The sequence below is a fragment of the Sphingomonas larreae genome, assembly GCF_051400595.1.
Lineage (GTDB): Bacteria > Pseudomonadota > Alphaproteobacteria > Sphingomonadales > Sphingomonadaceae > Sphingomonas.
In genome coordinates this window covers 1-56159 of the sequence record NZ_JBLFFI010000007.1, presented here as the reverse complement: position 1 = coordinate 56159, position 56159 = coordinate 1, and the positions used below count along the sequence as shown (strand labels likewise).

Here is a 56159-nt window from a genome sequence, read left to right as displayed (position 1 = left end):
CGGGTCCTCCGCGACGAGGAGGTCGTCCCGGCGAGCTATATGAACTTCTATATCGGCAATGCCACCGTGGTGGTGCCGATCTACGGCACGCCGCAGGACGAGGCGGGCGTCGCCGCCATAGGCGCGCTGTTCCCCGACCGCGACGTGGTGGGGCTGCGCGCCGACGCGATCCTGACCGGCGGGGGCAGCTTCCACTGTATCTCGCAGCAAATCCCGGTTTGAGGCGGCAGTAGCGAGAGAGCCACCGCGCTGGCGTCGGGGTGTAAGGAGGTGAACCACCGCGCTGCCTTTGGCGCCGCCTCCCACCCGGCCTGCGATGGCGGTCTCCGCCTCCCTCTTCCTCAGCCGTGATCCCGGACTTGTTCCGGGAACCACGGTTCCGTTCGAGCTGCGGGCTGCGCATGTGCGGCGGGCTGAATCCCGAAACAAGTGCGGGATGACGGCGGCGGCTTGAGGAACGCGACGGCTTACCAGAGACCGCGTGACGAACGCCGCGCCGCGGCCTAGCCTCCCCCCACAACAACAGGGGGCAACATGCTGAGAACACTCGCCGTCACGCTCGCACTCGCGCTCGCCGCCGGGGCCGGGGCGCAACAGCCGCCGTCGGCCGCACCCGCCACCGCGCCCGCGCTGATCTACGTCCATGCCGGTCAGTTGCTCGATCGCCCCGGCGAGCGTTCGCGCGGGCCGAGCACCGTGATCGTCCGCGACGGCGTGATCGCCGAGGTGCGCGACGGGCTCGTCCCGCCGCCGGCGGGCGCCCGGCTGATCGATCTGTCGCAGCGCTTCGTCCTGCCCGGTCTGATCGACATGCACGTCCATCTCTGGGGCATCGGCGGCGACCCGCTGCGAGAGCGGCTCACCCGACTCAGCACCGACTCGGCCGACGATCTGATGACCGCCGTGGTCAACGCGCGCCGCACGCTGCACGCCGGCTTCACCACGGTACGCGATCTCGGCGGCGACCCGCGCGGAATCCGCGCGCTGCGTGACGCGGTGGAGCGCGGCGACGTCGCGGGACCGACGATCGTCAACGCCGGTTCGATGATCTCGGTTACGGGCGGTCACGGCGACAGCGGCAACGGACTCGCCGAGGAATGGGCCGACGCCGTCCACGCCCATCAGATTAACGTTTGTGACGGACCTGACGACTGCCGCCGCGCGGTGCGCGCGCAGGTCGGACTGGGCGCGCAGGTGATCAAGTTCGCCGCGACCGGCGGGGTGCTCTCGAACGTCGCGGGCGGGCTGGGCCGCGCAATGACGCCGGAGGAGATGCGCGCGATCGTCGAGACCGCACATGCTCTGGGGCGCAAGGCCACCGCGCACAGCCATGCTGCCGAGGGCACCAAGGCGGCGCTGGAGGCGGGGGTCGATTCGGTCGAGCATGCCAGCTACCTCGACGACGAGACGATCCGGTTGTTCAAGACCAAGGGCGCCTATCTCGTGCCGACGGAGATCGCGCCGCTCGCCGCGCTCGCGCAGGCCCGCGCCGGTGCGCTGCCGCCCGCCACCATCCCCAAGGCCGAGGCGGCCGCGGCGGCGCTTCACGCCAACCACAAGAAGGCGTGGGCCGCCGGCGTCAAATACGCGTTCGGCACCGACAGCGGCGTTTCGCGCCATGGCGACAACGCGACCGAGTTCGCGCATCTGGTCGATCTCGGCATGGCGCCGGCACAGGCGATCCGCAGCGCCACCGTCGCGGCGGCAGACCTGCTCGGGCGCGACGACCTGGGCGTGATCGCGCCGGGCAAGCGCGCCGACCTGATCGCGGTCACCGGCTCGCCGCTCGACGACGTGCGTCGGCTCGAGGCGGTCGACTTCGTGATGCATCACGGCCTGGTGGCGAAGGGCGGATGAGCGGAGCGGTGCGCTCTCCTCTCCGCTCGCTTCGAGTAGCCGTTCAGCTCGTCGAGACGGCGTATCGAGAAGGTGCTGCGAGCGGCGCGCTCTCGATACGCGCTCTCGACCGGATCGATCGCTACTCGAGCCGAACGGAAGGGAGGGTGCCGGCGGCTGGCGAGGCGGATGCCCTCACCACCTGCGTCCTCACCGCCACACTTGAGCCGACGCGCGCGCGCGGATAGACGCGCCCCCTCACCCGATCAGGGTCGAACCTCGCCGTCCGCCGCAGTGCGATTCGCCTGCGCCGCGGGCGGCGTCATCTTTTCGAGGAATACAGCGACATGGCGGAAGAGCGGGGCGAGGGCATGGGCGGCGGCGCAGTCGCGGCGGACGAGCTGCGGCTGCTGATCGAGCGGGCCGAGCGGCTCGAGGAAGAGAAGAAGGGCATCGCCGATGACATCAAGGACGTCTTCGCCGAGGCGAAGAGCCGCGGTTATGACGCCAAGGCGATCCGCCAGATCATGAAGATCCGCAAGCAGAAGCGCGAGGAATATCAGGAGGAGCAGTCGATCCTCGAAGTCTATATGCAAGCGCTCGGGATGCTCTGATCGCCGCGATGGGTCAGCATCGTGGTCGTGTTAACGGCTTCTTCGCGCGGTCAGTGGCATAGCCGCCGCCTGGTTCAGCGATGGGGAATGCGACGACGGTGCTCGCGGCGCTACAATCTGGGTTCCGACCGCGCGAGGAGCGGGTCAAGGTCCTGATCCCGTCGCGGATGCGGCTTGGGACGAAGTGGGTCGACGTCGTCATCCACAACGTCTCGTCACGCGGACTGATGGCCGGCTGCGACGAGCCGCCGGCGTCGGGCAGCTATGTCGAGATCCGACGCGGCACGATCGTGATCGTCGGTCGCGTGCAATGGTGCAAGGGCCGCTTCTTCGGCGTCAAGTCGCAGGACCGGCTCTCGGTGAAGGCGCTGGTGGACGAGCCGCGGCTCGCCAGCCGTCCGCAGCAGAAGAGCGAGCCTGAGGCGGGCGAGCGTCGCGCCGAGCGCCGTCTCGCTCACGAGGCACAGATGGCGCGCAAGGTCGAGCGCTCCCGCGCCTTCGCCTCGGCGTTCCAGTTCATTGTCATGGCGCTGGTCGGGGTCACGCTCGCGGTGATCGCGGCGCAGGGCGTTTATGGCGTGCTGTCGCGCCCCGCGGAAGCGATCGGCGCCGCGCTCGAGGGGAAGTAAGGGTCACACCCGTCACGGGCGTGCTTCTGCGCACGCAGGAACCCGGAGGCACGTACGGTGCCGACTGAAACGCCGGGGCCCTGCCAGCGCAGGAACACCGTCGTCCCGGATCGCCCTTTGCGCGTGAGGACAGCCGCCCTCACGCCGGCGTGATCGGTGGTGCCACCATTTCGGCGTGGATCTCGGCGAGCAGGTCCTTGCGGCTAAGCTTGCCGATCATGGTCTTGGGCAGCGTCGCCCGGACGATCACCTGTTCGACGCGCTCATGCTTGCCAAGCTGCGGGTTGAGCCAATCGCGCAACGCCGCGCCGTCGATCGCCGCCTCCGCCTCGTTCAGCGTGACATAGGCATAGGGTACCTCGCCGCGATAGGTATCCGCACGGCCAATCACCAGCGCCTCGCGCACTGCCGGATGGTGGTACAGGATCGCCTCGATCTGGCTCGGAAACACCTTGAACCCACCGACCGCGATCATGTCCTTGAGCCGGTCGACGATGGCGATGAACCCGTCCGCGTCGATCGTGCCGACGTCGCCGGTACGCAGCCAGCGCCGCCCCTGCCGGTCGATCGCGAACGTGGTGCTGTCCGCGTCCGGACGGTTCCAATAACCAGCCATCACCTGCGGCCCGAGCGCGACGATCTCGCCAGGCTCGCCCACAGGCGCATCCCGCGTCGGATCCTCCTTGTCGACCAGCCGGATGCGTGTGGCGGGCAAGGGCTGACCGATCGTGCCGGGCTTCTGCGGCGGATCGTACGGGTTGGTGGTGAGCACGCCGGTGCTCTCCGACAGGCCATAGCCCTCCACCAGCGTCGACCCGGTCGCCGCCTCCCAGCGCGCCTTGAGCTCGGCGTTGAGCGGGGCGCCGCCCGAGATGCAGATGCGCAGGCTGGACATGTCGGTCCGGGCAAGCGCCGGATGGTCCAGCAGCGCCTGATACATGGTCGGCACGCCCGGCAGCGAGGTGGGACGCGTCCGCGCGATCGCGGCCAGCGCCTGCGCCGCATCGAAACGCGGCAGCAGCACCATTTCACCGCCAGTCACGATCGTGCGGTTCATCACGCAGGTGTTGGCGAAGACGTGGAACAGCGGCAGCACGCCGAGAATGCGGTCGGTCTGCTCCGGGTGCGGGTCGAGACAGGCGACCTGGCGCGCATTGGCGGCGACATTGGCGTGGGTCAGCATCGCGCCCTTGGGCACGCCGGTGGTGCCGCCGGTATATTGGATCAGCGCGACGTCGTGCTCGGGCGCGATCGCCGCAGGGGGCAGCGCGCCGTCATTGGCGATCAGCTGCGAGAAGGCGAGCACGCGCGGGTCGGCGGGACGCGGCGCCACCTCGCGACGCTTGAGGAGACGGTATGCGACCGATTTGGCGGGCGGCAGGACGCCCGCGACCGATCCGACCACCAGTCGCTCGAGCCCGCTCTTCTCGAGCACCGCGAGCGCGTTGGGCAGCAGTGCGGTGGCAGACAGCGTGAACAGCAGCCGCGTGCCCGAGTCCTCGACCTGGTGGCACAGCTCGTCGACGGTGTAGAGCGGCGAGAAATTGACGACGGTGGCGCCGAGCCGCAGCGCGCCATGGTAGGCGGCGAGGTAATGCGGCGTGTTGGGCAGGAACAGCCCGATCCGGTCGCCTTTGCCATAGCCGAGCGAGGCCAGTCCGGTCGCGACACGGCGCGCGCCGTCGGCAAGCTCGTCGTAAGTATAGTGGCGTCCGAGGAAGTCGATCGCACGGCGAGCGCCGTGCTGCCGTACCGAATCCTCGAACAGGTCGATCATCGACCCCGGGGCGAAGCCGGTGTCCCAGGGCACCGGGTGGCGATAGGCGTCGCGCCAGGCGTGCTCGTCCGTCATTGACATGGCTGTAAGCAACCACGTCGTCAGCGACAAGCGTCAGCGTACCAGAAGTTCACCCAGCCGCATCGCGACCGCTGCGACCGAGCGCAACATGGGCGCGGCGACGGCGCTGACGACGGGCGCGTGCGCGCCATCGGTGCTGATGGTCACGCTGCCGATCAGCGGAGTCTCGCGCTGGGCCATCGCCAGCAGCAGGAGCGCGAGAGCGCCGATCACAACGCGACGGCGGCCAAGGTCGGGCGGCATTGACATGGTGACACTCCGTGCTGTGGCGCGACTGTAACCATTCGGCTGACGGCACGATAGCGGGGGTGTAAGGAAGTGCCGTGAGTTCCCCTCACGCTTCGCTGACGGCGTGATCCCGTCACGCCGCCGCGGCGGCGGCCCAGCGCGCGCGGTCGCGGCCGGCGGTCTTGGCGGCGTAGAGCGCATCGTCGGCGCGACGATACAGCCGCTTCCACTCCGCCTCGGTCGCGATCGTGCCGCGCTCGCTGCCGAGCGACGCGGTCACGGCGAGGTCGAACGGCATCCGCGCCGCGCGCACCGCGGCAAGGATCTGATCGGGCAGGTCGTCCGACGCGGCGCGCGCGAGCACCGCGAACTCCTCGCCGCCGATGCGCGCCACCAGCGCATCGGCCGGCGCGACGGCGAGGAGCGCACGCGCGAAGGTGCGCAGCACATCGTCGCCACCATCATGACCAAGCGTATCGTTGATCTGCTTGAAGTGATCGATGTCGATCAACACCAGCAGCTGTGGTTCGCTACGGCCGATCGCTTCGCGCAGGAAGCTGCGCCGGTTCATCAGCCCGGTCAGCGGGTCGCTGTCGGCGAGCAGCCGCGCCAGCACCTCCTGCTCGCGCGCGGCGTCGCGCTCCTCCACCACCAGCTTGATCCGCCACGCGATCACCAGCGCGCTGCACGACGCCTCCAGCGCCATCGCGAGCAGCGTGGAATTGTCGATGAAGAAGGTCCAGGGCACCAGACCCGCCGCCTGCGCGATGCGCAGCCCCGCAAAGACGAACGGCGTGCCCCAGGCCAGCATGAACACGCGCGCGTGCGGCGTGTCGGCGCGCCAGCCGCGCCACAGCAACGGCAGCGCCAGCGCCGCCACAGCGGCGAAGCTGATGGTCAGCGCGGCGTCGAGCCGGCGCGCCGCCCAAGGCATCAGCGTGCAATAGAGTGTCGCGCTCACCAGCACCGCGCCAACCGACAGGGTGGCGGCGCGCCCGACCCAGCCGGCGAACACGCGCGGGTCGAAGAAGCGGCGCGCGAACGTGATCGCGCAGCTGAGCGCGAGCGACAGCAGCGCGGTATTGAGGCGCAAGCGCAGATTATTGTCCATGCCGGTCAGCTGGCCGAGCAGCCCCGAGGAGCTGACGCCATATACCAGCAGGCACAGCACCATGGCGCAATACGGCGGGTGGAAGCGCTGGCGCAGCGCGGCGCCGAGCGCGAGATTGGACATCAGCAGCGCGACGCACAGCCCCGCGAACGCGGCATAGAAGGCTGCCATCGCCACCTCTATCCGCGTCGACTGCGCCGGCGTGGCGACACGGGGATCGATGACGATTCCGCGGGTCACCGGCGCGCCGCGGACGTGCCACAGCAGCGCGGCGGGCGGCGCCGCGTGCGCGGGCAACGCCAGCTCGAACACCGCGCCGAGCTTAAGTCGCTGCCAGGCGGTGGCGCTGGTGAAGCCGGTCGAGCGGATCGCGCCATCGGCGTAGCGAACGTGGAGCGTCGCGGCGTCCTGCCACACGCTCGCGGAGCGGATCAGCGAGTCGGCCGCCATCGCGGGCAGGCGCGGGGCGAGCACCCAGTAATCACCCGCGCCTGCGCCGCGCTGGTTACTGGTGCAGTCGAAGCCGCGCGGGTCGGCGAGCACGGCGTCGGCGCGCTCGTCGGGCAGCGCACGGCGGAAGCAGGTGGCGAGCGGGGTTCCCGCCAACGCGGCGGCGGGCGGCGTCAGCGCGACCAGTGCGGCGAGCGTCGCCAGCGCGCACGCGATCCAGCGAATGACCTTCCCCCCGTCCATAACGATCGACCTAACAACCTTAACCCGAAGGGAAGGTTAACGGCATGATCATATGTTACGTAGCGCGGGGATCGCGAGAGCGCATCACTGCCACGTCTGCGAAGGCGCGCTCGCTTCGCTCATTCCTTCAAGCCTCATGCCGCCCCACAAAGCTTGCCTGAGATAACGCAAATTCCCCGGCGGAGGCGGGGCCAGCTGGGAAGCGGTAGTGAGATTCACGACCGTCATCCATCTGGCCCCCGGCGTCCGCCGAGGAACGACATGACCTCGGAGAAGAGGCGTCCGCCTGCGAGTCGGCGGGGAGCACTTGCCCCCCGCCCCTCCCCTCAGTTTGCTTCGACCGGTGCGGCCTTGCCGCCCTTCTTCTTGCCCGGCTTCTTCGGCGCGGCGGGCTCGATCGCGAAGGATAGCGCGCCCTCCTTCAGTTTCACCGTCACCTCGCCGCCGTGCACCAGCTTGCCGAACAGCAGCTCCTCGGCGAGCGGCTGCTTGATCTTCTCCTGGATCAGACGGCCCATCGGACGCGCCCCGTACAGCTTGTCATAGCCCTTGTCGGTGAGCCACTTCTTGGCCTCGTCGTCGAGCTTGATGTGGACGTCGCGGTCGGCCAGCTGGAGCTCCAGCTGGAGGATGAACTTGTCCACCACGCGCGCCACCACCTCGGGCGGAAGATAGCCGAAGGGCACGATCGCATCGAGCCGGTTGCGGAACTCGGGCGTGAACATCTTCTGCACCGCCTGCTCGTCCTCGCCCTCGCGGGTGAGGTTGCCGAAGCCGACCGTCTCGCGCGCCATGTCCGCCGCGCCCGCGTTGGTGGTCATGATCAGGATGACGTTGCGGAAGTCGACGGTCTTGCCGTGCTGGTCGGTGAGCCGCCCGTTGTCCATCACCTGCAACAGGATGTTGAACAGGTCGGGATGCGCCTTCTCGATCTCATCGAGCAGCAGCACGCAATGCGGGTTCTGGTCGACCGCGTCGGTCAGCAGCCCGCCCTGGTCGAAGCCGACATAGCCCGGGGGCGCACCGATCAGCCGGCTGACCGAGTGGCGCTCCATATATTCGCTCATGTCGAAGCGCTGGAGCGGGATGCCCAGGATGGTCGAGAGCTGCTTGGCCACCTCGGTCTTGCCGACGCCGGTCGGGCCGGTGAAGAGATAATTGCCGATCGGCTTCTCCGGCTCGCGCAACCCCGCGCGCGCCAGCTTGATCGCCGACGACAGTTTCTCGATCGCGGCGTTCTGGCCGAACACCACGCGCTTGAGATCGGTCTCGAGCGTCTCGAGCTGCTTCTTGTCGTCGGTCGACACGCTCTTCGGCGGGATCCGCGCCATCGTCGCGATCACGGCCTCGATCTCCTTGGCGGTGATCGTCTTCTTGCGCTTCGACGGCGGCACCAGCATCTGCATCGCGCCGACCTCGTCGATCACGTCGATCGCCTTGTCGGGCAGCTTGCGATCGTTGATGTAGCGCGCGCTGAGCTCCACTGCCGACTTGATCGCGTCGGGCGTGTACTTGACCGAGTGATGGTCCTCGAACGCCGAGCGCAGACCTGCGAGGATCTTGATCGTGTCCTCGATCGAGGGCTCGTTGACGTCGATCTTCTGGAAGCGACGCAGCAGCGCGCGGTCCTTCTCGAAGTGGTTGCGGAACTCCTTGTAGGTGGTCGAGCCGATGCAGCGGATCGTGCCGCCCGACAGCGCCGGCTTGAGCAGGTTGGACGCGTCCATCGCGCCGCCGCTGGTCGCGCCCGCGCCGATCACGGTATGGATCTCGTCGATGAAGAGCACCGCGTGCGGCAGCTTCTCGAGCTCGTTGACGACCGCCTTGAGCCGCTCTTCGAAGTCGCCGCGATAGCGCGTGCCCGCGAGCAACGCGCCCATGTCGAGCGAGTAGATCACCGCGGGCTTTAGCACCTCGGGCACGTCGCCCTCGACGATCTTGCGCGCCAGCCCTTCCGCGATCGCGGTCTTGCCCACGCCGGGATCGCCGACATAGAGCGGGTTGTTCTTCGAGCGCCGGCACAGGATCTGCACGGTGCGGTCCACCTCCGCCATGCGGCCGATCAGCGGATCGACCTTGCCGGTCTTCGCCTTTTCGTTGAGGTCGACGGTGAATTGCTTGAGCGCGCTCTCGCCCTTCTTGCCCGACGTGTCCGCCTTCTCCTTCTTCTCCTCCTCGGCCGCGCCCTTCACGCTGGTCGCCTCGGGGGTGGCGGCGCCCTTGCCGACGCCATGGCTGATGTAGCTGACCGCGTCGAGCCGGCTCATGTCCTGCTGCTGCAGGAAATAGACCGCATAGCTCTCGCGCTCGGAGAAGAGCGCGACCAGCACGTTGGCGCCGGTCACCTCGTCGCGGCCGGACGACTGGACGTGCAGGATGGCGCGCTGGACGACCCGCTGGAAACCCGAGGTGGGCGACGGATCGGTCGCGGCGTCGACGCGCAGCGCGCCAAGCTCGGTGTCGAGATAATGCGCGACCGTGGTCTTGAGTTCGCCGAGGTCGACGCCGCACGCGGACATCACCTGGCTGGCGTGCTCGTCGTCGATCAGCGCCAGAAGCAAATGCTCCAGCGTGGCATATTCGTGGCGGCGCGAGGAAGCGGCCTCGAGCGCCTTGTGCAGCGTGGTCTCGAGAGCGCTGGCGAATGAGGGCATCAGATTACTCCTAGCAGGCCGCGTGAGGACACGCGGCCCATCGTCACGAATGTCGTGATTGAGTGGCCCCGCATCAAGCGCTGGCCTCCGCACCGGGAGCGATCGTTCGCCAGCCCAGTGCGCCAGCGTTCATCGTTTGAATAGCGCGTCCGCGCTTGCACGATGGTTAACGGCCCCATCTATTTTGCGCCGGATCCGTGCGATCTCGCCCTCCAGCGCGGCGGCGCGCGCCTCCAGCTCGGCGACGGAGAGCCGGTCGAGGTCCTCGCGCAGCAGCGCGGCGAGCGGATCGTCGCGCTGCGGGCCGAGGATGTCGTCTAGGTCCATGGCCTGATCGTCCTCTCGCCGCGACGCCGAGTCAAGCCGTGGCGAACCCGCGCGGCGGCGCGCGCGTTGACGCCCTCGCCGCGCCGGCCATAAGGCGGGAAGACGCCAGAATGAAAGGGTTGCCCGAGCGATGACCGACCTGCCCGAGGTGATGCTGGCGATCGATCCCGCGGAGTCCGGCGGCCCGGAAATACTGGTGCCCGTTGAGCGCGCGGTGCCGCGACCGGGCGCGGGCGAACTGCTGGTGCGAGTCGCCGCGGCGGGGGTCAACCGCCCCGATGTGATGCAGCGCCAGGGCAAGTATCCGCCGCCCCCTGGCGCGCCCAGCGTGCTCGGGCTGGAACTGGCGGGCGAGGTGGTGGCGCTCGGCGACGGGGCCGAGCCCGCGCTGCTGGGACAGCCGGTCTGCGCGCTGGTCGCCGGCGGCGGCTATGCCGAATTTGCGCTGGTGCCCGCGGGTCAGGTGCTGCCCGTGCCCGAGGCGCTCACGCTCGTCGAGGCGGCGGCGCTGCCCGAGACGCTCTACACGGTGTGGACCAATTTGTTCGAGCGCGCCTTCGCAATGGAGGGCGACACCGTGCTGGTGCACGGCGGCACCAGCGGCATCGGCACGATGGCGATCACGCTGGCCAACCTGTTCGGACTGGAGATCATCGTCACCGTCGGCTCGGACGAGAAGGCTGCGGCGGCGACGCGGCTCGGCGCCGACCATGCGATCAACTACCGCACCGAGGACTTCGTCGAGCGCGTCCGCAACATCACCGAGGGGCGCGGCTGCGCGGCGGTGCTCGACATGGTCGGCGGCGACTATGTCCCGCGCAACCTCCAATGCCTCGCCGAGGACGGCCGCCACGTCTCGATCGCGGTGCAGCGCGGCGCGAGCGCGACGGTACCGCTGTTCGAGATCATGCGACGGCGGCTGACGCTCACCGGCTCGACGCTGCGCGCGCGCGACGCCGGCTTCAAGGCGCTGGTCACCGACGAGATCGCGCGCACGGTGTGGCCCTTCGCTGTGGCGGGCAAGCTAAAGCCGGTGCTGGACCGTACGTTCCCGCTGGCGCAGGCGGCCGAGGCGCACCGGCGGATGGAAAGCGGCGACCATATCGGCAAGATCGTGCTGACGATGGAGTGAGCGGGTGCGAGGGGAGCGCGACCTCGCCGCCCCCGCCCGGCGTCATCCTGAACTCGTTTCAGGATCCACGTCGCCGCATACTCAGCGGCCGATGCGCCTGCGGCCCGGTGGATCCTGAGACAAGCTCAGGATGACGTCGGTGAGGAGGAGCGGACTCCCGCGCCCAGATCCCTCAATCCTCCGCGATCAGGCTGGTCTTTCCCGTGTCGCGCATGCGCAGGTACACCAGCAGCGACACGCCGATCATCACCGTGACGTACCAGTAGAAGCCCTGCTCCCAGCCGTGCTGCTTGAAGCTCAGCGCGACATATTCCGCCGTCCCGCCGAAGATCGTGTTCGCCAGCGCATAGGGCAGCGCCACGCCCAGCGCGCGGATGTGCGCGGGGAACAGCTCCGCCTTCACCACCGCGTTGATCGAGGTATAGCCCGTCACGATCACCAGCGCCGCCATCACCAGCAGCCCCGCGACGGTGACGTCGCGCGTCTGCTCCAGCGCGGAGAAGATCGGGTAGGTGAACAGCACCCCGGCCACGCCGAACGCGACCATCAGCGGCTTGCGCCCGATGCGGTCGGACAGCCCGCCGGCGAGCGGCTGGAGCAGCATGAACGCGAACAACGTCACCGCGTTGATCTGCGTCGCGACCTGCTTGGAGAAGCCCGAGGTGTTGACCAGGAACTTCTGCATGTAGATCGAGTAAGCGTAAAAGGCGAGCGTGCCTCCCGCGGTGAGCAGCATCACCAGCGCGGTCTCGCGCGGGTGGCGGCGCAGCAGCGTGCCGAAGCCCGATTTGGGCGCGTCGCTCGCCTTGGCCTTCTCGAAGCTCTGCGTCTCCGCCAGTCCGCGGCGCAGCCAGAACACCACCAGCGCCAGCACCGCACCGATCGCGAAGGGGATCCGCCAGCCCCAGCTGGTCAAGGCCGCTTCGCTCATCAGCGATTGCAGCACGACCAGCAACAGGATCGCGAGCAGCTGCCCCGAGATCAGCGTGACATACTGGAACGACGAGAAGAAGCCGCGCCGCTCCTTGCCCGCCATTTCGGACAGATAGGTCGCGCTGGCGCCATATTCGCCGCCGACCGACAATCCTTGCATCAGTCGCGCGAGCACCAGCAGCGCGGGCGCGCCATAGCCGATCGTCTCGATGCCGGGGGAGCAGGCGATGATCAGCGATCCGGTGCACATCAGCGTCACCGACAGCGTCAGCCCTGCCTTGCGCCCGCGGCGGTCGGCGTAGATGCCCATGATCCACGCGCCGATCGGCCGCATCACGAAGCCTACCGCGAACACCGCCGCCGCGCTCAGCAGCTGCGCGGTCGGATCGTCCTTGGGGAAGAAGTGGCCGACGAAATAGAGCGTGAAGGCGGAATAGACGTACCAGTCGAACCATTCGACGAGGTTGCCGGTCGAGCCGCCGATGATCGACTTCAGTCGACCGGCGACGGGCTGGCCCTCAGGGGCGGCGGTCGGCGCGGTGGCCATGGCGTCTCTCCTCAACGGATGGGGTGTCAATGCGCTATCGGCGGGTAAGACATCAATCCTCCCCGGCACGGGGAGGGGGACCAGCCAAAAAGGCTGGTGGCGGGGAGCCTCCGCAGATGCTGCGCGGCGTGAAGCCCCCCCCTCCACCCGCCTTCGGCGAGCGGTCCCCCTTCCCGCCAACGGGGAGGATCGGTCAGGTTGCCATTCATCAAAACCGCAGGCTCAGCCACGCCGCGAGAAAGTCGGAATTGTGATACCCCGCGCGCGTCAGCGCGTCCTTGGCGATCAGATGCTCGTAGCGTCCGGTCAGGCTCACGCGCGGCGTCACCGACCAGATCGCCTGGAGCCGGATCAGATCGGCGATCCGCCGACCCGCCACCGCCTCCGTGCCCGCGAAGGCGGCGCCGGAGGCGCGGTACACCGCATCGCGCTCGGTGGCGCGCCACGCCATCGTATATTCGCCCGTCACGCGCAGCGGCTTGAACGGGGTGACGGTCACGTTGGGCGAGACCGACAGCAGGTTGGTCGGAGTTAGGAACAGCTGGTAGCTGTAATAGATGTTGTTGCCGTACAGGCCGCTGGCGGTGCGCAGCGTGCCCTCGCCATAGGCACCGCCGCCGCTGGCATAATCCATGTGGACGCCGACCCGCGGCGCGGTGGCGGCGGTGCCGAGGCGATACGTCTGCGCGACGAACGCCTGCCACGCGCTGATCGGCCGACCGTCGAAGGTGCCGCCCTGATGGTCGAGCGTCCAGTCGAGCGTCACCGGCCCGGCGTCGCCGTACAGATGGAGCCCGTAGAACATCCGCTCCTCGCGCGCGACGGTGCCGTTCCAGCTCGCCGCACGGTTGCGCAGCCGCCACACGAAAGGATCGAAGAACAGCTTGGAGCCGCCGAGAAAGGTGTTGGGGACGGCGTAGCCGAGCGTGACGCCGGTGAAGCGTCGTCCCGCGTCGGTGCGATCGTCGCTCAATCCCTGCTGACCATAAGCGACGTAGCGCAGGTCGAACAGGTCGGCGCGCACGCGCTTGCCGCGGGCGTAGCCGCGCACGCCGTCGAGCACGAAATGGAGCGTCGGATCGTCGCGCACCGACGTGAGCAGGTTGGGACCGTCCGAGAACTCCTGCCGTCCCGCGCGCACCCCCACGTTGGCGCCCGCGATCGTGCCATAGACTTCGCCGAACCCCTGTGAGAGCGTCAGCGCGTTGCGCAGATTGCCCGCTGGCGTGCCGATGTTCTCGCCGTCGACGCGCGCCTTGGCCAGCTCGCCGAACACGCGGACATGCTCGCCGAGGTGGAGATCGGCGCCCGCGAGCACGCGCAGCCGCTCCTGCCGCGAGGCCGCACGATCGCGCAGATCGGGGTTGGTGGTGGCCTGGACGCGATAGCGCAGCTCGCCCGACAGCGTGAGATAGACCGACCCGTCCCCGGTCAGTGGCAGGAACTTGAGCCGGTCCAGCGCATCGTCGCGCCGCGCCGGGTCCGCCATCCCGCGCCAGTCCTCGACCCAGCGCGACACGTTATACTTACCCTGGGCGGTGCCCTCGCCCATCCCGGCGGCGGGATATTCGCTCGCGATCGGCGCCGCGGGTGCGGCGTTGGCGCCGCGTGCCTGCGCCATCGCCGGCGTCGCCGCGAGCAGCGCGGGGGCAAGACAGATGCCGGACATCAATGAAGTGCGTAACATGACCTCTCCAGGGGCTGCGGCTCGTCCGACGTGGCGGCGGCCGTCGCTCTCCGGCCAATGATACGACACGTCGGCGGCGAGGCCGAAAACACGTGTATCGTAGGAAAACCGCCGATCTCGCGGGACATCGGCGCGGGTTTCCGCATGGCCTCGATGACCCGGATGCGGTATCCCGCACGCGTGTTCGTCGCCCGTCGCCCTGCCCTGCTGCTTGCCGCGCTGGCGGTGGTGGTGCTCGGCATCCTCGCCTATGCCGGCGCGGCGCACTGGACGCGCCAGCGCGCGCTCGATCAGGTGCAGGACGAGGCGCTGCGCACCGCGCGCCAGCAGGCGCGGCTGATCGACAGCGAACTCGCCAAGTTCCGGCTGCTACCGATCGTGCTCAGCGAATATGGCGATCTCCGCGAGGCGCTCACTCAGGGCGCGACCTCGCGCGCCGCCACGCGCCTGGACGACAAGCTCGCATTGCTCGCCCGGCGCACCGGCGCGCCGGTGATCTACGCGATCGACGCGCACGGCCTCACCGTCTCCGCCTCGAACGCGGCGAGCGCGCAGAGCTTCGTAGGGCACGACTATCGCTTCCGCCCTTACTTCCAGCAGGCGATGCGCGACGGCGCGGCCGAGCATTTCGCGCTGGGCAACGTCAGCGGGCGCCCGGGCTTGTTCATGGCACGCCGGATCGACGCGGCGGGTGCGCCACTCGGCGTGGTGGTGGTGAAGGTCGAGTTCGATGCGATCACGCGCGCCTGGGCGAACGATCCCGGGCAGACGCTCCTCGCCGACGAACGCGGCGTGGTGCTTGCGGCAACCGACCGGGCGGCGGCGCTCCACCTGCTCGCCCCGATCGCCCCCGCGACGCTCGCGGCGATCCGCCGCAGCGGCCAGTTCCTCGACCGCCCGCTCGCGCCAGTGCGATATCGCTTCACGAGCGCGCAGCGCGCGACCGGACCATCGGGCGCGCCGCTGCTCGTCGCCACCGTTCCCGCGGCGCACCCGGGCTGGCGCCTGCTCCACCTCGTGCCGGTGGCGCGCGCGCTGCGCGAGGCGGCGTATCTCGCGCGGCTCGCCACCGCGACCGCGGTGCTGCTGACCGTCTTGATCGCGGCGCTGCTGCTGTGGCGCACCAGCCAGATCGCGCGCGCCGCCGCCGATCGCACCGCGCTGGAGCAGGCGGTGGCGGCGCGCACCGCCGAGCTCAGCGCGGCAATGGCACGGCGCGAGGACGCCGATCGTCGCTTCCGCGCCGCGCGCGAGGAGCTGGCGCAGGCCAACCGGCTCGCCTCGCTCGGCTCGATCACCGCGGGGCTGGCGCATGAGATCAACCAGCCGGTGGCGACGATCCGCACGCTCGCCGAGAACGCGCGCCACCATCTCGCGCAGCAGCGCACCGAGCGCGTCGCCGCCAGCCTCGACAGCGCGGTGGCGCTGACCGAGCGCATCGGCACGATCACGCAGGAGATGCGCCGCTTTGCACGGCGCGGCAGCGGCACCGCGGGGCCGATCGCGCTCGACGACGTGATCGATGGCACGCGGCTGCTGGTCGGCGACCGGCTGCGTGCCGTGGGTGTGGCGCTCGACTGGCCCGCGCCGGGGCAACCGCGCGTGTTCGCCGGCCGGGTGCGGCTCGAGCAGGTGCTGGTCAACCTGATCAACAACGCGGTGGACGCGCTCGCCGGGCGCACCGCACCGCGGATCGCGCTCACCGTGGCGACAAGGGAGGAGTGGGTGGAGCTGACCGTGGCGGACAACGGGCCGGGGATCGACCCGGCGCTGGGCGACGAGGTGTTCAGCCCCTTCGTCACCGGGCGACCCGACGGGCTCGGGCTCGGGCTCGGCATCGCGCGCGACATCATCGCGCAGTTCGACGGCTCGTTGCGGATCGTCCCCTCCGCGCTCGGCGGCGCGGCCTTTCGCGCCACGGTGCGGCGCGCATGAGCGAGGCGCTGCTCCGTGTCGTGCTGATCGACGACGACGAGGGCCTGCGCACCGCGCTGGCCGATTCCTTCGCCATCGCGGGGATCGAGGTGGAGCCGCACGGTGACGCGCGCGCCGCGCTGGCGCAGCTCGACGCCGATTTCCCCGGCATCGTCGTCAGCGACATCCGCATGCCGCGGATGGACGGCCACGCCTTGTTCGAGGCGGTGGCGGCGCGCGACCCCGAGCTGCCGGTGATCCTGATGACCGGGCATGGCGATATCGCGATGGCGGTGGCGGCGCTCAAGCGCGGCGCGTTCGACTTCATCGCCAAGCCCTTCGCCGCGGACCACCTGATCGCCAGCGCGCGCCGCGCGCTCGAGATGCGGCGGCTCGTGCTCGAGAACCGCCGCCTGCGCATCGCCGCGGCGGAGGCGGAGACTCATTATCCGCTGATCGGCGACACGCCCGCGATGGTGCGGCTCCGCGACACCATCCGGCAGCTCGCCGACGTCGACGTCGACGTGCTGGTCGAGGGCGAGACCGGGACGGGCAAGGAGCTGGTCGCGCTGCTGCTCCACCGCTGGAGTCATCGCCGCGCGCGCCAGTTCGTCGCGGTCGACTGCGCTGCGCTGCCCGACGCGGTGGCGGACGAGGCGCTGTTCGGCAGCCGCGCGCAGCCCGGCCGCGTCGCCGATGCCGACCGCGGCACGCTGTTCCTCGACGAGATCGACAGCATGTCGCCCGCGCTCCAGGGCAAGTTGCTCCGCGTGGTGGAAGAGCGTGAGCTGCCCCAGCCCGGCGGCGCGCCGCGCGTGGTCAACCTGCGCGTCGTTGCCGCGGCCAAGACCGATCTCGCGGGTGCGGTGGCGGAGGGCCGCTTCCGCGCCGACCTGCTCTATCGCCTCGAGACGGTGCGGCTGCGCATCCCGCCATTGCGCGAACGCCGCGCCGACGTGCCGCTGCTATTCGCATATTTCCTTGGCGAGGCGGCGGAGCGGTTCGGGCGCGAGCGGCCCAACATCGATCCCGCGGTGGAGGCGCGGCTCGTCGCCGACGACTGGGCCGGCAACGTCCGCGAGCTGCGCAACTATGCCACCCGCGTCGTGCTCGGCGTCGCCGAGGAGAAGCCGAGCGCGCGCGACCAGCTGCCGCTCGCCGAGCGGGTCGACCGTTTCGAGGCGGCGACGATCCGCGCCACGCTCGACCGCGTCCGCGGCGACGTCGGTGCTGCCGCCGCCGAGCTTCAGCTGCCGCGCCGCAGCCTCTATGACAGACTACAGCGCCACGGCATCGAACCGGCGGCGTTTCGCCACCGCGAGTGATCCTGCCCGATGCGTCTGCCCATTCCGTTCGTCGCCCTGCTCGTCGTCCCGTTTCTTGCCGGCCCGGCTCTCGCCGAGCCGACTCTGCTCGAGGTCGACCAGCGGCTCGCCGCGATCGCGTGGCGGCTCACCACCGCCAACGCACCCTTGTGCCGCGACCAGCAGTCCGTGATCGGCGCCACGCTCCACGCCGCGGACCAATATCCGACCGCGCTGCGCGGGTCCTTCACGGCGCCGGTCGCGGTGGAGCTGGTGGTGCCGGGTACCCCCGCCGCGACCGCCGGGGTCGCCCCGAATGACGGCGTGATCGCGGTCGACGGCGAGACGGTGCCCGCGCCGGCAGGCGGCGACGCAGCCACCAGCGTGACGCGCGACGCGGCGCAGGCGCTGATCGCGGCGCACGCGCCGGGTGCGCCTCTGGCGCTGACGCTGCGCCGGGACGGCACCAACCGCGCGGTGACGGTGCAGCCGCGCGCGGGCTGCCGTGTCGAGTTCGAGGTGCTCGCGGGCACCAAGCTGGGCGCCTCGTCGGACGGGCGCGTGGTGCAGGTCGGCGGGCGGCTGTTCGAGCGGTTCGGCGACGATCAGGTCGCGGTGGTGGTGGCGCACGAGCTGGCGCACGCGATCCTGCGCCACCGCGCGCGGCTGGAGGCGGCAGGGGTCACATGGGGGCTGCTCGCCGAACTGGGTCGCAACGGCCGGCTGTTCCGGCAGACCGAGACCGAGGCGGACCTGCTTGGCGCCTATCTGCTGCGCAACGCCGGATGGGATCCCCAGCTGGCGGTGCGCTTCTGGCGCGGGGAGGGCGCCACGATTGACGGCGGGTTGTTCCGCAGCCGCACGCACCCGTCCGCCAAAGCGCGCGCCGACGCGATCGCGGCCGAGCTGGCGACGATGCCGGCGGACGCCCCGCTGCCCTACGCGCCGCCGCTGCTGGCGAGGCGCGACGCGCCGCTGGGGTGAGCGGCGACAGGGCGGCGGTTGGCACGACAGGTGAGGGATGCGCCCCCCCTGCCCCCTGCCGTCATCCCGGACTTGTTCCGGGATCCACTCGTCTGCGAGCGCAAGGCCTTCTGAGTACGCGGATCGGTGGATTCCGGAACAAGTCCGGGATGACGGCGAGGGTGTGAGGATGCGGAGGAAAGACTCAGGTAGACCGCGCGACGACGCGCGCCCGCCGCCTTATCACCCGCCCGAGTCGCGCTCGATATCCGCGCCGACCGCCGACAGCTTCTCTTCCAGCCGCTCATAGCCGCGGTCGAGGTGGTAGACGCGCGCCACGCTCGTCTCGCCCTCGGCCATCAGCCCGGCGATGATCAGGCTCATCGAGGCGCGCAGGTCGGTTGCCATCACCGGCGCGCCGACCAGCCGGTCGACCCCCTTCACCACCGCGGTGCGGCCGTGCACCTGGATGTCCGCGCCCATCCGCGCCAGCTCGGGCACGTGCATGTAGCGGTTCTCGAAGATCGTCTCGGTCAGCACGCTGGCGCCGTCCGCCTTGCACAGCATCGCCATGAACTGCGCCTGCATGTCGGTCGCGAAGCCGGGATAGGGCGCGGTGGAGAGCGTCAGCGGTGCCAGCTTGCCCTCGCTCGTCACCAGGATGGAGTCGCGCCGTTCCTCGATGCCCACGCCGGCGGCGCGCAGCGCCTCGATCGTCGCGCCCATGTCGGCGGCATTGACGTTGGCGAGCTCCACCGCGCCCCCCGTCAGCGCCACCGCGCAGGCATAGCTGCCCGCCTCGATCCGGTCGGGCATCACGCCATAGGTCGCGCCGTGCAGCTCGGCGACGCCCTCGATCTCGAGCGTCTCGGTGCCGATCCCGTCGATCCGCGCGCCCATCGCGACAAGGCAGCGGCAGAGGTCGACGATCTCGGGCTCGCGTGCGGCATTCTCGATGCGGCTGCTGCCTTTTGCGGTCACCGCCGCCATAATGATGTTCTCGGTCGCGCCCACCGACACGATCGGGAAGGTATAGCGGCCACCGCTGAGCCGCCCGCCCGGAGCGGTGGCGGTGACGTAACCGGCCGACATCTCCAGCTCGGCACCGATCGCCTGGAGCGCCTTGAGGTGGAGGTCGATCGGACGGTTGCCGATGGCGCAGCCGCCCGGCAGTGACACGCGCGCCTGCCCTGCCCGCGCCAGGATCGGGCCGAGCACGAGGATCGAGGCGCGCATCTTGCGCACGATGTCATAGGGCGCCTCGGTCGAGGTGAGCTGGCCGGCGCGGATCGTCATCACGCGGCCGAAATCCTCCGGTCGGCTGCCCTCGATCGTGGTCGAGGCGCCGAGCTGGTTGAGCAGGTGCCCGAAGCCGTCGACGTCGGCCAGGCGCGGCAGGTTGCGCAGCGTCACCGGCTCGTCGGTGAGCAAGGCGCAGGGCATCAGCGTCAGCGCGGCGTTCTTGGCGCCGGAGATGGGAAGACGACCGTTCAGGCGATTACCGCCGCGGATGAGAATGCGATCCATCGCGCCGCTCTATCGAACGCCCACGCGATCGCCAAGGATGAGCGAACATGGTGAAGCCCCCATGCCCTTGATCGGTTTTAATGCACGTTGGTCTTTCCCCCGCGTAACGAACGGACAGATCAAGGGGATATTCACCGGGTGCCAGCGCGTAGCCTCGCCGACAAGATCGGCGACATGATTGTCCTGTCCGCGGCCGAGCGCGCCGCCCTCGATCAGATGGGCGATCGCGAGCGGATCGTCCGCAAGGGCATGACGCTGGTACGTGAGAATGAACGCTCAACCGAGCTGTTCGCGCTGCGCAGCGGCATGCTGATTGCCTATGTCCTGCTCGACGACGGCAGCCGCCAGATCCTGCGCTTCATCTTCCCGGGCGATCTCGCGGGAATGGCGGTGATCGCGTTCGGCAAGGCACCGCACACGCTGCTGGCGCTGAGCGACAGCGTGGTGGTGCCGATCGATCGTCAGCAGGTCGCCGACATCGTCCATCGCCAGCCGCGCGTCGCGCTTGCGCTCGCCGCACTCGAGCAGGTCGAGCGCGCCTCGCTGACCGACCGTCTGGCGGGGCTCGGCCGCCTTTCCGCCAAGGCGCGCGTCGCCGCGGTGCTGCTCGACCTGCGCGACCGTATGCGCCGCCAGGACGACACCACCGGAGACACGTTCACGCTCGGCCTGACGCAGGAGGAGATCGGTGACGCGACCGGGCTCACCGCGGTGCACGTCAACCGCATGCTGCGCCAGCTCGAGGACGAGGGGCTGATCGCGCGCGCGAACGGCCGCGTGACGCTGCTCAACGAGGCGCGGCTGAAGCGCAGCGCGCATCACGTCGATCGCCTCGCCGCGGTGGACCTGAGCTGGCTGCCAGGGCCGAGCGAGGGGTAGCGCGCCCGCTCACCCCCTCCTTGGCGTTACTCTGAAGTCGGTTCAGGATCCGCCGTGCCGCGGCTACAGCGCCCGCGCGCGCGGGGCAGTGGATGCTGGAAACAACTCCACCATGACGCCGGCGAAGAAACCGAGGCGGTCGTGCGCTGGCTCCCGCTCGTCGCCTAGCGCCGCACCCCGCTGGCGGCGAGTTCGGCGTCGATCGCCGCCACCAGCCGCGCCAGTCCGGCCGGGTCGCGCGCCTCGGCGCGCAATGTGAGTGCGGCCTGCGTGTTCGATGCGCGCAGCAGCCACCAGCCCTCGTCGCTCGACACGCGCACCCCGTCAGTGCGGTTCACGCGTGCGCCCGCCGCCGCTAGCCGCGCCGCCACCTCCTCGACCACCGCCACCTTGCGCGCCTCATCGACCGGCACGCGCCACTCGGGCGTGGTGCAGCGCGGCGGCAGCGCGGCACGGAGCGCGGCGAGCGTCTCACCCGCCTGGCGCAGCGCACGCAGCAGCCGCACCGCGGCGTACAGCGCGTCGTCGAAGCCGTAATAGCCGTACGCGAAGAAGATGTGGCCCGACAGCTCGCCCGCGAGCGGCGCCCCCACCTCCTTCATCTTCGACTTCATCTCGCTGTGCCCGGTGCGCCACATCAGCGCCTCACCCCCCAGCGCAGCGATGCGCTCGAACAAGGCATCGCTCGATTTCACGTCCGCGACGATCGTGGCGCCGGGCCGTTCGGCGAGCAGCGGCGCAGCGAGCAGCGCCAGGATCTCGTCGCCCCACAGCACCCGCCCGGTCGAGTCGACCGCGCCGATCCGGTCGCCGTCGCCATCGAACGCCACCCCGAGGTCGAGCCGCTCGCGCGCGACCAGCGCCTTGAGATCCGCGAGGTTCGTCTCGACGGTCGGATCGGGGTGATGATTCGGGAAGGTGCCGTCGATGTCGCAGAACAGCAGATGGTGTTCGCCCGGCAGCCGCGCGGTGAGCGCGCGCACCACCTCGCCCGCTGCGCCGTTGCCCGCGTCCCAGCCGACCCGCAGCGGCGTGCCGTCGTGCCGGTCGGGATCGCCGGCGAGCAGGCGCTCGACATAGTCCGCGCGCACGTCACGCTCTGTGACGCCGCCCTGCCCGCTGGTCCAGTCGCCCGCCGCCGCCAGCCGGGCGAGATCGGCGATATCGTCGCCGAAGAAGCTGTCGCCGCGCAGCACCAGCTTGAAGCCATTGTCGTCGCGCGGATTGTGGCTGCCGGTGACCTGCACGCCGCCGTCCACGCCGAGCGTCGCCGCGGCGTAATAGAGCATCGGCGAGGGGCCGAGCCCGACCCGCACGACGTCCACGCCGCCGTCGCTGAGACCGCGCACCAGCGCCGCCTCGAGCACCGGCGAGTGCGTCCGTCCGTCATACCCCACCGCGACGCTGGTGCCGCCGACACGCCGGACGCGGGTGGCGAAGCTGCGCCCCACCGCATAGGCGTCCGCCGCGGCAAGGTTGCTGCCGACAGTGCCGCGCACGTCATATTCGCGCAGGATCACGGGATCGAAGCGGTGGCTCATCGTGGCGGTCCGGTCAGTTGCGGTGCAGGCGCTCGAGCAGCATATCGCGCGCGGCATTGGCCTGGCGCGCGCGCTCGGGCGAGCCGCCGCGGTCGGGGTGGATCTCGGCGATGAGGCGGCGGTGCGCGGCGCGGATCGCCGCCTCGTCGGCGCCGTGCGTCACGCCCAGCAGCGCGCGCGCGTCGGCCAGCGGCGAGCGCTGGCGCTTGGGCGCGGGGCGGAGGAAGCGCCAGACCGCATAGATGATCGCGAGAAGGAGGAGCCACTTCAGCATGTGGAGCTCCGCGCTGTCGCGGCCGCCTCGAGCGTACCACCGCGGCGGACGACGGGGTCCAGCGGGGGAGGCCATCGTGCTTGGTCACCGCCGTTCTCCACCTCGGCCTCGGCGTACGCGAGACCTTCGCGAAACCGGCCGTCATCCCGGACTTGGTCCGGGATCCACCGTGCCGCAAACCCGCGGGGCGTTGTTCCCGCGGAGGCGTGGATGCCGGAACAAGTCCGGGATGACGGAAGACGAAGAGCGTTGCGCGGCTTTCGCGAAGCTCCCGGGAAGGCCGGGGCGGTACGCAGAAACGATGTCAGCTTATTACCCTCGCGCAGACGAGACCAGGCACCGCTCGCCCTTTCTCGTCGATGCGCATCCAGGCGCACGGTATCTCCCAGCACCCTCACGCGAACAGCGGCATGGTCGATTCGGGCAGCGACAGCGCCGCCATCATCTCGCGCAGCTCCTGGCGCGCCGCGACATGGCTCAGCCCCATCCCGCCGAACGCCTTGGCATCGAGCAGCGTCAGTCCCTTGGGAAAGAGTTCGCGGTAGATCACGCGCTCGCCCAGCCCCGGGATAATGCGGAAGCCGACGCGACGGGCGAGTTGGTCGAGCGCGTCCGAGACGCGCCGCATGTTGCGCGCCTCCAGATATTGCAGCCGGTTGCGCAGCACGACCCAGTCGATCGTGGTGCCGTCCTCGCGCGCACGCGCCTTGCGCGCGTCCCAGATCAGCTCGGAATAGAAGCTCGGGCGCGTCACCTTGTAGGTTTCGGGATCGACCTGGCCGATCAGGTCGAAATCGACGAAACTGTCGTTCATCGGCGTTACCAGCGTGTTCGACAGCGCCGCCGCGAGCCGCGCCGCAGGGTCGTCGCGTCCCGGCGTGTCGATCACCAGGAAGTCGTAGCCATCGGTGAAGCGCTGGTAGAGCTCGGCGAAGATGCCGTTGGCGCGGCCGTCGCCGGTGGCGTGGTCCGGCAGCGGCAGGTCGATCGCCGAGCGCTTCACCGTCGACTCGCGATTCTCCAGGTAGCGCCCGAGCGTTCGCTGGCGGTGGTCGAGATCGATGCACGCCACCCGCGCGCCCTTGGACGCGAGCGCGATCGCGACGTGCACCGCGGTGGTGCTCTTGCCCGTTCCGCCCTTCTCGTTGGCGAAGACGATGACGTGCGTCCGCCCCGTCTCGCCGCCCCCCTCGCGAGCCCCCTCGTGCACGCCTGCAACGGTGTCGGACAAATCGTCGCATCCCTGATTGATTGCAATTCACCGCGACCATAGAAGCCAGCGGCGCGAGTTTCGAGGGGTAACGGGTGGAAGTATATCGGGAGCTCGCTGCGCTGCGCGCGGCGCTCGAGGCGGCGCGCGCGAGCGGCCGCGAGGTGGCGCTGGTGCCCACGATGGGGGCGCTCCACGCCGGGCATATCGCGCTGGTCGAGGCCGCGCGCCGCCCCGGCACGACCGTGGTGGCGTCTATCTTCGTCAACCCGCGCCAGTTCGGCGCGGGCGAGGACCTGTCACGCTATCCGCGCAAGGAGACCAGCGACATCGCCATGCTCACCGACGCGGGCTGCGACCTGCTGTGGCTGCCGCCGGTGGAGCAGATGTACCCCGCCGGCTTCGCCACCAACGTGTCGGTCAGCGGGGTGAGCGAGGGGCTCGATGGCGCGGCGCGGCCGGGCCATTTCGACGGAGTCGCCACCGTGGTGGCGAAACTGTTCAACCAGGTGCGCCCGACTCGCGCCTTCTTCGGCGAGAAGGACTTCCAGCAGCTCGCGGTGGTGCGGCGGATGGTCGCCGACCTCGACTTCGACATCGAGATCACCGGCGTGCCGACGCAGCGCGAGGACGACGGGCTCGCGCTCTCGTCGCGCAATGTCTACCTGCTGCCGGAGGAGCGGCAGAAGGCGGTGGCGCTGCCGCGCGCGCTCGGCGTGGCGGCACGCGCGATCGCCGGTGGTGCCGACACCGCCAAGGCGCTCGACGATGCCGCTGCGACGCTGACCGCGGCCGGCTTTACGGTGGATTATGTCGCGCTAGTCGACGCCGACACGCTCGCGCCCGATCCCGCACCCGGCGCGCGCCGGCAGCTGCTCGCGGCGGCGCGGCTCGGCAACACCCGGCTGATCGACAATCTCGCCGTCGGTGGATGAGTTCGACTGAAGTCGCATTAACCGATTAACCAATTAGAGACTCGAATCAGCGAAAACACCCTCATTCCAAGGATTAGAGGGGTAGTCCGACATGCTGACCGAATTCGAGGGCGCGCTGCTCGCCCGCCGTACCGCCGAAGCGACCCGCGGTAACGAAGACGCTGCCTATGACCTGGGCGTGGCCTATTCGACCGGCACCGCCGGCGCCACGCTCGACCTGATCGAAGCGCACAAGTGGTTCAACCTCGCCGCCGCGCGCGGCCACGAGGCCGCGGCTGCGGCGCGGGCCGAGGTGGCCGAGGACATGACCGCGCGCGAGATCGCGACCGCGCAGCGCGCCGCGCGCGACGTGCTCGCGCTGGGCGCCCGCCGCGCCGCCTGACCTACGCTCGCCTCCACGCGCCCGGTCGTTGACGGCGCTGTGGGTGTGGTGGGTGGAAGGCCAGAGACGCTCGCGCCCTGCCCTGTTCCGTCGTCCTGAGCGTGTCTCAGGATTCACTGTGCCGCCTACTCAGCGGCAGGCGGGAAGGCGGACGGGTGAATCCTGAGACGAGTTCAGGATGACGGCTGCGGCCGTGCGCTCGACGCATCCTCCCACCCGATCCAGCGCGATTGCCGCTCGCGTGCTCCTGCGCCCGCAGGAGCCCAGAGCCCCGAAGACTATCCCTGCGGCTCTGGGCTCCGGCGTTCGCCGGAGCACGGCTCACCCGCGATGGAGACGGCTGGCGCTACTTCTTTGCCGCCGCTTTCTTCGCCGGCGCCTTCTTGGCGGCCGCCTTCTTCGCCGGGGCCTTCGCGGCCCCCGCCTCCTTTGCCGCCGCCGGCTTCTTCGCCGGCGCCTTCTTCTTGACCGGCTTCTTTGCGGGCGCCGCGGCGGCGCGGTCGTCGATCAGCTGCGCTGCCTCCTCCAGCGTCAGCTGATCGGGCGCGATCGTCTTGGGCAGCGTGGCGTTGGTGGTGCCGTCCGTCACATACGGCCCGTAGCGGCCCTCCATCAGCCGCAGCTCGGCCTCGGTGCGCGGGTGCGCGCCCAGCACCTTGAGCGGCGCACGTGCCGCGCCGCGCTGCGGCCGTCCGCCCGCGGCCGCCGCCTCGGCGAGCTTCACCACCGCGGCGTTCATGCCGGTCTCGAACACCTCGGCGGTCGATTGGAGCCGCGCATATTTGCCCTCGTGCACCAGATAGGGGCCGTAGCGTCCGATGCTGGCGGCGATGTCCTTGCCCGTCTCCGGGTGCTGGCCGATCACGCGCGGCAGGTGGAGCAGCTTGAGCGCCATCTCCAGGTCGAGGTCGCCGATGTCCTTGGGGATGGACGCGCGCTTGGCGTCCTTGCCGTCACCGAGCTGAATGTACGGACCGAACCGCCCCGATTTGCGCTCGACCGGCAGCCCCGTCTCCGGATCGTGGCCGAGCTGCTCGGGGGTCGCGTCCTCGCTCGGCTCGCCGCCCTGCGCGAAGCGGCGCGTGAACTTGCACTCGGGATAGTTGCTGCACGCGATGAACGCGCCGAACTTGCCGCCGCGCAGCGCCAGGCTGCCGACATGGCATGCCGGGCACAGCCGCGGGTCGGTGCCGTCGGCCTTGTCGGGGAAGAGATAGGGCGCGAGGAACTGGTCGAGCTGCGCGGTGACCTCGCTCGGCTTCTGCTCCATCACCTCGGCGGTGCGCGGCTTGAAGTCGCGCCAGAACGCCTCGAGCACCGCCTGCCATTGCGCGCGCCCGCCCGACACGTCGTCAAGCTCTTCTTCCAGCCCGGCGGTATAGTCGTAGCCGACGTAGCGTTCGAAGAAGCGCTCGAGGAAGGCGGTCACCAGCCGGCCGCTCTCCTCGGCGAAGAAGCGGTTCTTCTCGACGCGCACATAGGCGCGGTCCTTGAGCGTCTTGATGATCGACGCATAGGTCGAGGGCCGACCGATCCCCAGCTCCTCCATGCGCTTGACCAGCGACGCCTCGGAGAAGCGCGGCGGCGGCTGGGTGAAATGCTGCTCGGCCTCGATGCTCTTCTTGGCGGGCGAATCGCCTTCGCGCAGCCGCGGCAGGCGCTTGGCGTCTTCATCCTGGCTGTCGTCCTGGCCCTCCTCGTAGAGCGCGAGATAGCCGGGGAAGAGCACCACCTGCCCGGTGGCGCGCAGCACGTGGCGTCCCGTGCCGTCGGCCAGCTCCACCGTGGTGCGCTCCATCCGCGCCGAGGCCATCTGGCTCGCCAGCGCGCGCTTCCACACCAGGTCGTACAGCCGGGCGTGGTCGCCCGAGCCGACGCGGTCGCGCGAGAAGTCAGTCGGGCGGATCGCCTCGTGTGCTTCCTGTGCGTTCTTCGCCTTGGTCTGGTACATCCGCGGCTTGTCGGGGACGTAGCCGCCGTCATAGCGCGCGGCGATCGCGGCGCGCGCGGCGGAAATGGCGCTGCCGTCCATCTGCACGCCGTCGGTCCGCATATAAGTGATCGCGCCGTCCTCGTAGAGCTGCTGCGCGATCCGCATCGTATGGTCGGCGGAGAAGCCGAGCTTGCGCGCCGCCTCCTGCTGCAACGTCGAGGTGGTGAAGGGCGGCGGCGGGTTGCGCGTCGCGGGCTTGGTCTCGACCGTCTCGACCGCGAACCGCCCGGCCTCGACATCGGCCTTGGCGCGCAGCGCGTCGCCCTCGTTGCCGATCGAGAGCCGGTCGAGCTTCCGGCCCTCCCATTGCACCAGCCGCGCGACGAAGGGCGTGCCGTCCTGCTCGAGGTTGGCGGTGACCGACCAATATTCCTGCGCGCGGAACGCCTCGATCTCGCGCTCGCGCGAGACGATCAGCCGCAGCGCGACCGACTGGACGCGTCCCGCCGACTTGGCGCCGGGCAGCTTGCGCCACAGCACCGGCGAGAGCGTGAAGCCGACGAGATAGTCGAGCGCGCGGCGCGCGCGATAGGCGTCGATCAGGTCGGTATCGAGCTGGCGCGGGTTCGCCATCGCCTGCGTCACCGCGGGCTTGGTGATCGCGTTGAAGGTGACGCGCTGGACGTCCTTGGGCAGCGCCTTGCGCTTGGCCAGCACCTCCTGGACGTGCCACGAGATCGCCTCGCCCTCGCGATCAGGGTCGGTGGCAAGGATCAGCCGGTCGGCCCCCTTGGCGAGGTCGGCGATGGCCTTGAGCTGCTTGGCTTTGTCCGCGTAATTCTCCCATTCCATCGCGAACCCCTCTTCGGGGTTCACCGACCCGTCGCGCGGCGGCAGGTCGCGGATATGGCCGTAGCTCGCGAGCACGCGATAGTCGGAGCCGAGGTACTTTTCGATGGTCTTCGCCTTCGCGGGCGATTCGACGATGACGAGCTGCATAAGCGGTCGGTAGCGGTCCTTACGTGTACGCGCGAGGGTGGGTGGCCGGAGCGGGCACGTCAAGCGAGGGGGGTAAGTCCTCCCCGGCACGGGGAGGATCTTAGGGCATCACCGCGTCGGCGCCGGCGTGTCGCCGCCGTAGTCGTAGAACCCGCGCCCGCTCTTGCGCCCGTACCAGCCCGCCTCGACGTACTTCACCAGCAGCGGCGCGGGGCGGAACTTGGGATCGCCCGTGCCCTCGAACAGCACACGCGTGATCTCCAGGCAGGTGTCGAGCCCGATGAAGTCCGCCAGCGTCAGCGGGCCCATCGGGTGGTTGAGCCCGAGCTGGCAGGCAGCGTCGATGTCGGGGATCGTCGCAACGCCCTCGCCCAGCGCGAACACCGCCTCGTTGATGTAGGGCATCAGCACGCGATTGACGATGAAGCCCGGCGCGTCGCTGGCATGCACGACGCGCTTGCCCAAAGTCGCGGCGAAGCGCTCGATCGCGGCGACGGTGGCGTCCGCGGTGGCGAGCCCACGGATTACCTCGATCAGCCCCATCACCGGCACCGGATTGAAGAAGTGCACGCCGATGAAGCGCGCCGGATCGGGCGCGGCCTGCGCCAGCCGCGTGATCGGGATCGACGAGGTGTTGGTGGCGAGGATCGCGTCGGCGCCGAGCACCTCGCCCACGCCGGCGAAGATCGCGCGCTTGATCTCCTCGCGCTCGGTCGCCGCCTCGATCACCAGCGCGCAGTCCGCCATCGCGTCATAGCCCGCGACCGGCTCGATCCGGGCGAGCGTCGCGTCGCGCGCGGCGGCGTCGATCTTCTCCTTGGCGACGTCGCGGTCGAGCCGCCTGGCGATGCCGTCGCGGCCCTTGGCGGCGCGCGCCTGATCGACGTCGGCGAGCAGCACCTGCGCGCCGGCCGCGGCGGCGACCTGCGCGATCCCCGCCCCCATCTGCCCCGCGCCGATCACGCCGATCCTGTCCATGCCCGTCTCCTTATCGGTAACTCTCCTTCCGTTCAGGGAGGAGCTCGCCGTTATTCTATGGCGCCGCTGTAACGAGCACACTCCGTCGGGTGAAGCGTTGCCCACTCTCCAGCTCACGCCAAGACAGGTGGATCGCTCGCTTAACGCCCTTCAACCCGGCTAATAAACGCTTTGTTAACCCCTATCCGCTCTACTCCGGGACCCGGCGCAGGCTCGCCGGGCACGGAGGTGTTCGATGGCGTCTCTCCTCGCGGCGCTGCTGCTCCAGGCAGCGGCGCCCGCCGGACTCGCCGCGCATGGCGACTGGATCACTGGCTGCGACAATCAGCGCGCCTGCCAGGCGCTCGCTGGCGCGAGCGGCGGCGCCGAGCCACGGCTGCGCCTCGTGCTGCGCCGCGAGGGCGCCACCGGGGCCGCTCCCCGGCTCGACATCCCGCTTCCCGCCACCGTGGCCGCGGGCAGCCGGGTGACGCTGGCGGTCGACGGTCGCGCGGTCGCGCAGCTCGTCGCGCCTGGCGCCGGCGGCGGTCTGGCTTTGCCGTTCGAGGGCAGATTGGCGGCGGCGCTGGTGCGCGGGCGCCGCGTCACCGTGGTGGCGCCGCGCCGACGCGTCATTGCAGGCGCATCGCTCGTCGGCCTGGGGGCGACGCTGCGCGCATTCGATGCGGCGCAGGAACAGGCGGGAAGCCTTGCCGCGCTCGTGCCGCCCGTGCGCGGTGACGCTACCGCCGCGATCGTCGCGCCCGTGGTCGCGCTCCCGGTGGTCGACCAGCCCGAAGTGACCGGCGCGGCGCCGCGCCGCTTCTCGCAGAAGGACGCGCGCAAGCTCCTGGGTCGCGATGGCGCGACCTGCGCCGCGCCGCAGACGTGGCGGCTCGACGTGGCCTATACGCTGGTCGCCTTCGATCCGGCCTGTGCCGCGCTGCACGGCGCGGCTGGGCTGTACCTTCTGCCGGCGAAGGGCAAGCCGCTCGCCGCGACGATCGACGTGCCGCCGCCGGGCGGGGTGGCGACATGGGACGTCACCCGCCGCCGGCTGGTCGGCGCGAGCGGCCCGGTGCGGCGCGAATATGCCTGGGACGGCACCCGCTTCCGGCTGGTGCTCGAGCAGCACGACGCGGCGCTGCCCGATGCCGTCGGCGACGAGGACACGATCACCACCTGGCGCGCCGCGGTGGCGGTGCACTGACGGGCGCACCGACCGGCCGGCGGCGGCTAGGCGGTCACCCGCGCGCGGCGGCGCATCCCCTCCGCGCTGGCGAGATGGTGCGCATGGGTGATCGCCACCGCCAGCGCGTCCGCGGCGTCGGGACCGGCGAGCTTGGCGCCGGGCAGCAGCACCGCCATCATCGCCTGGATCTGGCGCTTCTCCGCGCCGCCGGTGCCGACCACCGCCTTCTTCACGGTGGAGGGATGATATTCGCCGATCGCCAGCCCCGCGCCCGCGGCGGCGAGCAGCACCACGCCGCGCGCCTGCCCCAGCTTGAGCGTCGACTGCGCGTTGGTGTTGCCCAGCACCTCCTCCACCGCGGCCGAATCGGGGCGCTCGGCGAGGATCACGTCGGTCAGCGCGGCGTGGAGGTTGGACAGCCGGCGCGGCAGCGGCATCGACGGATCGGTGCGGATCTGCCCGTTGGCGACGTGGCTCAGCCGGTTGCCGTCGGCGTGGATCACGCCCCAGCCAGTGGTGCCGAGCCCCGGATCGAGCCCGAGGATGATCATCGGATCCTCCCCGCGCCGGGGAGGATCGCGATCAACCCAGCTTCTCCATCACCGCGTCGGAAACCTCGTAATTACCCCACACGGTCTGCACGTCGTCGTCGTCGTCGAGCGCGTCTATCAGCTTGAACAGCGTCGCGGCCTCGTCCTCACCGACCTCGACCATCGTCTGCGGGCGCCATGCCAGCTTCGCGCCCTCGGCCTCGCCCAGCACCGGCTCCAGCGCCTTGGCGACCTCGTGCAGGTCGGCCACCGCAGTCCAGATCTCATGGCCCTCGTCGCTCGAGGTGACGTCCTCGGCGCCCGCCTCCAGCGCGGCCTCGAACACCTTTTCGGCGTCGCCCGCGGTCGCGGGATAGGTGATCAGCCCGACGCGGTCGAAGGCGTGGCTCACCGACCCGCTCGCGCCGAGATTGCCGCCGTTCTTCGACACCGCGGTGCGCACGTTGGTGGCGGTGCGGTTGCGGTTGTCGCTCAGCGCCTCGATGATCAGCGACACGCCACCGGGGCCGAAGCCCTCGTAGCGGATCTCCTCGTAATTCTCGGTGTCGCCCTTCGTCGCCTTGTCGATCGCGCGCTGGATATTGTCCTTGGGCATCGACTGCGCCTTCGCGGCGTTCACCGCGGCGCGCAGCCGCGGGTTCATGTCGGGATCGGGCAGCCCCATCTTCGCCGCCACGGTGATCTCGCGGCTGAGCTTGGAGAACATGCCCGAGCGCTTCTTATCCTGCGCACCCTTGCGGTGCATGATGTTCTTGAATTTGGAATGGCCTGCCATGACTGCCTCTAGCGGGTAATCCCCAGCCCTTATCCCGCACGGGCGCACGATGCCAGTCCGGGGCGCGGAAGCGCTGGGCTGATGGCCGCGCTTTCCCACACGAGCCCGCTGTTCGCGCATCGTTGCGACACCCCGCGCGCACCTATCTTCCGTCATCCCGGACCTGTTCCGGAATCCACCCCTCCGCCAGAACAACGCCTTCAGGACGTGCGGAACAGTGAATCGCGGAACGAGTCCGGCATGACGGGGTGAAGTGTGCGAAGGTCCTGCCGACGGGCAGAGGCAGACGCCAAGCGGCACCCTTCCCCCATCATCACGCTTGCCCCGACTCCGCGCCTTCGGGCACAGGCGGGGCAATGACCGTCAGCGTGGACATGGGCACCGATACGTCGGGCGCGCCCGTGACAATGGATCTCGAGGAACTGCTCGCCACTCGCTTGCTCGTCCAGGGCAATTCGGGCTCGGGCAAGTCGCACCTGCTGCGCCGGCTGCTCGAGGGCTCGGCCGGGCAGGTGCAGCAGGTGGTGATCGATCCCGAGGGCGATTTCGTCACCTTGTCCGAGCGCTACGGCCATGTCGTGATCGAGGGCGCGGACTATGCCGAGCGCGAGATCGCGCGCATCGCCGCGCGCCTGCGCGAGCATCGCGCCAGCGTCGTGCTCAGCCTCGAGGGGCTGGAAGCCGAGGGCCAGATGCGCTGCGCCGCCGGCTTCCTCGGCGCGCTGTTCGACGCGCCGCGCGAGCATTGGTACCCCGCGCTGGTCGTCGTCGACGAGGCACAGCTGTTCGCCCCCACCACCGGCGGCGAGGTGGCCGAGGACGTGCGCCGCGCCTCGCTCTCGGCGATGACCAACCTGATGTGCCGCGGGCGCAAGCGCGGGCTCGCGGGGGTGATCGCGACGCAGCGGCTCGCCAAGCTCGCCAAGAACGTCGCGGCCGAGGCGAGCAACTTCCTGATGGGGCGCACCTTCCTCGACATCGACATGGCGCGCGCGGCGGACCTGCTCGGCATGGAGCGGCGCCAGGCCGACGTGATCCGCGACCTCGCCCGCGGCACCTTCCTGGCGCTCGGTCCCGCGGTGTCGCGCCGCCCGCTGACGGTGAAGATCGGCGCGGTGGAGACGCAGGCGCGCAGCGGCAGCCCCAAGCTGGTGCCGCTGCCCAAGGCGGACAGCGTCGACGTCCAGGCGCTGCTCGACGTCACCCCCGAGGCGGCGCCGTCGCTGCCGCTGTCGTTCGACCCGCGCCCGCGCCGCGTGCCGAGCGAGGAGTTGCTCGCCGACCTCGCCGCGCCGCCCGCGCCAGGCGTGCCCGCGCCCGCGCTACCCGACCGTTCCGAGGAGGAGGTCGAGGCGGTCTACGCCGAGGTGCTGCGCGCGATCGTCGCCGACGCGGAGAGCGCCGGGCGGCCCGCGGCGGTGCTGTTCCAGGACTTTCAGGTCCGCTGCCGGATGACGGGCGTGGCACGCCCCTCGCTCGACCTTCCCGCCTTCAGCCGGCGGCTGTCATGCGCGCGCGCGGGCATCTTCACGCCGCACGCAGAGGAATGGGCCAGCGCGCTGGCGCTGGCGCAGGGGCTGCCCGACGACATGCTCGGCGCCTTCCTGCTGGTCGCCAAGGCGGCGCGCGACGGTGAGCCGTGCCCCTCGGACGAGGCGATCGCGCATACCTATGGGACGAGCTCGCTCGGGCGGGTGAAGCGGCTGATCGGCTATATCGAGAGCCGCGACCTGTTCGTCACCCGCACCGACATGGCCGGCAAGCGCTCGATCACGATCCCGCATCTGGGCTGGACGACCGGAGCGGCAGAGGCGGCTTAGGGGCGGCGAACGTCGGATGTACTCACCCGGCCCCTTTAGGGAGGGGCCGGGGGTGGGGCCGTTCCGCGAACGCCGCGTCCGTGGACGCCCCCCACCCCAACCCCTCCCCTGAAGGGGAGGGCTTACGCGACTACCGACAGCTCACCCCTCCAGCTGCGCCTCCGCCACCAGCGGCGGGGTCTGCTGGTGCTGCACCACGGTCCAGCGCTCGTGCTCGATCCGGCGATAGGTTGAGGTGCAGTGCGCGACATAGGTCTCGCCCCCTTCCCCACCAGAATTCCCCTTCGACGCCTCGACCTTGTAGGCGACCACGATCAGCCCTTCCTGCGGGCGCACGATGCGCTGGTCGCTGAAACGCACCTCATCCCACCGCGGCGTCCGGCTCACCGCCTCGACCGCCGCCTCGCTCTCCAGCACATAGGGCGGCTGCGGCACCACCATCAGCGCCGACTCGTCGATCGACTCGCGATAGTGATCCGCGTCGGCGGTCCACAGGCTCTCCTCGAACGCCCACACGCGACCATCTTCCATGCTACCTGCTCCCGTGACTGTTCCGTCACCAAGCGAGGCGGGCGCGGGTTCGTTCCGTTGCGGCTCAGCCGGCCGCGCCGCGGCGCCACGGATAGCCGCTGACGCGCGGCCACAGCAGGTTGAGCGCGAGCCCGCCCAGCACCAGCGCGGCGGCGAGCAGCTTCCACCCCGGCAGCGGCTCCCCCAGCAACAAGGCCGACGTGCCCATGCCGAACACCGGCACCAGCATCGCGCTCGGCGTGATCGTCGCAGCGGGATGGCGCGCCAGCAGCCAGCCCCAGGCGGCGTAGCCGAACAGGGTGTTGCCAACCGCCTGCCACACCACCGCGGCCCACACGCCAGGCCCGGCGCGCTGCACCGCGTCCAGGATCGGCGCCGCGCCCTCCACCAGCAGCGCCGCGGCGACCAGCGGCGGCACCGCAAAGGCGCTCGACCAAATGACGAAGCCGAGCATGTCGGTGGTGCCGCTCGCCTTGGCGACCTGGTTGCCGCCCGCCCAGCTGATCGCCGCCGCGATCGTCAGCGCGAGGCCCAGCGGGGTGGCAGCGCGATCGTTGTGGACGAGGATGGTGAGGATCCCCGCGCTCGCCAGCACCAGCGCGCCGAGCTGATAGGAGCGGACGCGCTCGCCGCTCAGCACGATCGCGAGGCCGATGGTGAAGAACACCTGGCTTTGCACCACCAGGCTCGCGAGCCCGGGCGAGATCCAGCCATCCATCGCCAGGAACAGCAGCCCGAACTGCCCCGCGCCGATCAGCAGGCCGTAAGCGGCGAGCGAGCGCCACCGCACCTGAGGGCGTGGCACGAACAGCGCGGGCAGGAAGGCGAGCGCGAAGCGGCACGCCGCGAAGGCGAGCGGCGGCAGCACGTCAAGCGCGGCGCGGATCACGACGAAGTTGGTGCCCCACACCGCCACGACAGCGAGCGCGAGCAGCAGGTGGCGCGGCGGCACTGCGCCGGAGGTGGACGTGCTCACCTCAGGCCCTCGCGACCGTCGGCGCTCCCTTGCGTGCCGCGGGCTGATCTACGAGCAACGGTCAATAACCTTTCAAGGTCGTCATTCCGGCCCCGAGCCGGGATCCCTGCTTCCGCACGCGCAACGGCTGGCGCGTATGCGGCACCATGGATCCCGGGTCGAGCCCGGGATGACCGAGAGAGCTTCACCACGCTACCCTGCAAGGCGATCGTCAGTCGGCCGCTGCCCGCCCCTGCGCCCCATCCAGCAGGCCGAGTTCGCTCAGCTCGGCGCGCAGCGCGTCGGCGCCGGCGAAGAGGTGCGAGCGGATGCCGAGCGCGCGCGCCGCGGTCACGTTCGCCACATTGTCGTCGACGAAGAGGGCCTGGTCGGCGGTGAGCGCGAAGCGGCGCAGCGCGAGGTGGAAGATCGCGGGGTCGGGCTTCACCACGCGCTCGTCGCCCGAGACGACGATATCACGGAAGCGGTCGAACAGCGCCGCCTCGCGCGCGCGGAACGGCGTAAAGAATTCGCCCGAGAAGTTGGTGATCGCGAACAGCGGCACGCCGCGCGCATCGAGTTCCTCGACCAGCGCGGGCATGCCGGGAATCGGCCCGGGAATCTGCTCGCCGAAGCGCGGCCCCCACAAAGCGATCATCTCGGCGTGCTGCGGATGCAGCGCGGCGAGCTCGGCGCTGGTCTCGGCGAAGGGCCGGCCGGCGTCGTGCTGGAAATGCCACTCGCGCGTGGCGACGTCGCGCAGGAACGCGTCGAGCGCCTGCTCGTCGTCGAACAGGCGCCCGTAGAGCGCGCGCGGGTCCCAGTCGTAAAGGACGTGCCCGACGTCGAAGATCACCGCCGTCGGGGCGCTGGCCGCCGACGTCACGTCAGGGCTCAGCCCTGGCGCGCCTTGAAGCGGCGGTTGGTCTTGTTGATGACGTAGGTGCGGCCGCGGCGACGGATCACGCGATTGTCGCGGTGGCGGTCCTTGAGCGACTTGAGGCTGTTGCGGATCTTCATGGCGATGGCGCTTCTATCGAGAGAATAGGGAAAGCGCGCCGCCTAGTGAGCGGGGGGTGGAAAGTCAACCGAGTCGGTGGGCGCACGCCCGGAGACAGGGATGACGTGGGTGCCAACGCCTCTCAGCGGCGCTCCGGCCGCCGCTTCGCCCTTGCCGTTCGTTTCGATTGGCCATCGAGCCTGCCGACACGGCGTGTCGAGAAGGCGGGTGGCGCGCTCTCGATACACGCTCCCGACAAGCTCGATCTTTACGCGAGCCGAACGGACGGCGGGCAGCTGCCCGCCCCGCGGAGCCTCGGGCGTGTAATAAGCCGGCCCGGGAGCCGCTGTCCTACACCCGGCGCGCCTGTCAGATCCGGCGCATGCCCATCCCACGCCCCGCGCCGCCCGCCGTTGCCCCGCCCTTCCCGCCACCACGCGCCGTGTCTCAACATTCTCAACATTCGCGCCGCCCCGTTCCCCGCGCAGGCCTCAACTTTCGCAACATTCGCGTCAGGGCCGGCGCCGGCCCCGCCCGCGTCATCCGCTGAAAATCAGGCGCGCGCAGCGACATGGACGACCAACCCGCCACGCACGCGAATGTTGAGGGGCTCACGCCCCCCGACCCGCCCCGGCGATTCGTCGCGCCGCCCGGAACGCGGCGGAGCTTGCGGCGCGGTGCGGCGTTGCTATGCCGCAACGATCGTTCTCGCGAAGGGTGTGTCATGCGTCGTGTCGTCCTCGTCCTGCTCGCCGCCGCGCCGCTGGCGGCCTGTGCCACCGGGCCGCAGCGCTTCCCGGTCGAAGCGACGCGCTTTCACTATGATGCGGTGGCCGAGCGCGGCACGGTGCAGGTCGAGCCGCTGCAGGGCGCCGGATCGCCCAGTCTCGAGTATAAGACCTACGCCGCCGCGGTGGAGGCGGAGCTGTTGCGCAACGGCTTCACCAGCGCGCCCCCGGGCACGCCGGCGCAATATATCGCCACAGTGGGGTTCACCCGCACCGACCGGCCGCTGCCGCCGCGCCGCTCCCCGGTGCAGATCGGGCTCGGTGGCGGCGGCTATTCCGGCGGGTGGCGCGGCGGCACCGGGCTGGGCGGCGGGGTCAGCTTCCCGCTCGGCGGCGCGCGCGAGCGTACCGGGGTGGTGACCGAGCTGGCGGTGCGGCTGCGCCGCGGTCCCAATGCGATCTGGGAGGGGCAGGCGCAGTCGCTCACCGACACCAGCGCGCCGGATGCCGACGCCAATACGGTCGCGGCCCGGCTCGCAAGCGCGCTGTTCAAGGATTTCCCCGGCGAGTCCGGGCGCACGGTCGAGGTGAAATGACGCTACAGATCAACGCCGCTTTCGACAGCGGCAATATTCGGCTGGTCGAACTCAGCGGCGAGGGAGACGATTGGACGTGCGATCTCGAGATCGTGCGCGACCATCAGTCCGATTTCTATCAATGGTTCTACTTCCGCGCCGCCGGGCTGCGCGGCAAGCGCGTGACCTTCCGCATCGTCAACGCGGGCCAGTCGGCCTATCCGTTCGGCTGGCCCGGCTATCGCACGCGCGCCTCGACCGATCTGGAGGCGTGGCGGATGATCGATAGCCGCTATGACGGCGGCGTGCTCCACTTCGACTGGACCGGCACCGGTGACCTCGCCTGGTTCGCCTATTTCGCGCCGTTCACGATGGAGATGCACGCGCGGCTGGTGGCGCGGATCGCGGCGCGGCCGGGCGTCACCCATCGCGAGCTCGGCCAGACGCTCGACGGCCAGGCGATCGACTATTTACGCGTTGGCGACGGGCCCAAGCAGGTCTGGCTGTACGGTCGCCAGCATCCGGGCGAATCGATGACCGAATATTGGATGGAGGGCGCGCTCGACTGGCTCACCAGTGACGCCGCCGCACCGCTGCTGGCGGCGGCGACGGTCCATGTCGTCCCCAATATGAACCCGGACGGCACGCGCCGCGGCCATCTGCGCACCAACGCGGCGGGGGTGAACCTCAACCGTGAATGGCATGCGCCGACGCCCGAGCGCAGTCCCGAGGTGCTGTGCGTGTTGCGCGAGATGGATCGCACCGGCGTGACCTTCGCGATGGACGTCCACGGCGACGAGGCGATCCCGGCGAACTTCATCGCCGGCTTCGAAGGCATCCCGTCCTGGACGGACGCGCATGGCGCCAAATTCTATGAGTTCGGCCGGCGGCTGGCGGCGCACAGCCGCGATTTCCAGACCGAGCTGGGCTATGATCGCTCAGCGCCGGGCAAGGCGAACCTCGCGATGTCGACCAACCAGCTGGCCGAGCGCTTCGGTGCGGTGTCGGTGACGCTGGAGATGCCGTTCAAGGACCATGATCCCAATCCCGACGCGCACTTCGGTTGGAGCCCGGAGCGTAGCCGGACGCTGGGCGTCTCCTGCCTTGAGGTGGTGACAGAGATGATCGCCGCGCTGTGAGGGTCTCGGTCCTCCCGCCTCGGGGAGGACCGGCAGCATCACCGAGCCAGCGCGCGGCGATGCAATTCGCTCTCCAGCTCGTGGATATAACGCCGCAGCGTGCCCGCGGAGACCGGGTCGGTCACCATCGCCGCGGTGCGATGCGCGCGCGCCAGCTCGGAGCGCACGCTGCCAGGCGTCGCGTTGCGAAACATTGTTGCCGTTACCCCACCCCGTTCGCTCGCTGCCTTGCGCGATCGCCGGAGTATACGATTGGATAAAACTACCGTCGGCGCGCGGTCACTGCCACTTCGGATCAAGTGGCAGCCACCGCCGCCGCTCAGTTGTTGGCCGGACCGCGATAGTCCTTGAGCTCGTCGCCGATGATCCGGACAACGTGAAGAACGTTGGTCGAGCCCGGGGTGCGGAACGGCACGCCCGCCATCACGATCACGCGGTCACCCGCCTGTGCGATGCCTTGGCGCAGCGCGATCCGCTTCGCCTTGGCCACCATCTCCTCGAACGATTCGACATCGCGCGTGACGACGTTGTGCGTCCCCCACAGCAGCCCGAGCCGCCGCGCGGTCTCGCGATTGGGGGTGAGCACCAGGATCGGCACCGAGGGCCGCTCGCGCGCGATCCGGCGCGCGGTCGAGCCTGAGCTGGTGAAGCAGATGATCGCCGCCGCGGAGACGGTGGCGGCGATGTTCTTGGCCGCCTCCGCCAGCGCGTCGGCGGTGGTGGGATCGGGGCGCGTGACCGTGAAGTGGATACGGTCGCCGTGCATCGGGTCGCGCTCCACCGCGTCGCCGATCGCGTTCATCATCGCCACCGATTCGACCGGCCAGTCGCCCGCCGCGCTCTCGGCCGAGAGCATGATCGCGTCGGCGCCGTCATAGATGGCGGTGGCTACGTCGGACACTTCGGCACGCGTCGGCGACGGGCTCTTGATCATCGATTCGAGCATCTGCGTCGCCACCACCACCGGGCGGCCCATCCGTCGCGCAGTCTCGACGATGCGCTTCTGCAGCGGCGGCACCGATTGCGGCGGCAGCTCGACACCCAGATCGCCGCGCGCGACCATCACGCCGTCGCATGCCTCGACCAGCTCCTCGAGCCGCTCGATCGCCGCGGGCTTCTCGATCTTGGCAAGCAGCGCCGCCTTGCCCTCGATCAGCTTGCGCGCCTCGGCGAGGTCCTCGGGGCGCTGGACGAACGACAGCGCGATCCAGTCGACGCCCTGTTCGAGCGCGAACGTCAGGTCGGAGCGATCCTTCGCAGTCAGCGCCGCCATCGGCACCACCACGTCGGGCACGTTGAGCCCCTTGTTGTCGCTCAGCGGCCCGCCGATCTCTACGGTGGTGACGATGCGGTTCTCGTCATGATCGGTGACGCGCAGCACCAGCTTGCCGTCGTCGAGCAACAGTCGTGCGCCGGGCTCGATCGCGGCGAAGATCTCGCGGTGCGGCAGTCGCACGCGCGTGGCGTCGCCCGGTGCGGGATCGTGATCGAGTGTGAAGGTGCTGCCATGCTCGAGGTTCACCCGGCCGCCGTCGAACTTGCCGACGCGCAGCTTGGGCCCCTGGAGATCGGCCAGGATCGTCGAGGGACGGTTGAACTTTTCCTCGAGCGAGCGGATCGACTGGATGATCTGCGCCTTGGACGCCTGGTCGCCGTGGCTCATGTTGATACGGAAGGCGTCCGCACCCGCCTGGAACAGCGTGGCGATCATCTCGGGCGAGTCACTCGCCGGCCCCAGGGTGGCGAGCACGCGGACCTTGCGCGAGCGCGGGGCGATCGTTTCTGGTGTAAGGGTCATGCGCGTTCCTGCTTTGCCGCGGACGCCTTAGCGACTAACGCGCCGGGATCAAATCCGGAGATGCAGATGGACCAGCGCGATCCCCTCGACATGATCGACGATGCCGCGGCAGCATCGGCCTTCCGCCGGCTGCTGCGCCACCTGCGCCACCGTAGCGACGCGCAGAATGTCGACCTGATGGGGCTGGCGGGCTTCTGCCGCAATTGCTTGTCAGATTGGGTCAGCGAGGCGGGCGGACTGTCCAAGGAGGAGGGCCGCACCGCGATCTATGGCATGCCCTATGCCGAGTGGAAGGACCGTCACCAGCAGGACGCGACCCCCGAGCAGCTCGCCCGCATGAAGGAGAGCGTGGCGCGCAACGCCTGATGCGGCCGCGCCGGGATCGGCCGCGTTAGCGTGATGCGCAGCGCTGCTATCCCACGCGGGTGACCCGCGCGCCGGCGTGGCGCTCGATACGGCCGGCGAGTTCAAGCTCGAGCAGCACGTCTTGCACCAGCGCGGCGGGAAGCCCGGTCTGCCGCACCAGCTCGTCCGCCACGACCGGCGCCGCACCGAGCAGCGCGACGACGCGGGCGCGCTCGTCATCGCCATGATGCACCACCGGCTCTGCCACGCTCTCCCAGCGGTGCGCCCCCGCCGCTATCGCGCGCGGGTCGAGCGGCCGCACCTGTTCGAGCACCTCCGCCGCCGATTGGACGAGCGTGGCGCCGTCGCGGATCAGCGCGTTGCATCCCTGCGCGCGCGGGTCGCTGGGGTGTCCCGGCACCGCCATCACCTCGCGCCCCTGCTCGCCCGCCAGTCGCGCGCTGATCAGCGACCCCGAGCGCGGCGCCGCCTCCACCACCAGCGTCCCCAGTGCCAGCCCGGTGACGATCCGGTTGCGATACGGAAAGTGCCGTGCGCGCGGCTCCGTGCCCGGCGGCATCTCGGCGACGAGCAGCCCCTCGCGCCCGATCCGCTCCTGCAGCGCGGCATGTTCGGGAGGATACGTGACGTCGATCCCACCCGCGACCACGCCGATCGTCGCGGGCAGCGCACCGGAATGCGCCGCGCCGTCGACGCCGCGCGCGAGCCCCGAGGCCACGCTCGCGCCCGCCGCCGCAAGGTCGTGCGCCAGTCCGCGCGCGAAGCGGCAGGCTGCGGCGGAGGCGTTGCGCGCGCCGACGATCGCCACCACGGTCCGTCTCGCCAGCGCGATATCGCCGCGCACGGTGAGCACCGCGGGCGAGTCGTCGAGCTGCGCGAGCAGCGGCGGATAGTCCGGATCGCCGAGCAGCAGATGGCGTGCGCCGAGCCGCTCGACCAGCGCGCGTTCGCGCGCGATCACGGACTCCGCCGGCACTGCGGGCGCGCGCCCGCCGCCGCGTCGCGCGAGATCGGGAAGCGCCTCGATCGCCGCCGCGGCCGAGCCGAAGCGCGCCAGCAGGCGACGATAGCTGACCGGGCCGACCGAGGGCGTCCGGATCAGCCGCAGCCGCGCGGCGCGCTCGCCGTCCTCGTCCGCCACGCCTGTGCCTCTTACCCCTGCTCCGCCGGGTCGGGCGCAGCCGAGCGGCCCACGCGCGGCTCGGTCCCGTCGATCAGCCGCGCGATATTGGCGCGATGCTTCCACAGCACCAGCGCGGCCAGCCCCATCAGCAGCGGCACCAGGTCGAACTGGTCGAGCACCGCCGCGGTGACCGGCGTGCTCACCGCCGCCGCCATGCCCGCGAGCGAGGAGATGCGCAGCGCGGCGAGCAGCCCGAGCCACAGCAGCGCGAATACCGCGCCGAGCGGCCAGTGCAGCGCGAGCGCCACCCCCATCAGCGTCGCCACGCCCTTGCCGCCGCGGAAGCGTAGCCACAGCGGGTAGCAGTGGCCGACCATCGCCGCCGCGGCGGCATAGCCCTCCGCGCCGGGCATCAGCCAGCGCGCCAGCAGCACCGCCGCGGCGCCCTTGGCGAGATCGAGCAGCAGCGTCGCCGCGGCCAACCCCTTGCGCCCAGTGCGCAGAACGTTGGTCGCGCCGATATTGCCCGACCCGATCTGGCGCAGGTCACCCGCCCCCGACGCGCGCGTGAGCAGCACACCGAACGGGATCGATCCCAGCAGATACCCCAGCAGCAGCGCTGCGGCGGGTGCCATCCAGACGGTGTCGGCGGTCAGTTCCAGTCCCCCATGCCGCCGTTCTAGCCGAAACATTACGGGTACGCCACCACCCGGCGCCGCCCCGTTGCGACCCCGCGCGCGACGCCGTAAGCGCCCGATGATGAGCGACCCGCGGCCGATCCTGTTCTTCGACTCCGGCGTCGGCGGCCTGTCGGTGGTGACGCCGACGCGCGCGCTGCTGCCGGCGGCGCCGATCGTCTACGCCGCCGATTCAGCGGGTTTCCCCTATGGCACGCGAAGCGAGAGCGAGATCGCCGCGCGCGTGCCCGCGTTGCTCGGCCGCCTGGTCGAGCGCTATCGCCCGCGGCTGGCAGTGATCGCGTGCAATACCGCCTCGACGATCGCGCTCCCGGCGGTGCGCGCCGCGCTCGACGTGCCCGTGGTCGGCACCGTGCCGGCGATCAAGCCCGCCGCGCTGGCCAGCCGGACGCGCGTGATCGGCGTGCTCGGCACCGAAGCCACCGTGCGCCAGCCCTATGTCGACGATCTCGCGGCGCGCTTCGCGGGCGATTGCCTGGTGCTGCGTCACGGGTCGGCGGCACTGGTCGAGCTGGCGGAAGCGAAATTGGCCGGCGAGACGGTCGATCCCGCCGCGGTCGCCTGCGCACTGGCCGGGCTACTGGACCAGCCCGGAGGCGAGCGGATCGATGTGATCGTCAACGCCTGCACGCACTTCCCTCTGCTTGCCGGCGAGCTTGCCGCCGTGGCGCCAGCAGGGGTGCGCTTCCTCGACGGCGGCGCCGGCATCGCGCGGCGCATCGCGCATCTCACCGCGGATCAGGCGTGGCCGGCGCCCGGCACGGTGGACGACGTGCTGGTGTTCACCGGGCTCGGCGAGCACGAGCGGCGGGTCGCCGCGGGGCTGGCGTTCGCGCGGGTAGAGGCGCTGTAACTGCCATGGCGTGCGTCGCACCGTCGCCGCGGCGAGCACCGGTGCGACAGGCACGCACCCCCCTCGCGTCATTCTGACCTCGTTTCAGGATCTACCGCCCCGCGAGCGCCTTAGGTGTCGAGTGGACGGCACAATCAATCCTGAGACAAGCTCAGGATGACAGAGCGCGGCAGAGGTATCGCACTGATCGGCGCCTCGACGAGCCACGTGGCGGCGGCACCAATGGCCTCTGGCTCATCCCTGCAGCGCGACGCCAATCACCACTTCTCACTTGACCCGCGCGGCGGGTGGGACAATTTGTCCACGTCTTCGATCACACAAAGCGCCCTTATGCGCTGGTCATCGCGGGCGGGGAGGAGTAATCGCGGGCGCCATGATCAGCGACAGCAGAGAGGCGCGCGGCGTCGACTACTCGCGCGTGTTCACGCAGGCGATCGATCGACTCCATGCCGAAGGGCGCTATCGCGTCTTCATCGACATTCTGCGCAACAAGGGCATGTTCCCGAACGCGCGCTGCTTCGCGGGGCATAACGGGCCTAAGCCGATCACCGTCTGGTGCTCAAACGACTATCTCGCGATGGGCCAGCACCCCAAGGTGATCGCGGCGATGGAGGAAGCGCTCCACGACGTCGGCGCCGGCTCGGGCGGCACGCGCAACATCGGCGGCAACACGCATTATCACGTCGACCTCGAGCACGAGCTCGCCGACCTGCACGGCAAGGAGGCCGCGCTGCTGTTCACCAGCGGCTATGTCTCGAACGAGGCGACACTGTCGACGCTGGCCAAGGTGCTGCCCGGCTGCATCATCTACTCGGACGAGCTCAACCACGCCTCGATGATCGCGGGCATCCGCAACGCCGGGTGCGAGAAGCGCGTGTTCCGGCACAACGATCTCGCGCATCTCGAAGAGTTGCTCGCCGCGGATGACCCCGCCGCGCCCAAGCTGATCGCGTTCGAGAGCGTCTATTCGATGGAGGGCGATGTCGCGCCCGTCGGCGCGATCTGCGACCTCGCCGACAAATATAATGCGCTGACCTACCTAGACGAGGTCCATGCCGTCGGCATGTACGGCCCACGCGGCGGCGGGATCAGCGAGCGCGACGGCGTGGCCGGGCGGCTGACGATCATCGAGGGCACCTTGGGCAAGGCGTTCGGCGTGATGGGCGGCTATATCGCTGCCGACCGCACGATCGTTGACGTGATCCGCAGCTACGCGCCCGGCTTCATCTTCACCACCTCGCTGTCGCCGGTGCTGGTCGCGGGCGTGCTGGCGAGCGTGCGCCACCTCAAGGCGTCGAGCGTCGAGCGCGACGGCCAGCAGGCAGCGGCGGCGTCGCTCAAAGCGATGATGCGCGCGGCCGGACTGCCGGTGATGCTGGGCGAGACGCACATCGTGCCGGTGATGGTGGGTGACCCGGTCAAGGCCAAGAAGATCAGCGACATCCTGCTAGCCGAGTACGGCGTGTACGTGCAGCCGATCAATTATCCGACGGTGCCACGCGGCACCGAGCGGCTGCGCTTCACGCCGGGCCCGGCGCATGACGAGGCGATGATGCGCGAGCTGACCGCGGCGCTGGTGGAGATCTGGGACCGGCTGGAGCTGCGCCTGGCGGCGTAAGCGTCGAGCAGCTTGTGGCGCTCGTGCTCGCTCCTCGCGGGACATGCTCCGATCAGCTCCGCACTGCCGAGACGTTCGCCTGACCACGTCGTCATCCTCAATTCGGTTCAGGCTCCACGCTGCGGCCCGCTCAGCGGTCGCGGGGGCTGCCGGACAGTCGATCCTGAAGCACGCTCAGGATTACGGCCAATTCGTTGCCCTGTGACGCTGGCGGGCGCGCGACGCGCTTGCCGTGTCCGCGCTTCTTCTCACCCGCTCATACCGCCAGTCCTGCGGCATAGCCGCTCGCCCAGGCCCATTGGAAATTATACCCGCCGAGCCAGCCGGTAACGTCAACCGCTTCGCCGATCGCGTACAGCCCGGGGAGACGTCGCGCTTCCATTGTCTTGGACGACAGCTCGGCGGTGGAGATTCCGCCCACCGTCACCTCGGCCTTGGCGAACCCCTCGCTGCCGTCGGGATGGAAGCGCCAGTCGGCCAGTCGCCGCTCCGCCTCGGTAAGCGCGCGATCGCTTGCCGCGGCGAGCTCGCCCAGCCCGAGCCGCTCCGCCAGCGCCTCGGCCAGGCGCGACGGCAGCCCCAGCGCGCTCGCCAGCGTGGCGCGCGGCCGCACGCGCTTGGCGGCGACGAGCCAGCCGGGTGCCGCGTCGGGGCGAAAGTCGATCGCGACGTCCTCGCCGCGGCGCCAATAGCTCGACACCTGCAGGATCGCCGGCCCCGACAGCCCGCGGTGGGTGAACAGCGCGGCCTCGGCGAAGGCGGCCTTGCCGACCCGCGCCACGACTGCGGTCGCAACGCCCGACAAAGCGCGGAACAGCGCCTCGCTCCCGGGCAGCGTCAGCGGCACCAGCGCGGGGCGCGGCTCCACCACCTTGAGCCCGAAGCGGCGCGCGATGTCATAGGCGATGCCGGTCGCGCCGAGCTTGGGGATCGACGGTCCCCCGGTCGCTATCACCAGCGCAGGGGCGCGATAGCGTCGACCGCCATGTTCGACCGTGAAGCGCGCGTCGGCATGGTCGATCGCGCCAAGCGCTTCGCCGAGCCGCAGCGTCACTCCGCCCGCCTCGCATTCGCCCAGCAGCAGCTCGACAATCTGCCGCGCGCTGCCGTCGCAGAAGAGCTGCCCCAGCGTCTTCTCATGCCAGGCGATACCATGGCGCTCGACCAGCGTGAGGAAATCCTGCGCGGTATAACGGCCGAGCGCGGACTTGGCGAAGTGCGGATTGGCCGAGACGTAGCGATCGGCGGCGGTGTGGAGGTTGGTGAAATTGCAGCGACCACCGCCGGAGATCAGGATCTTCTTGCCCGGCGCGTCGGCGTGATCGAGCACCACGACGCGCCGCCCGCGCTGCCCCGCGATCGCCGCCGCCATCAGCCCGGCGCCGCCCGCGCCGAGCACGATCACGTCATATTCTTCCATGCGCGCGCCGTGACATAGCGCGGCAGCGGCGTCGAGCGATGAGCGCTGATCCTTCGCGCTCGCGGAGCGATGGCGGCGCATCAGCGCTGATGGGAGGGGCGCTACCGCGTACGCGCCCGTGCGCTCGCGGCCCCCTCTGCCGCTCCGGGGCGGGCAATCGCGTATGACTTCGTGACGCACCGGCGCTGGAGGCCCTACCGACATCCCGGACTCGGTCCGGGATCCATGCTTGCGCGAGAGCAACGATGGGAGCGTACGCCGCACCATGGATCCCCGCTCAAGGCCGGCATGACGAACAGGCTTCGCATGCGGGAGCCAGACGGACTGCCCATATGCGGAGCCCCTCCCCTCGTGGGGGATCGTTGCGCAATGGCTCAACTTGCGGGTTGCGTCACCGTGTTCCGGCGAAAGCCGGAACCCGGAGCCAGGCAAACCAACGTCTCGTTGTGCGCGTGCCTTCGGGCTCCTGTCCGCGCCGGAGCACAGAACGGGATTTCGCAACGATCTCCTTGTCGGGCAGGATGCTCACCTGCGACGTCGGCGGACCTCAGATCGCGGCCAGTGCCTGCTCCATGTCGGCGATCAGGTCGTCCGCGTCCTCCACGCCGATCGAGATGCGCACCAGATTGTCGGTGATCCCCAGCGCCTGCTTGCGCGCATCGGGCACCGAGAGGTGAGTCATTGCGGCGGGATGGCTCGCCAGCGTCTCGGTGCCGCCGAGGCTGACCGCGAGCTTGGCAATCTTGAGCGCGTCGAGGAAGCGGAACGCTTCCGCCTCGCCGCCCTTGAGGTACAGCGAGAAGGTCGAGCCCCCGCCGGTGCAATGCCGCCGGTAGATATCGGCCTGCCGCCCTTCCGCCTCGGCAAGGAAGCCGAGATAGCCGACATGCTCCACCTTGGGATGATCGCGCAGGAAAGCGCACACCTTGGCGGCATTCTCGCCCGCGCGGCTCATCCGCAGCTCGAGCGTCTCAAGGCTGCGCAGCAGCATCCAGGCGGTGTTGGGGTCGCAGATCGTGCCGATCGTGTTGCGCATCGCGCGGATCACGTCGATCACCGCCTTCGCGCCGAGCACCCCGCCCGCCACCAGATCGGAGTGGCCGCCGGCATATTTGGTGAGGCTGTACACCACGACGTCGGCGCCGTGCTGGAGCGGCTGCGACCAGAGCGGGCCGAGGAAGGTATTGTCGATCGCGATCGGCGGCTTCTCCGCGGCGTCGCCCCAGATCGCGTCGCGGCTCGCCGCCACCGCCTCGACGTCGACCAGCGCGTTGGTCGGATTGGCCGGGCTCTCCAAATAAATCAGCGCGACGCGGCCGGAGGCGGCCTTGCCGAGCACCGCGTCGATCTCCTCGCGCGTCGCGCCGGCCGGGAAGTCGAGCCAATGCACGCTGAAGCGGCCGAGCACGCGCGCGATCAGCGTCTCCGTCGCGGCATACAGCGGGCCGGAGTGAACGATCGTGTCGCCCGGCCGCACCAGCGAGAGGAACAGCGTCGCGATCGCCGCCATGCCGCTGGAGAAGGTCAGCGCGTCCTCCGCGCCCTCCCAGATGCCGAGCCGATCCTCCAGGATCTCCTGGTTCGGCCCGTTGAAACGCGAATAGACCAGCCCCGCGGCGCCGCCGGGGCGCTTGCCGGTGACGCCCTCGAAATGGCGCTTGCCCGCCGCCGCATTGGGGAAGACGAAGGTGGAGGTGAGGAACACCGGGGGCTTGAGCGCGCCCTCGGACAGCGTGGGATCATAGCCGTGCCCCATCATCAGCGTCGCGGGCTTCAGCTTGCGCCCGCCGATCGCATCGACGGCCGGCTTGGGCGAGACGCGGGTCTCGACCCCGGTCAGCTCCTGCTCGTTGGGTTCGTCGGCCATGCGATCGTCTCTCCTGATACTTACTTGGCCTGGTAGGGCACGAAAGCGCCGAGCGCGCAACTGCCGGTCGGGATACGCGCGGGCAGATCGACCGTCTGGGCGATATCGCCGCGGCACAATCGGGTCTGGAACTGGCGCGTCACCAGCGCGTCGCCGCGCCGCACGTTCTCGCACCCGCCGCCGGTCTCGTTGACATAGACCAGCTTGTTGCTGACGCGGTAAATCAGCTTGGTGCCGGCGGCAGAGAGCTGCGGCTGGGTCAGCCGGGTGTCGATACAGCTCACCGGCTTGCCGGGCGTCTTGCCCGCGATCAGCTTCTGGTATGCGGCGTCGGACGCGCGGTCGCGCGGCGCGGCGACGATTGCGCCCGCGCTCAGCATCGCGGTGGCGGCGAAGATGGGGAGGAAACGCATGGCCTTGCCTCGTTCGTCTTGGATCGCGGAAGTGCGATAACGCACGAGCGCCCGAGTCGGGAACAGCGCGTAGCGCGGCGCGACGGGTCCACCCGGGCAGACGACCCTTACTCCAGCCGCTCTCCGTCCTCCCGGACTTGGTCCGCGATCCATCGCGCGACGCACTCACCGGACGTGGAAAGATTGGCACGCTGAACCCCGGAACAAGCCCGGGATGACGACAGCGTCAGTTTCGACGGCAGGAGCCAGGACTTCCGTGACAGCAACGTTGGCGTGGCCTCCCACGGCCGTCGCCAGAGAGGCGAAAGCACTTGCCCGATCTCACCGCCGCGCGGCGAAGAAGTCGCGCAGCAGCGCAGCCCCCTCGCCGGCGCCGATCCCCGCGAACACCTCTGGCCTATGATGACAGGTCGGCTGCGCGAAGAAGCGCGGGCCGTGCTCCACCGCCCCGCCCTTCGCATCCTCCGCGCCATAATAGAGCCGGGCAATCCGCGCATGGGCGATCGCGCCGGCGCACATGGCGCACGGCTCCAGCGTGACCCACAGGTCGCAATCCTCCAGCCGGTCGCGTCCGAGCGCTTGCGCCGCAGCGCGGATGGCGAGGATCTCGGCATGCGCGGTCGGGTCGCACCGCTCGCGCGGCGCGTTGGCGGCGACCGCGATTACAACGCCGTCGCGAACGACAACGGCGCCGACCGGCACCTCTCCCGCCGCCCCCGTCGCGCGGGCTGCATCAAGCGCCTGGCGCATCGCGGAGGGCAGCGGGAACATGCCCACCACCTAGCGGGCGCGCTGCCGCGCCGCCAGCGTCAGCGCTTCTCGCCGGGCTTCTGGATTTCGACCTTGGGCACTTCAACCGTCTTGTTCTCGGTGCCGACGCTCACCTTGGCGACGTCCGCCTCGAACTTGGGTGCCTGCCCGCCCTCGAGCCGCGGCAGCTGCGCGGTCTGCGTCTGGTCGAACTTGACGAAGCCCAGCATCATTGCGGCGAGCAACACCAGAGCGGCGATCCCCACCAGAGCCAGCAACATGCGCATCTTGGTTCCTCCCGATCGGTACGATAGCGCAACAACGCTTCGGCAGCTACAACGCGCCTGGCAGGGCGAGGTTGCTGCTGGCCCGGCTTGGCCGTTCAGGCCGGACCTCTTGACCGCCCGGCGCGCGCGAGGTATCGCGCCCCACTTTCCGGGCAACCGATATTCAGGATCGAACACATGTCGCGCATCTGCGAGCTGACCGGCAAGGGCCGGCAGGTGGGGAACAACGTGTCCCACGCCAACAACAAGACCAAGCGCACGTTCCTGCCGAACCTGCAGAACGTCACGCTCCTGTCGGACGTGCTCGAGCGGTCGATCACGCTGCGCGTGTCGACTCATGGGCTGCGCTCGGTGGAGCATAACGGCGGGCTCGACAACTGGCTGGCGAAGACCTCGGACGACAAGCTGTCGCTCAAGGCGCGCCGCCTGAAGCGCGACATCGTGAAGAAGCGCGCCGCCGCCGCCGCGGCCTGATCCGCTTCTCCTCACCCGGTCGATTGCGGCCCGCCGTCCCGGTGACGGCGGGCCGCTTCGCGTTGCTCGCTGCGTGTCAGCCGAGCCAGCGGAACTTGGCGAGCACCGTCGGGCGCCAGCGCGCGGTGTCATTGTCGGTGACGACCCACAGGAACGTCTGCCCGCGCTCCACCGCTATCGCGAGACCCTCGGCATTCTCATGCGCCACCGCCGCGCTGATGTCTGCGACGATCGGGCCGGACAGCATCGCGCCCGGCTGGATCGATTCGCGCGCGATCCGCACCAGCACGGAGTCGAACCGCAGCGGCGGGAAGTGCCAGCGGCGATTGAGCACCAACACATCGCCGTTCGGCAGCACCGTCGCATCGCTCGGTGCGAAGCCGTTGGGCGGGCGGTAGTGGAGGAGCGCGCCGGTTCGGCGCGGCGCGGTCGGATCGCCTGAGAAGAGCAAAGCGGCACGCGGCTCGCGCATGTTGCGCCAGCCCTCCTGAATGACGAGGAAGCGGCCATCGTTAAGCTGCACCAGCGATTCGGGGCCCGTGTTCTCGCCCCAGTCCCGCATCGCCGGTGGAGCGACGAACGCCTCCGCATGCTCGAGGTCGGGAGCATAGCGCCAGATGGCGTTGACCCGCTCGTAGCCGATCCAGGCCGCGCCGGTGGCGCGATCGAGCACCAGCGACTCGGTGTCGCGGTCAAGCTTCATCCAACCGGTGCCGGGGCCGTCGCGCAAGGTCACGATCGCGCGCCGCTCGAGGTGGCGCCCCGCAATGTGAAGCCGCAGCAGCTGGCCGCCGTCGCTGAGCAACACCGCCTCGTCGCCGCGCAGCGCCAGCGCGGAGAAGCCGCCGACGTCACGGTCGCTTGACTCGAGCGACAGCGCCCCGACGGGAGCAACCGCCCCCATCCGCGCCGGCCAGCCGCCCGCCGGCGTGATCGCGCGGGCGGAAAGCGGCGCGCCGGGCGCGATCAGCGGCAGCCGGGGCTCGCCCGTCCAGCCCGGTACCAGCAGCAGCATCGCGAGCAGGGACCAGAACCAGCGCATCGCGCCGCTCTACGGGAGCTGTCCGCTGCACGGAAGACGGATGAACCTTCGATAACGGGCGCATTCAGGGTCGGCTCAATGCGACTCGAGCATAAGGCTCACATCGACGGGATGACCCGCCGACCGGAACAAGCAAACGGGAGATGACACATGTTCAAGAATCTCGCTTTGGCTGGCGCCGCGCTCGCGATGGGCTCCGCCGCGATCGTCCCCGCCGCCGCTGACGCGCAGCGTTACTATGGCAGCCGCTACGATCGCGATTATCGCGACGGCCGCTACGACCGCTACGACCGCGGCAGCTACCGCGATTATGACCGCCGCGGCGACTCGCGCCGGTACAATTACAGCAACCGCTGCTCGCAGGGCACCACCGGCACCGTGGTCGGCGCGATCGCCGGCGGCCTGCTCGGCCGGGTGATCGACTCGCGCGGCGACCGGACGCTGGGCACGGTGCTCGGCGGCGTCGGCGGCGCGGTCGCGGGCAACGCGATCGAGAAGTCGAACAACCCGCGGTATTGCCGTTAACTTCTTGCGATTACAGGGACGAGCGCGGCCGAGCGGCCAGTGCCGTCCCGATCGCCACGAGTTCCCTCGCGTAGCGTGAGAGGGCGCGGGTCCGGTACCTTCGGGTGCCGGACCCGTAGTCGTGGCAGGGACGGCGACGCGGCTACGCCGCACGGCGGTTCAATACATGTGCTGGCCGCCGTTGATGCTGAGGGTCGAGCCGGTGACGAACCCGGCATCTTCCGAGCACAGGAAGGCGACGCCGCGCGCGATTTCCTGCGCCTGGCCGAGCCGACCGACCGGGATCTTGGCGACGATCTTCTCCAGCACCTCGCCCGGCACCGCCGCCACCATGTCGGTGTCGATATAGCCGGGCGCGATGGCGTTCACCGTGACCCCCGCGCGCGCGCCCTCCTGCGACAGCGCCTTGGTGAAGCCATGGATGCCGCTTTTGGCCGCAGCGTAGTTGACTTGGCCATATTGCCCGGCCTGGCCGTTGATCGAGCCGATGTTAACGATGCGGCCCCATTTGCGCTCGCGCATGCCGGGGAACACCGCCTTGGCCATGTTGAAACAGCCGCCCAGGTTCGTGTCCATGACCTCCTTCCACATCTGGTAGGTCATCTTCAGGATCGTGCCATCGCGCGTGATGCCGGCGTTGTTGACCAGCACGTCCACCGGTCCGAGTTCCGCGGCGACGCGCGCGCAACCGTCCTGACACGCGTCATAATCCGCAACATCCCATCTGTAGGCGGCGATGCCGGTACGCTGGGTGAAGTCGCGGGCGCGCTCGGCGTTGCCGGCATAATTGGCCGCAACGGTCATGCCCTGGTCGCGCAGCGCAACGCTGATCGCCTCGCCGATACCGCGCGTGCCGCCGGTGACGATCGCGATCCTTGCCATGCCTGCCTCTCCCTTAACCTAATGCAGGCTAGCCGCGCCCCACCCAGCCTTCAAGCTCGCGGGACAGGATCACCCCTAGCATGTCAACGCCTTGCGGCGAGTCGTTGAGGCACGGCAGATAGGCAAAGTCGGTCCCGCCGGCGGCGAGGAAGCTCTCGCGCCCGCGGATCGCCAGCTCCTCGAGCGTCTCGAGACAGTCCGCGGAGAAGCCCGGCGCCACCACCGCCACCTTGCGGACGCCCTGCGCGGGCAGCGCCTCGAGCGTGGTATCCGTGGCGGGTCCGAGCCATTTGGCGCTGCCGAAGCGCGACTGGAACGCGACCATCAGCGGCCTCCCCGCAAGCCGGTCGGCCAGCGCAGCGCCGAGCAGCCGCGCGGTTTTCTGGCAGTGGCAATGATAGGGATCGCCGCGCTCGAGCGTGCGCTGCGGCATGCCGTGAAAGCTCGCGATCAGCGCGTCGGGAGCGAACGCCAGCCGGTCGAGCGACTCGCTGACGCTGGCGGCCAGCGCGGCGATATAGGCCGGGTCGTCGTAATAGGGCGGCAAGGTGCGCACCGCCGGCTGCCAGCGCCACTCGGCCAGTGCCGCGAAGGCCTTGTCGTTGGCGGTCGCGGTCGTCGCGGCGCAATATTGCGGGTACAGCGGTGCAAGCAGGATGCGCTCGCACCCTGCTGCCTTCATCGCCGCCAGTCGGTCCGCAATCGCGGGGTTGCCGTAGCGCATCGCCCAGTCGACCAGCACCTCGTCGCCGAACGCATGTTTGAGCGCCGTCGCCTGCGCGCGCGTCACCGCGGCGAGCGGCGATCCCGCCTCGCTCCACACCTGGCGATAGGCGTGCGCCGACTTCTTCGGCCGGGTGGTCAGCACGATGCCGCGCAGGATCGGCTGCCACGCCAGCTTCGGCAGCTCGACCACGCGGCGATCGGAGAGGAACTCGGCGAGATAGCGCCGCACGGCGCGCACGTCCGCCGAATCGGGCGTGCCCAGATTGATCAGCAGCACGCCGATACGCGGCGGCGGGATCGTCGGATGGTCGGCGGGTAGCATCTCTCAACTCCTCAGCGGTAGCGCGCGCGGGCGCATACCCGTAGCGGCGAACAAGGCATTGGCGACCGCAGGCGCCACGGCGGGCACGCCGAGATCGCTGACGCCCCCGCATGCCGCGGTGCTCGGGATCAGCTCCACGCTGATCTCAGGCGCGCTCGCGAGCGTCGGCAGGTCGAGCGCCCCGAACTGGCGCACGGTGGCGAGATCGTCGCGATAGTGCGCGGCGGTACCGGTGGCGGCGGCAAGGCCGAACACCAGCCCGCCCTCGATCTGCTGGCGCACCAGATCGGGATTGATCAGCCGTCCGGCATCCAGCGCGGCGACGAGGCGCGTGACGCGCGGCGCGCCCCCGCCCCGCTCCTCCACCTCGGCGAGCACCGCAATCGCGCTGTCGGCGCGGCGGTGGCAGGCGATGCCCTGCGCGCTGCCGGGCACCCCGCCGCTCCACCCGCCGAGCCCGGCGACCGTGGTGAGGCAGCGCGCGAGCCGGACGTCGCGGCCGAGCTTGCCGACGCGGTACGACATCGGCTCGTTGCCGCTGGCGCGTGCCAGCTCGTCGATGAAGCATTCGGTGAAAAAGGCCGTGTAACCGTCGGCGCCGCCGTGCAGATGGCCGGTGGGGAGGTCGAGCTCGACCGGATGATGATCGATCGCATAGGCCCCCAGTCGATAGGGCGGCACCGCACCGGTGGTCGCATAATGATCCGCGTCGGCGGGGAGCGCGGCGGCGAGCGCACGCAGCGGGTCGCGCGCGAGCAGCCGCTCGCCCATTGCCCGCCCGGTTCGCGGCGCGGCGATCGCGGCGTGCCACGCCAAGATCGCGCCGTTCCGCCCCAGCCGCGCGCGCATCCGCGCCTTCGCCGGCGCGCGGACACGGTCGTGGAGCAGCGCCTCGCCGCGCGACCAGGTGAGCTGCACCGGGCGGCGCACCGCGCCCGCGAGCACCGCTGCCTGCACCGCCACGTCATGCTCGAGCGCCGCGCCGAACGATCCGCCGACGAGCATGGGATGGACGATCACGTCGCGCTCGGACACCTGGATCGCTGCGGCCGCCGCGGCGCGCGCGAGCGTCGGCGCCTGGGTGGCGAGCCATAGTTCGAGCTTGCCATCGCGCCAGTGCGCCGTCGCCGCGGGTGGCTCGAGCGCGGCGTGGAGCGCGGGCGCTACCCGGTACGTCGCCTCCACCAGCGTCCCGCCGCGCAGCACCGCCGCGGCATCGCCGACGCGCGCCACGCTCGCGCCGGGGCGATCGAGTGCGGCGTCGAGCGCGCGCTCGATCGCCGCGTCGTCGACCATCGTTCCGGTGCGTTCGAAGCGCGGCGCCAGCGCCTCGACGCCGCGGTTAGCCGACCACCAATTGTTCGCCACCGCTGCAACCCAATGGTCCGTGGTGACGACCGAGAGCACGCCGTGGACCCGCTCAGCCGCGGCCCTGTTGCAGGAGCGCAGGCGCGCGCCGGTTTGCGGCCCCTGGCGGACGCTGGCGAAGACCATGTCGAGCAGCCGCACGTCGGCGACGAAATTCGCCGAGCCGTCGACCTTGGCGGGAGAATCGAGCCGTGGCAGCGATTCTCCGCTCAGCCGCGCCTCGTCGCCGACCCGCAGGGGCAGTTCGTCAGGCACGTGCCCGCTGGCCGCCGCCTCGGCGAGCTCGGCGAAGCGCAGCCGTCGCTCGCCCAGCGTGACGAAGCCGGCGTGCGTATCGCATTGCTGCCAGTCGACGTCCCAGCGTGCCGCGGCGGCCTGGCACAGCAGCACGCGCGCCGCCGCGCCTGCGGCGCGGAGCGGCTGTTCGAACTGGCGCACCGAAGTCGAGCCGGCAGTGACGAGCAGCGCGCCGCGGGTCCACAACTCGTCGCGCGCTGCCGCGGGCACGTACGCCGCCGAGTCGGCGAACAAGGCCGCGGCGCCGAGCGGATTGGCGTAAGGCGGCGTGAGGGGTGCGGCCTCGACCGCGACGGTGCGCCAGTCGGCCCCGAGTTCGTCCGCGACGATCTGCGCCAGCGCGGTGTAGACGCCCTGACCATGCTCGCATTGCGGCACCGCCACGATCACCTGCCCGTCGCGCGCGATCTTGACGAAGGCGCCGAAGGCGGCCTCGCCCGGCGCGGTCGGGAGCGCCGCGCCATAGTGCCGCGGCCAGATCGCCCAGGCGACCACCAGCCCCACACCCGCGCCCCCGGAGATCAGCAGCTTGCGTCGGGTCAGCGCGGCCATGACGTGGCGGTAGCGGGACGCGGCGCGGCGGGGAAGCGCGAAAGCTCGGTCAAGGTGATCGAGCGCTTGTGGCTTAACGATGTGGCCGGTCTGCTCGCTCCAGCCGCGCTTCTGCGATCAGCCCAACGCGCGCCCTCGGTGTCCGCGCCGGATCATCTCACGCGAAGACGCAGCGGCGCGCTCGCCTGACGCGCTTTTCTGGGGGGAGCGTACACCGCTCTCACCTCCGGCGTCATCCTGCCGTCGTTTCAGGATCCACTGTGCCGCGTACGCAGCGGCTGCGGCTCCTGCGGGTCGGTGGATCCTGAGACAAGCTCAGGATGACGCTGATGAGAGGCGCGCGCTCGCCCCCCCGTCAGTGATTATCCCGCGGCAGGCCCATGGTCTGGGCGATGCGCTGATACTTCTCCGCGCCCTCGAGGATCGCGCCGGTGTTCATCTGGCC

General features: G+C 70.2%; 52 protein-coding genes (1 of these 52 running past the window's edge). 20 read left to right on the top strand and 32 right to left on the bottom strand.

All coding sequences use genetic code 11. From position 1 onward, the window contains the following. From ACMGDM_RS18340 to ACMGDM_RS18325, 4 genes are all read left to right on the top strand, one after another. Positions 1-222, top strand: partial view of an agmatine deiminase family protein gene (locus ACMGDM_RS18340; protein ID WP_436805572.1) — the 3' end only. Its footprint begins 744 nt before the window's first position; only the last 222 of its 966 coding nucleotides appear in the window; its start codon lies off the left edge, out of view; the stop codon is at positions 220-222. A gap of 312 nt (positions 223-534) precedes the next feature. Continuing rightward, on the top strand, positions 535-1857 hold the full coding sequence (locus ACMGDM_RS18335) for a metal-dependent hydrolase family protein (RefSeq protein ID WP_436805571.1): 1323 nt from the start codon (positions 535-537) through the stop codon (positions 1855-1857). A 326-nt stretch (positions 1858-2183) separates the two neighbouring features. Beyond that, positions 2184-2450, top strand: coding sequence for a DUF2312 domain-containing protein (locus tag ACMGDM_RS18330; protein WP_132909494.1), 267 nt, complete (start codon positions 2184-2186; stop codon positions 2448-2450). 80 nt (positions 2451-2530) lie between these two features. Further along, complete coding sequence (locus ACMGDM_RS18325) at positions 2531-3079, top strand: PilZ domain-containing protein (RefSeq protein ID WP_436805570.1); 549 nt, start codon at positions 2531-2533, stop codon at positions 3077-3079. Positions 3080-3218: 139 nt separating this feature from the next. On the opposite strand, the gene ACMGDM_RS18320 is transcribed toward ACMGDM_RS18325, so the two are convergent. The 5 genes from ACMGDM_RS18320 to ACMGDM_RS18300 form a co-directional block, all read right to left on the bottom strand. Beyond that, positions 3219-4931 carry an AMP-binding protein gene (locus ACMGDM_RS18320; protein WP_436805569.1) on the bottom strand — a complete coding sequence of 571 codons (1713 nt, stop codon included), beginning with the start codon at positions 4929-4931 and terminating at the stop codon, positions 3219-3221. Between the two features lie 39 nt (positions 4932-4970). Beyond that, positions 4971-5186: a hypothetical protein gene (locus tag ACMGDM_RS18315; protein WP_436805568.1), complete on the bottom strand. Its 216-nt coding sequence runs from the start codon at positions 5184-5186 to the stop codon at positions 4971-4973. A gap of 112 nt (positions 5187-5298) precedes the next feature. Beyond that, positions 5299-6969, bottom strand: coding sequence for a GGDEF domain-containing protein (locus tag ACMGDM_RS18310; RefSeq protein WP_436805567.1), 1671 nt, complete (start codon positions 6967-6969; stop codon positions 5299-5301). 326 nt (positions 6970-7295) lie between these two features. After that, positions 7296-9623 (bottom strand): ATP-dependent Clp protease ATP-binding subunit ClpA, encoded by a 2328-nt coding sequence (gene clpA, locus ACMGDM_RS18305; RefSeq protein WP_436805566.1) that lies wholly within the window; start codon positions 9621-9623, stop codon positions 7296-7298. Between the two features lie 129 nt (positions 9624-9752). Continuing rightward, positions 9753-9950: a DUF1192 family protein gene (locus tag ACMGDM_RS18300; protein ID WP_183944976.1), complete on the bottom strand. Its 198-nt coding sequence runs from the start codon at positions 9948-9950 to the stop codon at positions 9753-9755. Positions 9951-10080: 130 nt separating this feature from the next. Here ACMGDM_RS18300 and ACMGDM_RS18295 point away from each other — a divergent pair, with 130 nt between their 5' ends. Next, the gene (locus ACMGDM_RS18295; RefSeq protein WP_436805565.1) at positions 10081-11082 is read left to right on the top strand and encodes an NAD(P)H-quinone oxidoreductase; all 1002 of its coding nucleotides are present in this window, start codon (positions 10081-10083) and stop codon (positions 11080-11082) included. Positions 11083-11254: 172 nt separating this feature from the next. Here the strand turns inward: ACMGDM_RS18295 and ACMGDM_RS18290 are convergent, their stop codons facing one another. Both ACMGDM_RS18290 and ACMGDM_RS18285 read right to left on the bottom strand, forming a co-directional pair. Further along, complete coding sequence (locus ACMGDM_RS18290; RefSeq protein ID WP_436805564.1) at positions 11255-12562, bottom strand: MFS transporter; 1308 nt, start codon at positions 12560-12562, stop codon at positions 11255-11257. Between the two features lie 208 nt (positions 12563-12770). Beyond that, positions 12771-14231 (bottom strand): alginate export family protein, encoded by a 1461-nt coding sequence (locus ACMGDM_RS18285; RefSeq protein WP_436805563.1) that lies wholly within the window; start codon positions 14229-14231, stop codon positions 12771-12773. Positions 14232-14402: 171 nt separating this feature from the next. Between ACMGDM_RS18285 and ACMGDM_RS18280 the strand changes: the two genes are divergently transcribed. From ACMGDM_RS18280 to ACMGDM_RS18270, 3 genes are read left to right on the top strand one after another with little or no spacing between them, the layout of a single operon-like run. Further along, positions 14403-16184, top strand: coding sequence for a sensor histidine kinase (locus tag ACMGDM_RS18280; RefSeq protein ID WP_436805562.1), 1782 nt, complete (start codon positions 14403-14405; stop codon positions 16182-16184). Then, complete coding sequence (locus ACMGDM_RS18275; protein WP_436805561.1) at positions 16181-17488, top strand: sigma-54-dependent transcriptional regulator; 1308 nt, start codon at positions 16181-16183, stop codon at positions 17486-17488. Before ACMGDM_RS18280 ends, ACMGDM_RS18275 begins: the two co-directional genes overlap by 4 nt. Positions 17489-17497: 9 nt before the next feature. Continuing rightward, the gene (locus ACMGDM_RS18270) at positions 17498-18451 is read left to right on the top strand and encodes a PDZ domain-containing protein (protein WP_436805560.1); all 954 of its coding nucleotides are present in this window, start codon (positions 17498-17500) and stop codon (positions 18449-18451) included. A 222-nt stretch (positions 18452-18673) separates the two neighbouring features. Here the strand turns inward: ACMGDM_RS18270 and murA are convergent, their stop codons facing one another. Beyond that, entirely contained in the window at positions 18674-19957 is a 1284-nt protein-coding gene (murA, locus tag ACMGDM_RS18265) for a UDP-N-acetylglucosamine 1-carboxyvinyltransferase (RefSeq protein WP_436805559.1), read from the bottom strand. 138 nt (positions 19958-20095) lie between these two features. Here murA and ACMGDM_RS18260 point away from each other — a divergent pair, with 138 nt between their 5' ends. Then, positions 20096-20836, top strand: coding sequence for a Crp/Fnr family transcriptional regulator (locus ACMGDM_RS18260; RefSeq protein ID WP_436805558.1), 741 nt, complete (start codon positions 20096-20098; stop codon positions 20834-20836). Between the two features lie 164 nt (positions 20837-21000). On the opposite strand, the gene pgmG is transcribed toward ACMGDM_RS18260, so the two are convergent. The 3 genes from pgmG to ACMGDM_RS18245 all read right to left on the bottom strand — a co-directional run bounded on the left by pgmG (position 21001) and on the right by ACMGDM_RS18245 (position 23861). After that, on the bottom strand, positions 21001-22377 hold the full coding sequence (gene pgmG, locus ACMGDM_RS18255) for a phosphoglucomutase/phosphomannomutase PgmG (RefSeq protein ID WP_436805557.1): 1377 nt from the start codon (positions 22375-22377) through the stop codon (positions 21001-21003). A gap of 13 nt (positions 22378-22390) precedes the next feature. After that, a complete protein-coding gene (locus ACMGDM_RS18250; RefSeq protein WP_436805556.1) occupies positions 22391-22651 on the bottom strand; it encodes a J domain-containing protein in 261 nt (86 codons plus the stop codon). A 394-nt stretch (positions 22652-23045) separates the two neighbouring features. Continuing rightward, positions 23046-23861, bottom strand: coding sequence for a division plane positioning ATPase MipZ (locus ACMGDM_RS18245; protein WP_436805640.1), 816 nt, complete (start codon positions 23859-23861; stop codon positions 23046-23048). Between the two features lie 95 nt (positions 23862-23956). Between ACMGDM_RS18245 and panC the strand changes: the two genes are divergently transcribed. Both panC and ACMGDM_RS18235 read left to right on the top strand, forming a co-directional pair. Further along, positions 23957-24796: a pantoate--beta-alanine ligase gene (gene panC / locus ACMGDM_RS18240; protein ID WP_436805555.1), complete on the top strand. Its 840-nt coding sequence runs from the start codon at positions 23957-23959 to the stop codon at positions 24794-24796. A gap of 91 nt (positions 24797-24887) precedes the next feature. Beyond that, positions 24888-25178 carry a hypothetical protein gene (locus ACMGDM_RS18235; protein ID WP_436805554.1) on the top strand — a complete coding sequence of 97 codons (291 nt, stop codon included), beginning with the start codon at positions 24888-24890 and terminating at the stop codon, positions 25176-25178. A 346-nt stretch (positions 25179-25524) separates the two neighbouring features. On the opposite strand, the gene topA is transcribed toward ACMGDM_RS18235, so the two are convergent. Both topA and ACMGDM_RS18225 read right to left on the bottom strand, forming a co-directional pair. Then, complete coding sequence (gene topA, locus ACMGDM_RS18230) at positions 25525-28110, bottom strand: type I DNA topoisomerase (RefSeq protein ID WP_436805553.1); 2586 nt, start codon at positions 28108-28110, stop codon at positions 25525-25527. A gap of 108 nt (positions 28111-28218) precedes the next feature. Continuing rightward, a complete protein-coding gene (locus tag ACMGDM_RS18225) occupies positions 28219-29088 on the bottom strand; it encodes a 3-hydroxybutyryl-CoA dehydrogenase (protein WP_436805552.1) in 870 nt (289 codons plus the stop codon). Between the two features lie 235 nt (positions 29089-29323). Between ACMGDM_RS18225 and ACMGDM_RS18220 the strand changes: the two genes are divergently transcribed. After that, a complete protein-coding gene (locus ACMGDM_RS18220; protein WP_436805551.1) occupies positions 29324-30277 on the top strand; it encodes a DUF1176 domain-containing protein in 954 nt (317 codons plus the stop codon). A gap of 26 nt (positions 30278-30303) precedes the next feature. Here the strand turns inward: ACMGDM_RS18220 and ruvC are convergent, their stop codons facing one another. Further along, complete coding sequence (gene ruvC / locus ACMGDM_RS18215; RefSeq protein ID WP_223013183.1) at positions 30304-30810, bottom strand: crossover junction endodeoxyribonuclease RuvC; 507 nt, start codon at positions 30808-30810, stop codon at positions 30304-30306. Between the two features lie 31 nt (positions 30811-30841). After that, positions 30842-31585: a YebC/PmpR family DNA-binding transcriptional regulator gene (locus ACMGDM_RS18210; RefSeq protein WP_436805550.1), complete on the bottom strand. Its 744-nt coding sequence runs from the start codon at positions 31583-31585 to the stop codon at positions 30842-30844. Between the two features lie 356 nt (positions 31586-31941). Between ACMGDM_RS18210 and ACMGDM_RS18205 the strand changes: the two genes are divergently transcribed. Next, positions 31942-33405, top strand: a complete 1464-nt coding sequence (locus ACMGDM_RS18205; RefSeq protein WP_436805549.1) for an ATP-binding protein — start codon at positions 31942-31944, stop codon at positions 33403-33405. Positions 33406-33546: 141 nt separating this feature from the next. Here the strand turns inward: ACMGDM_RS18205 and ACMGDM_RS18200 are convergent, their stop codons facing one another. From ACMGDM_RS18200 to ykgO, 4 genes are all read right to left on the bottom strand, one after another. Beyond that, the gene (locus ACMGDM_RS18200; protein ID WP_436805548.1) at positions 33547-33936 is read right to left on the bottom strand and encodes a DUF4440 domain-containing protein; all 390 of its coding nucleotides are present in this window, start codon (positions 33934-33936) and stop codon (positions 33547-33549) included. 64 nt (positions 33937-34000) lie between these two features. Beyond that, positions 34001-34912 carry an EamA family transporter gene (locus tag ACMGDM_RS18195; RefSeq protein ID WP_436805547.1) on the bottom strand — a complete coding sequence of 304 codons (912 nt, stop codon included), beginning with the start codon at positions 34910-34912 and terminating at the stop codon, positions 34001-34003. A 211-nt stretch (positions 34913-35123) separates the two neighbouring features. Continuing rightward, positions 35124-35777: an HAD family hydrolase gene (locus ACMGDM_RS18190; protein ID WP_436805546.1), complete on the bottom strand. Its 654-nt coding sequence runs from the start codon at positions 35775-35777 to the stop codon at positions 35124-35126. Positions 35778-35785: 8 nt separating this feature from the next. Further along, entirely contained in the window at positions 35786-35911 is a 126-nt protein-coding gene (ykgO, locus tag ACMGDM_RS18185; protein WP_003046794.1) for a type B 50S ribosomal protein L36, read from the bottom strand. Positions 35912-36615: 704 nt separating this feature from the next. Here ykgO and ACMGDM_RS18180 point away from each other — a divergent pair. Both ACMGDM_RS18180 and ACMGDM_RS18175 read left to right on the top strand, forming a co-directional pair. Then, on the top strand, positions 36616-37215 hold the full coding sequence (locus ACMGDM_RS18180; RefSeq protein ID WP_436805545.1) for a DUF4136 domain-containing protein: 600 nt from the start codon (positions 36616-36618) through the stop codon (positions 37213-37215). After that, entirely contained in the window at positions 37212-38333 is a 1122-nt protein-coding gene (locus ACMGDM_RS18175) for a M14 family metallopeptidase (RefSeq protein ID WP_436805544.1), read from the top strand. The genes ACMGDM_RS18180 and ACMGDM_RS18175 overlap by 4 nt, the downstream gene beginning before the upstream one ends. Before the next feature lie 38 nt (positions 38334-38371). Here ACMGDM_RS18175 and ACMGDM_RS18170 read toward each other — a convergent pair whose 3' ends face one another. Both ACMGDM_RS18170 and pyk read right to left on the bottom strand, forming a co-directional pair. Beyond that, positions 38372-38527, bottom strand: a complete 156-nt coding sequence (locus tag ACMGDM_RS18170) for a hypothetical protein (protein ID WP_436805543.1) — start codon at positions 38525-38527, stop codon at positions 38372-38374. Between the two features lie 125 nt (positions 38528-38652). Beyond that, the gene (gene pyk / locus ACMGDM_RS18165; protein ID WP_436805542.1) at positions 38653-40131 is read right to left on the bottom strand and encodes a pyruvate kinase; all 1479 of its coding nucleotides are present in this window, start codon (positions 40129-40131) and stop codon (positions 38653-38655) included. 66 nt (positions 40132-40197) lie between these two features. On the opposite strand from pyk, the gene ACMGDM_RS18160 reads away from it, so the two are divergent. After that, positions 40198-40497, top strand: a complete 300-nt coding sequence (locus tag ACMGDM_RS18160; protein WP_436805541.1) for a DUF1244 domain-containing protein — start codon at positions 40198-40200, stop codon at positions 40495-40497. Positions 40498-40543: 46 nt separating this feature from the next. Here the strand turns inward: ACMGDM_RS18160 and dprA are convergent, their stop codons facing one another. Then, positions 40544-41638 carry a DNA-processing protein DprA gene (dprA, locus tag ACMGDM_RS18155; RefSeq protein ID WP_436805540.1) on the bottom strand — a complete coding sequence of 365 codons (1095 nt, stop codon included), beginning with the start codon at positions 41636-41638 and terminating at the stop codon, positions 40544-40546. 11 nt (positions 41639-41649) lie between these two features. Further along, positions 41650-42255: a glycerol-3-phosphate 1-O-acyltransferase PlsY gene (plsY, locus tag ACMGDM_RS18150; protein WP_436805539.1), complete on the bottom strand. Its 606-nt coding sequence runs from the start codon at positions 42253-42255 to the stop codon at positions 41650-41652. A 124-nt stretch (positions 42256-42379) separates the two neighbouring features. Between plsY and murI the strand changes: the two genes are divergently transcribed. Continuing rightward, positions 42380-43171, top strand: a complete 792-nt coding sequence (murI, locus tag ACMGDM_RS18145; protein WP_436805538.1) for a glutamate racemase — start codon at positions 42380-42382, stop codon at positions 43169-43171. Positions 43172-43544: 373 nt separating this feature from the next. Beyond that, complete coding sequence (hemA, locus tag ACMGDM_RS18140; RefSeq protein WP_436805537.1) at positions 43545-44789, top strand: 5-aminolevulinate synthase; 1245 nt, start codon at positions 43545-43547, stop codon at positions 44787-44789. Positions 44790-45045: 256 nt separating this feature from the next. Here the strand turns inward: hemA and ACMGDM_RS18135 are convergent, their stop codons facing one another. The 5 genes from ACMGDM_RS18135 to ACMGDM_RS18115 form a co-directional block, all read right to left on the bottom strand. Further along, a complete protein-coding gene (locus ACMGDM_RS18135) occupies positions 45046-46209 on the bottom strand; it encodes a BaiN/RdsA family NAD(P)/FAD-dependent oxidoreductase (protein ID WP_436805639.1) in 1164 nt (387 codons plus the stop codon). A gap of 547 nt (positions 46210-46756) precedes the next feature. Then, positions 46757-48076, bottom strand: coding sequence for a cystathionine gamma-synthase family protein (locus tag ACMGDM_RS18130; RefSeq protein WP_436805536.1), 1320 nt, complete (start codon positions 48074-48076; stop codon positions 46757-46759). A gap of 20 nt (positions 48077-48096) precedes the next feature. After that, entirely contained in the window at positions 48097-48489 is a 393-nt protein-coding gene (locus tag ACMGDM_RS18125; RefSeq protein WP_436805535.1) for a hypothetical protein, read from the bottom strand. Positions 48490-48810: 321 nt separating this feature from the next. Continuing rightward, positions 48811-49260, bottom strand: coding sequence for a nucleoside deaminase (locus ACMGDM_RS18120; protein WP_436805534.1), 450 nt, complete (start codon positions 49258-49260; stop codon positions 48811-48813). Positions 49261-49298: 38 nt separating this feature from the next. After that, positions 49299-49526 (bottom strand): hypothetical protein, encoded by a 228-nt coding sequence (locus ACMGDM_RS18115; RefSeq protein WP_436805533.1) that lies wholly within the window; start codon positions 49524-49526, stop codon positions 49299-49301. A 177-nt stretch (positions 49527-49703) separates the two neighbouring features. On the opposite strand from ACMGDM_RS18115, the gene rpmB reads away from it, so the two are divergent. Continuing rightward, complete coding sequence (gene rpmB / locus ACMGDM_RS18110) at positions 49704-50000, top strand: 50S ribosomal protein L28 (RefSeq protein WP_436805532.1); 297 nt, start codon at positions 49704-49706, stop codon at positions 49998-50000. A gap of 76 nt (positions 50001-50076) precedes the next feature. Here the strand turns inward: rpmB and ACMGDM_RS18105 are convergent, their stop codons facing one another. After that, entirely contained in the window at positions 50077-51042 is a 966-nt protein-coding gene (locus ACMGDM_RS18105) for an esterase-like activity of phytase family protein (RefSeq protein ID WP_436805531.1), read from the bottom strand. 150 nt (positions 51043-51192) lie between these two features. Between ACMGDM_RS18105 and ACMGDM_RS18100 the strand changes: the two genes are divergently transcribed. After that, on the top strand, positions 51193-51567 hold the full coding sequence (locus tag ACMGDM_RS18100) for a glycine zipper 2TM domain-containing protein (protein ID WP_436805530.1): 375 nt from the start codon (positions 51193-51195) through the stop codon (positions 51565-51567). A 159-nt stretch (positions 51568-51726) separates the two neighbouring features. On the opposite strand, the gene phbB is transcribed toward ACMGDM_RS18100, so the two are convergent. The 3 genes from phbB to ACMGDM_RS18085 are packed head-to-tail and all read right to left on the bottom strand — an operon-like array spanning position 51727 to position 55714. Then, positions 51727-52449: an acetoacetyl-CoA reductase gene (phbB, locus tag ACMGDM_RS18095; protein ID WP_436805529.1), complete on the bottom strand. Its 723-nt coding sequence runs from the start codon at positions 52447-52449 to the stop codon at positions 51727-51729. Between the two features lie 28 nt (positions 52450-52477). Next, on the bottom strand, positions 52478-53497 hold the full coding sequence (gene hemH / locus ACMGDM_RS18090) for a ferrochelatase (protein WP_436805528.1): 1020 nt from the start codon (positions 53495-53497) through the stop codon (positions 52478-52480). A 3-nt stretch (positions 53498-53500) separates the two neighbouring features. Further along, positions 53501-55714, bottom strand: a complete 2214-nt coding sequence (locus ACMGDM_RS18085; protein ID WP_436805527.1) for a molybdopterin cofactor-binding domain-containing protein — start codon at positions 55712-55714, stop codon at positions 53501-53503. Positions 55715-56159: the final 445 nt, after the last annotated feature.

Coding starts and splice junctions, on each gene's coding strand:
- ACMGDM_RS18335 (WP_436805571.1), top strand. CDS start 535: ATGCTGAGAACACTCGCCGTCACGCTCGCACTCGCGCTCGCCGCCGGG.
- ACMGDM_RS18330 (WP_132909494.1), top strand. CDS start 2,184: ATGGCGGAAGAGCGGGGCGAGGGCATGGGCGGCGGCGCAGTCGCGGCG.
- ACMGDM_RS18325 (WP_436805570.1), top strand. CDS start 2,531: ATGGGGAATGCGACGACGGTGCTCGCGGCGCTACAATCTGGGTTCCGA.
- ACMGDM_RS18320 (WP_436805569.1), bottom strand. CDS start 4,931: ATGACGGACGAGCACGCCTGGCGCGACGCCTATCGCCACCCGGTGCCC.
- ACMGDM_RS18315 (WP_436805568.1), bottom strand. CDS start 5,186: ATGTCAATGCCGCCCGACCTTGGCCGCCGTCGCGTTGTGATCGGCGCT.
- ACMGDM_RS18310 (WP_436805567.1), bottom strand. CDS start 6,969: ATGGACGGGGGGAAGGTCATTCGCTGGATCGCGTGCGCGCTGGCGACG.
- clpA (WP_436805566.1), bottom strand. CDS start 9,623: ATGCCCTCATTCGCCAGCGCTCTCGAGACCACGCTGCACAAGGCGCTC.
- ACMGDM_RS18300 (WP_183944976.1), bottom strand. CDS start 9,950: ATGGACCTAGACGACATCCTCGGCCCGCAGCGCGACGATCCGCTCGCC.
- ACMGDM_RS18295 (WP_436805565.1), top strand. CDS start 10,081: ATGACCGACCTGCCCGAGGTGATGCTGGCGATCGATCCCGCGGAGTCC.
- ACMGDM_RS18290 (WP_436805564.1), bottom strand. CDS start 12,562: ATGGCCACCGCGCCGACCGCCGCCCCTGAGGGCCAGCCCGTCGCCGGT.
- ACMGDM_RS18285 (WP_436805563.1), bottom strand. CDS start 14,231: ATGTCCGGCATCTGTCTTGCCCCCGCGCTGCTCGCGGCGACGCCGGCG.
- ACMGDM_RS18280 (WP_436805562.1), top strand. CDS start 14,403: ATGACCCGGATGCGGTATCCCGCACGCGTGTTCGTCGCCCGTCGCCCT.
- ACMGDM_RS18275 (WP_436805561.1), top strand. CDS start 16,181: ATGAGCGAGGCGCTGCTCCGTGTCGTGCTGATCGACGACGACGAGGGC.
- ACMGDM_RS18270 (WP_436805560.1), top strand. CDS start 17,498: ATGCGTCTGCCCATTCCGTTCGTCGCCCTGCTCGTCGTCCCGTTTCTT.
- murA (WP_436805559.1), bottom strand. CDS start 19,957: ATGGATCGCATTCTCATCCGCGGCGGTAATCGCCTGAACGGTCGTCTT.
- pgmG (WP_436805557.1), bottom strand. CDS start 22,377: ATGAGCCACCGCTTCGATCCCGTGATCCTGCGCGAATATGACGTGCGC.
- ACMGDM_RS18250 (WP_436805556.1), bottom strand. CDS start 22,651: ATGCTGAAGTGGCTCCTCCTTCTCGCGATCATCTATGCGGTCTGGCGC.
- ACMGDM_RS18235 (WP_436805554.1), top strand. CDS start 24,888: ATGCTGACCGAATTCGAGGGCGCGCTGCTCGCCCGCCGTACCGCCGAA.
- topA (WP_436805553.1), bottom strand. CDS start 28,110: ATGCAGCTCGTCATCGTCGAATCGCCCGCGAAGGCGAAGACCATCGAA.
- ACMGDM_RS18225 (WP_436805552.1), bottom strand. CDS start 29,088: ATGGACAGGATCGGCGTGATCGGCGCGGGGCAGATGGGGGCGGGGATC.
- ACMGDM_RS18220 (WP_436805551.1), top strand. CDS start 29,324: ATGGCGTCTCTCCTCGCGGCGCTGCTGCTCCAGGCAGCGGCGCCCGCC.
- ruvC (WP_223013183.1), bottom strand. CDS start 30,810: ATGATCATCCTCGGGCTCGATCCGGGGCTCGGCACCACTGGCTGGGGC.
- ACMGDM_RS18210 (WP_436805550.1), bottom strand. CDS start 31,585: ATGGCAGGCCATTCCAAATTCAAGAACATCATGCACCGCAAGGGTGCG.
- ACMGDM_RS18205 (WP_436805549.1), top strand. CDS start 31,942: ATGACCGTCAGCGTGGACATGGGCACCGATACGTCGGGCGCGCCCGTG.
- ACMGDM_RS18200 (WP_436805548.1), bottom strand. CDS start 33,936: ATGGAAGATGGTCGCGTGTGGGCGTTCGAGGAGAGCCTGTGGACCGCC.
- ykgO (WP_003046794.1), bottom strand. CDS start 35,911: ATGAAGATCCGCAACAGCCTCAAGTCGCTCAAGGACCGCCACCGCGAC.
- ACMGDM_RS18180 (WP_436805545.1), top strand. CDS start 36,616: ATGCGTCGTGTCGTCCTCGTCCTGCTCGCCGCCGCGCCGCTGGCGGCC.
- ACMGDM_RS18175 (WP_436805544.1), top strand. CDS start 37,212: ATGACGCTACAGATCAACGCCGCTTTCGACAGCGGCAATATTCGGCTG.
- ACMGDM_RS18170 (WP_436805543.1), bottom strand. CDS start 38,527: ATGTTTCGCAACGCGACGCCTGGCAGCGTGCGCTCCGAGCTGGCGCGC.
- pyk (WP_436805542.1), bottom strand. CDS start 40,131: ATGACCCTTACACCAGAAACGATCGCCCCGCGCTCGCGCAAGGTCCGC.
- ACMGDM_RS18160 (WP_436805541.1), top strand. CDS start 40,198: ATGGACCAGCGCGATCCCCTCGACATGATCGACGATGCCGCGGCAGCA.
- plsY (WP_436805539.1), bottom strand. CDS start 42,255: ATGGCACCCGCCGCAGCGCTGCTGCTGGGGTATCTGCTGGGATCGATC.
- murI (WP_436805538.1), top strand. CDS start 42,380: ATGAGCGACCCGCGGCCGATCCTGTTCTTCGACTCCGGCGTCGGCGGC.
- hemA (WP_436805537.1), top strand. CDS start 43,545: ATGATCAGCGACAGCAGAGAGGCGCGCGGCGTCGACTACTCGCGCGTG.
- ACMGDM_RS18135 (WP_436805639.1), bottom strand. CDS start 46,209: ATGGAAGAATATGACGTGATCGTGCTCGGCGCGGGCGGCGCCGGGCTG.
- ACMGDM_RS18130 (WP_436805536.1), bottom strand. CDS start 48,076: ATGGCCGACGAACCCAACGAGCAGGAGCTGACCGGGGTCGAGACCCGC.
- ACMGDM_RS18125 (WP_436805535.1), bottom strand. CDS start 48,489: ATGCGTTTCCTCCCCATCTTCGCCGCCACCGCGATGCTGAGCGCGGGC.
- ACMGDM_RS18120 (WP_436805534.1), bottom strand. CDS start 49,260: ATGTTCCCGCTGCCCTCCGCGATGCGCCAGGCGCTTGATGCAGCCCGC.
- ACMGDM_RS18115 (WP_436805533.1), bottom strand. CDS start 49,526: ATGCGCATGTTGCTGGCTCTGGTGGGGATCGCCGCTCTGGTGTTGCTC.
- rpmB (WP_436805532.1), top strand. CDS start 49,704: ATGTCGCGCATCTGCGAGCTGACCGGCAAGGGCCGGCAGGTGGGGAAC.
- ACMGDM_RS18105 (WP_436805531.1), bottom strand. CDS start 51,042: ATGCGCTGGTTCTGGTCCCTGCTCGCGATGCTGCTGCTGGTACCGGGC.
- ACMGDM_RS18100 (WP_436805530.1), top strand. CDS start 51,193: ATGTTCAAGAATCTCGCTTTGGCTGGCGCCGCGCTCGCGATGGGCTCC.
- phbB (WP_436805529.1), bottom strand. CDS start 52,449: ATGGCAAGGATCGCGATCGTCACCGGCGGCACGCGCGGTATCGGCGAG.
- hemH (WP_436805528.1), bottom strand. CDS start 53,497: ATGCTACCCGCCGACCATCCGACGATCCCGCCGCCGCGTATCGGCGTG.
- ACMGDM_RS18085 (WP_436805527.1), bottom strand. CDS start 55,714: ATGGCCGCGCTGACCCGACGCAAGCTGCTGATCTCCGGGGGCGCGGGT.